Annotated in this window: 45 protein-coding genes; 19 read left to right on the top strand and 26 right to left on the bottom strand. The window is 68.5% G+C overall.

What is annotated here, in order from left to right:
* Window positions 1-213 precede the first annotated feature (213 nt).
* From CKO31_RS13280 to CKO31_RS13270, 3 genes are all read right to left on the bottom strand, one after another.
* Complete coding sequence (locus CKO31_RS13280; RefSeq protein ID WP_242475352.1) at window positions 214-870, bottom strand: MarC family protein; 657 nt, start codon at window positions 868-870, stop codon at window positions 214-216.
* Between the two features lie 158 nt (window positions 871-1,028).
* On the bottom strand, window positions 1,029-1,526 hold the full coding sequence (locus CKO31_RS13275) for a DUF1269 domain-containing protein (protein ID WP_200238201.1): 498 nt from the start codon (window positions 1,524-1,526) through the stop codon (window positions 1,029-1,031).
* A gap of 94 nt (window positions 1,527-1,620) precedes the next feature.
* Window positions 1,621-1,806 (bottom strand): hypothetical protein, encoded by a 186-nt coding sequence (locus CKO31_RS13270; RefSeq protein WP_200238198.1) that lies wholly within the window; start codon window positions 1,804-1,806, stop codon window positions 1,621-1,623.
* 328 nt (window positions 1,807-2,134) lie between these two features.
* Here CKO31_RS13270 and CKO31_RS13265 point away from each other — a divergent pair, with 328 nt between their 5' ends.
* From CKO31_RS13265 to CKO31_RS13255, 3 genes are all read left to right on the top strand, one after another.
* Window positions 2,135-3,703 carry a DegQ family serine endoprotease gene (locus tag CKO31_RS13265; RefSeq protein WP_200238195.1) on the top strand — a complete coding sequence of 523 codons (1,569 nt, stop codon included), beginning with the start codon at window positions 2,135-2,137 and terminating at the stop codon, window positions 3,701-3,703.
* Window positions 3,704-3,809: 106 nt separating this feature from the next.
* Window positions 3,810-4,487, top strand: a complete 678-nt coding sequence (locus CKO31_RS13260; RefSeq protein WP_200238192.1) for a response regulator transcription factor — start codon at window positions 3,810-3,812, stop codon at window positions 4,485-4,487.
* Entirely contained in the window at window positions 4,477-6,036 is a 1,560-nt protein-coding gene (locus CKO31_RS13255; RefSeq protein ID WP_322789138.1) for a sensor histidine kinase, read from the top strand. The genes CKO31_RS13260 and CKO31_RS13255 overlap by 11 nt, the downstream gene beginning before the upstream one ends.
* A gap of 83 nt (window positions 6,037-6,119) precedes the next feature.
* On the opposite strand, the gene CKO31_RS13250 is transcribed toward CKO31_RS13255, so the two are convergent.
* On the bottom strand, window positions 6,120-6,827 hold the full coding sequence (locus tag CKO31_RS13250; RefSeq protein WP_200238189.1) for a response regulator transcription factor: 708 nt from the start codon (window positions 6,825-6,827) through the stop codon (window positions 6,120-6,122).
* Between the two features lie 197 nt (window positions 6,828-7,024).
* On the opposite strand from CKO31_RS13250, the gene CKO31_RS13245 reads away from it, so the two are divergent.
* The 4 genes from CKO31_RS13245 to CKO31_RS13230 all read left to right on the top strand — a co-directional run bounded on the left by CKO31_RS13245 (window position 7,025) and on the right by CKO31_RS13230 (window position 15,371).
* Window positions 7,025-7,462, top strand: a complete 438-nt coding sequence (locus CKO31_RS13245) for a DNA-binding transcriptional response regulator (RefSeq protein ID WP_200238187.1) — start codon at window positions 7,025-7,027, stop codon at window positions 7,460-7,462.
* A 28-nt stretch (window positions 7,463-7,490) separates the two neighbouring features.
* Window positions 7,491-8,651, top strand: a complete 1,161-nt coding sequence (locus tag CKO31_RS13240) for an EAL domain-containing response regulator (protein WP_200238185.1) — start codon at window positions 7,491-7,493, stop codon at window positions 8,649-8,651.
* A gap of 36 nt (window positions 8,652-8,687) precedes the next feature.
* Window positions 8,688-9,110: a response regulator gene (locus CKO31_RS13235; protein ID WP_200238183.1), complete on the top strand. Its 423-nt coding sequence runs from the start codon at window positions 8,688-8,690 to the stop codon at window positions 9,108-9,110.
* 114 nt (window positions 9,111-9,224) lie between these two features.
* Window positions 9,225-15,371: a PAS domain S-box protein gene (locus CKO31_RS13230; protein ID WP_200238181.1), complete on the top strand. Its 6,147-nt coding sequence runs from the start codon at window positions 9,225-9,227 to the stop codon at window positions 15,369-15,371.
* Between the two features lie 70 nt (window positions 15,372-15,441).
* On the opposite strand, the gene CKO31_RS13225 is transcribed toward CKO31_RS13230, so the two are convergent.
* The 5 genes from CKO31_RS13225 to CKO31_RS13205 all read right to left on the bottom strand — a co-directional run bounded on the left by CKO31_RS13225 (window position 15,442) and on the right by CKO31_RS13205 (window position 21,532).
* Window positions 15,442-15,882: a DUF29 domain-containing protein gene (locus tag CKO31_RS13225; RefSeq protein ID WP_200238179.1), complete on the bottom strand. Its 441-nt coding sequence runs from the start codon at window positions 15,880-15,882 to the stop codon at window positions 15,442-15,444.
* Window positions 15,883-16,063: 181 nt separating this feature from the next.
* A complete protein-coding gene (gene proX / locus CKO31_RS13220; protein WP_200238177.1) occupies window positions 16,064-17,080 on the bottom strand; it encodes a glycine betaine/L-proline ABC transporter substrate-binding protein ProX in 1,017 nt (338 codons plus the stop codon).
* A gap of 55 nt (window positions 17,081-17,135) precedes the next feature.
* Window positions 17,136-18,290, bottom strand: coding sequence for a glycine betaine/L-proline ABC transporter permease ProW (gene proW / locus CKO31_RS13215; RefSeq protein ID WP_200238175.1), 1,155 nt, complete (start codon window positions 18,288-18,290; stop codon window positions 17,136-17,138).
* A gap of 238 nt (window positions 18,291-18,528) precedes the next feature.
* Entirely contained in the window at window positions 18,529-19,722 is a 1,194-nt protein-coding gene (gene proV, locus CKO31_RS13210) for a glycine betaine/L-proline ABC transporter ATP-binding protein ProV (protein WP_200238173.1), read from the bottom strand.
* 343 nt (window positions 19,723-20,065) lie between these two features.
* Window positions 20,066-21,532, bottom strand: a complete 1,467-nt coding sequence (locus tag CKO31_RS13205) for a mediator of RNA polymerase II transcription subunit 21 (RefSeq protein ID WP_200238170.1) — start codon at window positions 21,530-21,532, stop codon at window positions 20,066-20,068.
* A 377-nt stretch (window positions 21,533-21,909) separates the two neighbouring features.
* Between CKO31_RS13205 and CKO31_RS13200 the strand changes: the two genes are divergently transcribed.
* Together CKO31_RS13200 and CKO31_RS13195 are read left to right on the top strand one after the other, a co-directional pair.
* On the top strand, window positions 21,910-23,484 hold the full coding sequence (locus tag CKO31_RS13200) for a mechanosensitive ion channel family protein (protein ID WP_242475351.1): 1,575 nt from the start codon (window positions 21,910-21,912) through the stop codon (window positions 23,482-23,484).
* A 220-nt stretch (window positions 23,485-23,704) separates the two neighbouring features.
* On the top strand, window positions 23,705-24,316 hold the full coding sequence (locus tag CKO31_RS13195; RefSeq protein ID WP_200238168.1) for a YceI family protein: 612 nt from the start codon (window positions 23,705-23,707) through the stop codon (window positions 24,314-24,316).
* Between the two features lie 198 nt (window positions 24,317-24,514).
* Here CKO31_RS13195 and CKO31_RS13190 read toward each other — a convergent pair whose 3' ends face one another.
* Both CKO31_RS13190 and CKO31_RS13185 read right to left on the bottom strand, forming a co-directional pair.
* The gene (locus tag CKO31_RS13190; protein ID WP_200238166.1) at window positions 24,515-24,775 is read right to left on the bottom strand and encodes a hypothetical protein; all 261 of its coding nucleotides are present in this window, start codon (window positions 24,773-24,775) and stop codon (window positions 24,515-24,517) included.
* 184 nt (window positions 24,776-24,959) lie between these two features.
* Window positions 24,960-28,259: a DEAD/DEAH box helicase gene (locus CKO31_RS13185; RefSeq protein ID WP_200238164.1), complete on the bottom strand. Its 3,300-nt coding sequence runs from the start codon at window positions 28,257-28,259 to the stop codon at window positions 24,960-24,962.
* 255 nt (window positions 28,260-28,514) lie between these two features.
* On the opposite strand from CKO31_RS13185, the gene CKO31_RS13180 reads away from it, so the two are divergent.
* Window positions 28,515-28,922, top strand: coding sequence for a nucleotidyltransferase substrate binding protein (locus tag CKO31_RS13180; RefSeq protein ID WP_200238161.1), 408 nt, complete (start codon window positions 28,515-28,517; stop codon window positions 28,920-28,922).
* Window positions 28,915-29,241: a nucleotidyltransferase family protein gene (locus CKO31_RS13175; RefSeq protein WP_200238159.1), complete on the top strand. Its 327-nt coding sequence runs from the start codon at window positions 28,915-28,917 to the stop codon at window positions 29,239-29,241. Before CKO31_RS13180 ends, CKO31_RS13175 begins: the two co-directional genes overlap by 8 nt.
* A gap of 137 nt (window positions 29,242-29,378) precedes the next feature.
* Here the strand turns inward: CKO31_RS13175 and CKO31_RS13170 are convergent, their stop codons facing one another.
* Window positions 29,379-29,828: a DoxX family protein gene (locus tag CKO31_RS13170; RefSeq protein WP_200238155.1), complete on the bottom strand. Its 450-nt coding sequence runs from the start codon at window positions 29,826-29,828 to the stop codon at window positions 29,379-29,381.
* Window positions 29,829-29,954: 126 nt separating this feature from the next.
* Window positions 29,955-30,533, bottom strand: a complete 579-nt coding sequence (locus CKO31_RS13165; protein WP_200238152.1) for a peptidylprolyl isomerase — start codon at window positions 30,531-30,533, stop codon at window positions 29,955-29,957.
* Between the two features lie 230 nt (window positions 30,534-30,763).
* On the opposite strand from CKO31_RS13165, the gene CKO31_RS13160 reads away from it, so the two are divergent.
* Both CKO31_RS13160 and CKO31_RS13155 read left to right on the top strand, forming a co-directional pair.
* Window positions 30,764-31,153: a hypothetical protein gene (locus CKO31_RS13160; RefSeq protein WP_200238149.1), complete on the top strand. Its 390-nt coding sequence runs from the start codon at window positions 30,764-30,766 to the stop codon at window positions 31,151-31,153.
* 2 nt (window positions 31,154-31,155) lie between these two features.
* Window positions 31,156-31,524, top strand: a complete 369-nt coding sequence (locus CKO31_RS13155) for a hypothetical protein (RefSeq protein ID WP_200238147.1) — start codon at window positions 31,156-31,158, stop codon at window positions 31,522-31,524.
* A 94-nt stretch (window positions 31,525-31,618) separates the two neighbouring features.
* On the opposite strand, the gene CKO31_RS13150 is transcribed toward CKO31_RS13155, so the two are convergent.
* Window positions 31,619-32,272 (bottom strand): hypothetical protein, encoded by a 654-nt coding sequence (locus tag CKO31_RS13150; RefSeq protein WP_200238145.1) that lies wholly within the window; start codon window positions 32,270-32,272, stop codon window positions 31,619-31,621.
* Window positions 32,273-32,438: 166 nt separating this feature from the next.
* Here CKO31_RS13150 and CKO31_RS13145 point away from each other — a divergent pair, with 166 nt between their 5' ends.
* Window positions 32,439-33,914 carry a helicase HerA-like domain-containing protein gene (locus CKO31_RS13145; RefSeq protein WP_200238142.1) on the top strand — a complete coding sequence of 492 codons (1,476 nt, stop codon included), beginning with the start codon at window positions 32,439-32,441 and terminating at the stop codon, window positions 33,912-33,914.
* Window positions 33,915-34,012: 98 nt separating this feature from the next.
* On the opposite strand, the gene CKO31_RS13140 is transcribed toward CKO31_RS13145, so the two are convergent.
* Window positions 34,013-35,251, bottom strand: a complete 1,239-nt coding sequence (locus CKO31_RS13140) for a YfiM family lipoprotein (protein ID WP_200238140.1) — start codon at window positions 35,249-35,251, stop codon at window positions 34,013-34,015.
* 309 nt (window positions 35,252-35,560) lie between these two features.
* On the opposite strand from CKO31_RS13140, the gene CKO31_RS13135 reads away from it, so the two are divergent.
* On the top strand, window positions 35,561-36,244 hold the full coding sequence (locus tag CKO31_RS13135) for a Pycsar system effector family protein (RefSeq protein ID WP_200238138.1): 684 nt from the start codon (window positions 35,561-35,563) through the stop codon (window positions 36,242-36,244).
* 119 nt (window positions 36,245-36,363) lie between these two features.
* Here CKO31_RS13135 and pufC read toward each other — a convergent pair whose 3' ends face one another.
* From pufC to ileS, 8 genes are all read right to left on the bottom strand, one after another.
* Window positions 36,364-40,446, bottom strand: a complete 4,083-nt coding sequence (pufC, locus tag CKO31_RS27240; RefSeq protein WP_274607751.1) for a photosynthetic reaction center cytochrome PufC — start codon at window positions 40,444-40,446, stop codon at window positions 36,364-36,366.
* A gap of 652 nt (window positions 40,447-41,098) precedes the next feature.
* A complete protein-coding gene (locus CKO31_RS13120; RefSeq protein WP_200238136.1) occupies window positions 41,099-41,425 on the bottom strand; it encodes a high-potential iron-sulfur protein in 327 nt (108 codons plus the stop codon).
* Between the two features lie 179 nt (window positions 41,426-41,604).
* The gene (soxZ, locus tag CKO31_RS13115; RefSeq protein WP_200238135.1) at window positions 41,605-41,916 is read right to left on the bottom strand and encodes a thiosulfate oxidation carrier complex protein SoxZ; all 312 of its coding nucleotides are present in this window, start codon (window positions 41,914-41,916) and stop codon (window positions 41,605-41,607) included.
* A gap of 31 nt (window positions 41,917-41,947) precedes the next feature.
* Window positions 41,948-42,439 carry a thiosulfate oxidation carrier protein SoxY gene (locus CKO31_RS13110; RefSeq protein WP_200238133.1) on the bottom strand — a complete coding sequence of 164 codons (492 nt, stop codon included), beginning with the start codon at window positions 42,437-42,439 and terminating at the stop codon, window positions 41,948-41,950.
* Window positions 42,436-43,011, bottom strand: coding sequence for an Lcl C-terminal domain-containing protein (locus CKO31_RS13105; RefSeq protein WP_200238131.1), 576 nt, complete (start codon window positions 43,009-43,011; stop codon window positions 42,436-42,438). Before CKO31_RS13105 ends, CKO31_RS13110 begins: the two co-directional genes overlap by 4 nt.
* Before the next feature lie 60 nt (window positions 43,012-43,071).
* On the bottom strand, window positions 43,072-43,602 hold the full coding sequence (locus CKO31_RS13100) for a c-type cytochrome (protein WP_200238129.1): 531 nt from the start codon (window positions 43,600-43,602) through the stop codon (window positions 43,072-43,074).
* Window positions 43,603-43,774: 172 nt separating this feature from the next.
* Complete coding sequence (locus CKO31_RS13095; RefSeq protein WP_200238127.1) at window positions 43,775-44,788, bottom strand: metallophosphoesterase family protein; 1,014 nt, start codon at window positions 44,786-44,788, stop codon at window positions 43,775-43,777.
* A 962-nt stretch (window positions 44,789-45,750) separates the two neighbouring features.
* A complete protein-coding gene (ileS, locus tag CKO31_RS13090) occupies window positions 45,751-48,612 on the bottom strand; it encodes an isoleucine--tRNA ligase (RefSeq protein ID WP_200238124.1) in 2,862 nt (953 codons plus the stop codon).
* 393 nt (window positions 48,613-49,005) lie between these two features.
* On the opposite strand from ileS, the gene CKO31_RS13085 reads away from it, so the two are divergent.
* Both CKO31_RS13085 and CKO31_RS13080 read left to right on the top strand, forming a co-directional pair.
* Window positions 49,006-49,257, top strand: a complete 252-nt coding sequence (locus CKO31_RS13085) for a FitA-like ribbon-helix-helix domain-containing protein (RefSeq protein WP_200238123.1) — start codon at window positions 49,006-49,008, stop codon at window positions 49,255-49,257.
* A gap of 9 nt (window positions 49,258-49,266) precedes the next feature.
* Complete coding sequence (locus CKO31_RS13080) at window positions 49,267-49,590, top strand: PIN domain-containing protein (RefSeq protein ID WP_200238121.1); 324 nt, start codon at window positions 49,267-49,269, stop codon at window positions 49,588-49,590.
* A gap of 243 nt (window positions 49,591-49,833) precedes the next feature.
* On the opposite strand, the gene feoB is transcribed toward CKO31_RS13080, so the two are convergent.
* The 3 genes from feoB to CKO31_RS13065 form a co-directional block, all read right to left on the bottom strand.
* Window positions 49,834-52,206, bottom strand: coding sequence for a Fe(2+) transporter permease subunit FeoB (feoB, locus tag CKO31_RS13075; protein WP_200238118.1), 2,373 nt, complete (start codon window positions 52,204-52,206; stop codon window positions 49,834-49,836).
* A gap of 136 nt (window positions 52,207-52,342) precedes the next feature.
* Window positions 52,343-52,651 (bottom strand): FeoA family protein, encoded by a 309-nt coding sequence (locus CKO31_RS13070; protein WP_242475350.1) that lies wholly within the window; start codon window positions 52,649-52,651, stop codon window positions 52,343-52,345.
* A 96-nt stretch (window positions 52,652-52,747) separates the two neighbouring features.
* Entirely contained in the window at window positions 52,748-53,164 is a 417-nt protein-coding gene (locus CKO31_RS13065; RefSeq protein WP_200238116.1) for a globin domain-containing protein, read from the bottom strand.
* A gap of 447 nt (window positions 53,165-53,611) precedes the next feature.
* Here CKO31_RS13065 and CKO31_RS13060 point away from each other — a divergent pair, with 447 nt between their 5' ends.
* Window positions 53,612-55,570, top strand: coding sequence for an SLC13 family permease (locus CKO31_RS13060; protein WP_200238114.1), 1,959 nt, complete (start codon window positions 53,612-53,614; stop codon window positions 55,568-55,570).
* 526 nt (window positions 55,571-56,096) lie between these two features.
* Window positions 56,097-57,431 (top strand): group II intron reverse transcriptase/maturase, encoded by a 1,335-nt coding sequence (gene ltrA / locus CKO31_RS13055; RefSeq protein ID WP_200238111.1) that lies wholly within the window; start codon window positions 56,097-56,099, stop codon window positions 57,429-57,431.
* Window positions 57,432-57,487: the final 56 nt, after the last annotated feature.

Genomic DNA, 57,487 nt, shown 5'->3' with positions numbered 1-57,487 from the left:
GCGGCGCTGTCGGCCCCGCCCATGGCGTTCAACGCCGTGCCCGGGTCGTCCGAGGGTGTCAGAGCCAAGCAGCCGTTACGCCGCTGCCAGTTGCGCGTTGCGTGGGCTGGCGTCGGGCTTCGCTGTCGCTCAGCCCGACCTACGAAGTACCGAGCTTCCCTGCCTTCTCGGCTGTCGGGTCGCTGTGTGAAGCCGAGCAGGGCTCGGTGTGCGTCAGGCCAGCCCCGGCAACGCCCCCTTCAGCCCATCCACCAGCATCTGCACACCGATGACGGCGAGGATCAGGCCCATGATGCGGGTGATGACATTGAGCCCGCTCTTGCCCAGGTAGCGGGTCAGCCCCTCGCCGGAGACGAAGAAGGCGTAGGTGATGGCGCACAGCAGCGCAAAAGCGATGAGCGTCACCACCAAGTCCGCCGTGCTGCCGGCGGAGGCCAAGTTCATGGCCGTGGCGATGGTGCCGGGGCCCGCCAGAATGGGCAGCGCCAGCGGGCTCAGGGCCACCGACAGCGCGGCCTGCCGGCTGTCGGCCTGATCGGCGCTGCTCGGGTGGTGCACTGCGGACGGGCTGCTGTGCAGCATCTGGTAGCCGATCAGCGCCACCAGCACCCCGCCGGTGATGCGAAACGCCGGCAGGGTGATGCCAAAGAGCTTGAAGATGACCGCCCCCAGCAAGCAGAAGGCGGCGACGATCAGGAAAGCCGTGAGCACCGCCTGGAAGGCGACTCGGCGGCGGGTCGCGGTGTCGTCGTCGGCGGTGAGGCCGAGGAACACCGGCGTGTTGGCGATGGGGTTCATGATGGCGAAGAAGCCCATGAACACCGACAGGGCGTGGCCGATGCTGGCCTTGTCCAGTGCGAATGCGTCCAATTGCGTCTACTCCTGCTTGTCGTGCCGACGCTTGCGGTTGATGGCGCTGCTACGGTGCCCGTCGGCCCGAGCCGCGGCGCGGGGCCGGGGGGCTCGCGGCGATCAGGCGCGAGCGCTCCGGGGCTGGGTGCTGGAGCCCGGGCGCTCGACATGGAGGCTTAGAGGCTGTCGCCCTCGATCACCTCTTTCAGCGCGGTCTCTTCGTCCTTGTTGAGGGAGGTCTTCAGCACCTTGCCCTTGCCGTGGAAGGCCTTCAGCTCTTCGATGACCTTGTCCGTGGTGGCCTTGCGCACCAGCACGAACACCGCCGCGCAGCCGGGCTGGAAGTTGGCGGCCAGATCTTTCATGAATTGGTCGTTGATGCCGATGTCCGAGAGCTTGCCGGACAGGGCGCCGGCGCCGGCGCCCACGGCGGCCCCGAGCAGCGGGTTCAGGAACAGAAGCCCAATGAGCATGCCCCAGAAGCCGCCGCCGACGGCGCCCATGCCGGTCAGGCTCACCGCCTGGTGCAGCTTCACTTTGCCCTTCTCGTCTTTGGTGACGACCACCACGTCCTCCATGTCGATCAGATACTCCTTTTGCAGCCGGCTCAGCTCGGCGCGTAACTGAAACGCCGTTTCCTGATCGGGAAACGAGAGTACGACCAAATCGCTCATCTGTCGGATCTCCTGCGGATCGATGTTGTTGAAGCGTGCGGCCCGCGTCTGCCTGCCGAGCCGCGTATTGCACCGGATCGGCGCGCGACGGCCGCTACTCCTTCTCCACCTGGCTCAGTGCCTCGCGCAGCGCCATGAAGATCAGCTTGTCGGCTTCTTTTTCGTCCAGCTCCGGGACTTCCCAGCTCATGATGCGGCAATATTTCTTCACGAGGTGGCGCACGTCGTGCTCCAGCTCGCGGCGGTAGCGGTGGATTTCCACCTGTTCCAGGTCGGCCATGGTTCGGTTGTTCCTCGCGGTGGTGTGCGATCACAAAACAGGCTCCAGCACAAAACGTGCGGACGCACGGCCGCCGACTTTATCTCGCGGCCGGCGGGGACAACCTACGCACCCAGGCAGGGCGTCGCAAGCAGTTGTTGCCCGCGCGCAGCCGGCGGCGTCCACTGACCCGGTGCCGAGGCATGACCAAAGCTTAATGTTGCTGCAACGGCGCAGTAACGGCACTGCCCGGATCATATGCAGTCAAGGTCAGCCGCGCCGCGGGCGGTTCATCGCGCGCATCGCAAGACGACCAAAACATCACTGGTGCAACCCCTGGAGGGTCCGAATGCAACCGATCAAGCAGATTCATCATGCAGCGCGCCGCGCCGATGCGCCGCGCGCCCATGCCTGCGCCGCAGCAGGCGCCCAGCACAGCGACGGCCTCCGCCGCACCGCGCTTGCGCTGGCCGTCGCGCTGACGCTGGGCACCGCCGCCTCCCTGCTCGCCGTGGGCCATGTCCAAGCGGCGGAGACCGCGCCGGCGCCGTTGGCAGAGCCCGCGGGCCCGCCGAGCTTCGCCGATGTAGCCGAGCGGGTGACGCCGGCGGTGGTCAATGTCACCGTCGCGCAGAAGCCCATGCAGCGCATGTCCATGAACGGCCGCTCGCTGCCGGAGGGGCTGCCGGAGGACTCGCCGCTGAAGGAGTTCTTCGAGCAGTTCGGCGGTATGCAGGACTTCCAGATGCCGCGCCAGCGTGAGGGCGAAGGCTCCGGCTTCATTGTCGACCCCTCCGGCTACATCGTCACCAACAACCACGTCATCGAGTCCGCCGAGACCATCGAGGTGACGCTGAACGACGGCCGTCAGTACGAGGCGCGCGTCGTCGGCCGCGACCCGAAGACCGACCTCGCACTGATCAAGGTGGACGGCGCGCCGGGCCTGCCGCATGTCGACCTCGGCCACAGTGGCGAGGCGCGCATCGGCGACTGGGTGCTCGCCGTGGGCAACCCCTTCGGCCTTGGCGGCTCGGTGAACGCCGGCATCATCTCGGCGCGGGGGCGCGACATCAACTCCGGCCCCTACGACGACTACCTGCAGATCGACGCCCCCATCAACCGCGGCAACTCCGGCGGGCCGCTGTTCGATGCCCGCGGTCGGGTGATCGGCGTCAATACCGCCATCTTCTCGCCGAGCGGCGGCAACATCGGCATCGGCTTCGCGATTCCGGCGGAGACCGCAGCGGATATCGTGCGCGAGCTGCGCGAGAAGGGCCGCGTGGAGCGCGGCTGGCTGGGGGTGCAGATCCAGCCCGTGAGCGAGGAGGTCGCCGGCAGCCTGGGGCTGGACACCGCCGAAGGCGTGCTGGTGGCCGACGTATTGCCGGACAGCCCGGCCATGGCCGCGGGCGTGAAGAGCGGTGATGTTATCGTCAAGGCCGCCGGAGAAGAGATGACCGAGTACCGCGACCTCACCAAGCTCATCGCGAGCATCGACGCCGGGACCGACATCGAGCTGGAAGTCATCCGCGGCGGCAAGGTCCGGATGCTCGACGTCACCATCGGGCGCATGCCTCAGGACGATCTGGCCATGACCAAGCCGGGTGAGGCCGCCGAGGATGACGGCTCCCGCATCGGCCTGTTCCTGGCGCCGCTGACACCGGAGATGCGCGAAGAGCGCGGCCTGGACGCGGACACTCCCGGCGTCCTGGTGGCGCAGGTGGAGCCGGGCAGCCCGGCCCAGCGCGCGGGTATCCGCGCCGGCAGCCTGATCTCGATGGTGGGCCAGGAGTCGGTGGCCGACCCCGACGACGTCGCCCGCGCCGTGCGCGAGGCCGCCGAGCAGGACCGCCCGTCGGTGCTGCTGCGGGTGGAGCAAAACGGCGAGCAGCGCTTCGTCGCCGTACCTTTCGCTTGAAGAAGTAACGAGTTACGAGGGACGCGGAAGGCAGCGCCACCGCCCCTCGGTACTCGCTACTCGCTACTCGCTACTCGCCCCTTCCCCCTCGCTACTCTCCTCCCCCATGCGCGTCCTGATCATCGAAGACGACGAGCAGCTCGCCGCCTATCTGACCAAGGCCCTGCGCGAGGTGGGCGCCACCGTGGACCATGCCGCGGACGGGCGCGACGGGCTGTTGCTCGCGGCCGCCAACGACTACGACGTGCTGGTCATCGACCGCATGCTGCCCTCCCTGGACGGCCTGGGCGTGCTGCGCACCCTGCGCGCGTCCGACAACCGCACGCCCGTGCTGATTTTGAGCGCCCTGGGCGAGGTGGATGATCGGGTCGAGGGACTGCGTGCCGGGGGTGACGATTATCTGGTCAAGCCCTTCGCCTTCTCCGAGCTGCATGCGCGCATCGAGGCCCTGCAGCGCCGGGCCGTTCCCGAGGACCAGCCCCAGACCCACTTCCAGGTGGGCGATCTAGAGCTGGACTTGCTCACCCGCGAGGTGACCCGGGCCGGCAAGAAGATCCCCCTGCAGCCGCGGGAGTTCCGCCTGCTTGAGTACCTGATGCGCCATGCCGGCCAGGTGGTGACCCGCACCATGCTGCTGGAGCACGTCTGGGATTATCATTTCGACCCGCAGACCAACGTCATCGACGTCCATGTCAGCCGTCTGCGCGGCAAGATCGATCGCGACTTCGACGAGCCCCTGCTGCAAACCGTGCGCGGTGCCGGCTATGTGATCCGTGAGCCCTGACGTGAGCCCCGGCCCGCAGCGCGCGGGCGGCGCCGAAAACGCGGCGGCTGCGCCCGCGGCGCCGGCCGAGCCGATACCCAAGCGCCGCGTCGGCTGGCCGCTGACCCGCCCGCGGGAGGTGCTCGCGAGCTTCACCTTCCGCTTGGCGCTGCTGTATGCGGTGCTGCTCGCGGGCTCGGTGGTGGCGCTGCTCGGCTTCATCTACTGGTCCACCGCCGGCTACATGGCCCGGCAGACCGACGCCACCATCGAGGCCGAGATCCAGGGCCTCGCCGAGCAGTACCGCCGCCGGGGTCTCTCCGGTCTCACCACGCTGCTGGCCCAGCGCAGCGCCCAGCGGCCCACGGGTGCCGGCGTCTATCTGCTCGCCGATACCGAATACCGCCCGCTGGTCGGCAACATCGACGCCTGGCCGGACGTGGAGCCGGACCGCGACGGCTGGATCGACTTCCGGCTGCGCGATGCCCTGGATGCAGGCGCCGCGCTGGGGGAAGAGCATGCCGCCCGCGGCAAGGTGTTTCGCCTGCGCGGCGGCTTGCATCTGCTGGTGGGCCGGGATGTGCGCGAGCTCACGGCCATCCGGGGGCTGATCCGCGACGCCCTCGGCTGGGGTCTCGCCATGACCGTGGCGCTGGCGCTCGCCGGCGGCTGGCTGATGAGCGCCGGCGTGGTGCGCCGCATCGAGGCCGTCAACCAAGTGGGCCGCGAGATCATGGAGGGCGACCTGTCCCGGCGCATTCCCACCGACGACAGCGGCGACGAGCTCGATCAGCTCGCGGTCAACCTGAACCGCATGCTGGCGCGCATCGAGACCCTGATGACGAGCGTCCGGCAGGTGTCGGACAACATCGCCCACGATCTGCGCACCCCGTTGTCGCGGCTGCACACCAAGCTGAGCCAGCTGCGCGACACCGATCTCGGCCCCGAGGCCGCCGAGGGCATCGACGAGGCCATCACCGATGCCGAAGAGCTGCTGGGTGCCTTCAACGCCCTGCTGCGCATCGCCCGGGTCGAGTCCGGCAGCCGCCGCGCTGCCTTCGCCGATCTGGACCCGGTGGTGCTGCTGCACGATGTGGCCGAGCTCTACGAGCCGCTGGCGGCGGACAAGGAGCAGCAGCTCAGGGTGTCGCCGGCGCAGCCGCAGGCGGGCGCAGGCGAGCCCGGCGTCGGGCGCATTCACGGCGACCGCGACCTGCTCTTTCAGGCGCTGGCGAACCTGCTGGACAATGCCATCAAGTACACCCCGGCCGGTGGGCACATCCAGCTCACGGCGGCCCCTGCCCGCGGCGGCGTGGTGCTCGGCGTCGCCGACTCCGGCCCCGGCATCCCGCCCGAGCTGCGCGGCAAAGTGCTGCAGCGCTTCTACCGCGTCGACGCGAGCCGCTCGGCCCCGGGCCATGGTCTGGGCTTGAGCCTGGTGCAGGCGGTGGCACAGCTGCACGGCGCCCGGCTGCGGTTGGAGGATGCCGGTCCCGGACTGCGGGTGCTGCTGCAGCTACCCGCCGGGGCTGTGGCGGGCAATGGCCGCGACGGCGATGGCAGCGCTTGAGCCGGGCGATGCGCGACGCACGCAACGCTCGGTGCCCAAACCGAGCCGGGCCACGGGCCGACGCGTCTCGATGATCTCTGGTCCTAGTGCGCCGCCTCCCGTGAGTCGAGCAGGTCGAGGCGGTAGCCGCGGCTGCGCACCGGCGAGATCTGCAGCATGGTCATTCCGGCAGCGGTGAGCTTGCGGCGGATGCCGCTCACATGCACGTCCACGGAGCGGTCGCCCGGCTCCCACTGGGCGTGCGGCAGCAGCTCGTCGCGCTCGACGGTGTCGCCGGCGGTGGCCATGAGGCGCCGCAGAATATCGCGTTGGCGCTCGGTCAGGCGCACCGGCTTGGGATGTCCCTGACAGCGCACTTCGCGGCGCGGCAGATCCAGCTCCACCGGACCCAAGCGAACGATGCCCTCGGCGCTCGGCAGCCGCAGGCGCCGCCGCAGCACCGCCCGCACGCGCGCGCCCAGCTCTTCCAGCGCAAAGGGCTTGACGAGGTAATCGTCGGCGCCGGCGTCGAGGCCGCGCACCCGGTCGTCCAGCTGATCGCGGCCGGTCATGATGATCAGTCCGACCTGGGCCTCCCCGCCAAGCTCCTGCGCCAACGTCAGCCCGTCGTCCGCCCCCAGGTTGAGATCCAGCAGCACCAAGTCGGCGCCGCCACCGCGATAGTGCTCGCGAAACTCGCGGAGCCCGGCGGCGATCGCCGTGTCAAAGCGCCGGGCGCGCAGCCAGCGCGCGACCGCCCTGGCCAAGGGAAGATGGTCTTCGACGATGATGATGCGTGCGTCCGCCGACATGGCGCCCTCTCTCCATAATCGCCCGGGCTGGTCTGTCGATCCTGCCGGCCCGCTTGGTGACGTGACCAACAGCTCAAGATAACCGAACCGGTGCTTGCCTCGTCCACAGTCTTACAATAATTAACAGACGGCGCCGCTCTGCCTGACTAAGCTCTGAGTCACAACGCTGTGATCTCCTAGACCGCTGGACCAGGATGATGAGTGGACTTGAGAACTGGGCGGCGGGTCGGCTGGCGGTATCCGTCGCAGCGCCGGATGCGCGCGAGCGCGCATGGCTTTGCCGGCTCCTGGAGGCGGCGGGCATCCATTGCCGTGCCTACGCCGATGCCCGGGGCGCCGTCACCGCCATGCAAGGCGGTGCGCGCGGCGCTGGTGCCCCGGACCTGTTGGTGACCGCACTTCGCGCTGAGCGCGATTGGCTGCGCCTGGCCCGAGCGCGCAGCCCGGGGCTGGTCATCATCGGCTTCTCGCCCCTGATCCGCGCCAATGACCCCGGGCGCTTCGCGCCGTTGAGAGGTCTGCTCGGTGCCGACTACGTGCTGCCGTCACCGGTGGACGGTGCCGAGCTGCTCGCGGTGCTGGTGCTTGCCGCGAGCGACATCTCAGATTCGCATGCCCTGTATCGCGCATCCTAAGAGGGAGGAAGTCCCGACCGGAGCCAGTATGCAGCTCACCTGTCTCGATGACGATCCCCGCATGGAGCGGACGCTGCGGCGCTTCGCCGGTCGCCTCGGCCATGACCTGCGCTATCACGCCACGGCCGCATCCTTCAAGGAAGACGTGCTGCACCATCCGCCGGAGCTGGTGGTGCTCGACCTGGAGCTGGGGCAGGAGACCGGGCTGGACGTGGTCCGGTGGCTGAGTCAGCAGGGCCTGAGCACGCCGCTGGTGCTGCTGTCCGGGCATGGCGATGAGCTGCTGGACACCGCCCGGCGTATCGCAAGTGCCAGCGGGCTCGAGGTCCGCGGGGCCGTGAGCAAGGGTGCCATGGTGCGTGACCTGCCGCCGCTGTTGGCGCGACTCGCGCCGGCAATGCGGCCGACGGCTGCGGCCGGCGCCGGGGCAGCGCCGGGGCTGGATGTCGAAGCCCTCGCCGCCGCCATTCGCGACGGCTGTATCGAGCCCTTCTTTCAGCCCATCGTCGGCGGTGACGGGAGCCTCAAAGATGCCGAGGTGCTGACCCGGCTGCGCCTGCCGAGCGGCGCGGTGCTCAGTGCCCAGCAGGTCATTCCCCTGGCGGAGTCGGCGGGCCTGATCCTGCCGCTGACCGAGGCCCTGTTCGAGCGCCTGCTGGCCGCAAAGGACAGACTCTCCGGTCTGGCGCTGGATCATCTGTCCGTGAACCTCAGCGTTGTCCAGCTGGACGTCGCCCTCACGGCGGCCCTGGTGCGCCGGCTCGTGGACGGCCTTCAAGACTGCTGCGGCGTGCGCGTCGAGCTCACCGAGAGCGCGAGCCTCGCCGACTCCCAGTCTGTGCGCGAGCTGGGCGCGCAGCTGCGTCTGCTGGGGGCGTCTCTGGCCATGGACGACTTCGGTACCGGCTATTCCAGTATCCGCGCACTGGCCGAGCTGCCGTATGACACCGTCAAGGTCGATCTGTGCTTCGTTGCCGAGCTGTTCGACTCGAATAAGGCCGAGCGCCTGCTCGCCGCCATCCTCGCGATGTGCGAGAGCCTGGGGCTGCACGTGGTCGCCGAGGGTGTGGAGACCATTGCCCAAGCGCAGTGGCTCTGCGAGGCCGGTGTGGACCGCCTCCAGGGCTATCTGTTCGGCGCGCCGATGCCGCTGGCGGAATTGGTGAGTCGCTTCGGGCCCAAAACCTGACCAACTTCGGCCCGGATCCGAGGGGAGTTGCCGCTCATGACCGATGCCACAGCCACCGCACCCAGGGTGCAGGTGCTCGACGATGATCCGCGCCTACTTCAGGCGAGCCTGCGGCTGCTGCCGCGTTGGGGATTCCGCTGCGAGACCTTCAGCGATGCCCGTGAATCGCTCGCCAGCATCGGGCGCGATCCACCCGATCTGCTGATTGTCGACATCTACATGCCGCATCTGGACGGCTTCGAGGTCATCGCCCGCGCGCGCCAGCTGGCGCCGCAGATGCGCATCATCGCGGTGTCCGGCGACATCATCCAGGGCGAGGCCACCAACGTGCTGGCCATGGGGGCGGCGCTCGGCGCCGATGCGACGCTGCACAAGCCCTTCCGCCCGGAGGCCCTGCGCGCGCGCCTGGAGGCCCTGCTCGGTGCCCCGGCGCCGCCGGACCCGGCCGCCGCCTGCTAAGACAGCACCCAATCCCCGTCCATGCCAAGTCCACTCGCGCGCGGGGCCACCAGCCCGCACCAGCCCGCCGGCACGGCGCTAGACCCCCCGCCCAGCCAGCGGCCATGGCGGTCAATGCTGCTTGAGACACTGCTGTTGGCCGGCCTCGGGGTGCTGGGCAACGTCTTCAGCGTATCCCTGTTCTTCGGTGTCGAGGTGCTGTTCGGCTCCATCGCAGCTTTGGTGGCCGTGGCCCGCCTGGGTCTCCTGCCGGGGCTCGCGGTGGCCATCGCCGCCGGCGCCTATACGCTGGTGCTCTGGGATCATCCCTACGCGCTGCTCATCTTTGCCCTGGAGGCCCTCGCGGTCGCGCTGCATCGTCGCTGGGCGCAACGGCGCGGTCGGCCGCTGCCGCCGCTGGCGATCTCTGCGGCGCTGTACTGGGTGCTCATCGGCATCCCGCTGGTGCTGGTGTTCTATCACGGCCCGCTCGGCATGGGCTGGCTGCCGACGCTGTTGATCGCCGCCAAGCAATCCCTCAACGGCATCCTCAATGCCGCGCTGGCAGGCAGCCTGCTGCTGGGCCTTGCCCTGCTGCAAGGGCGCCGCGGGCTGCCGCGGCTGAGCGAGCTGTTGTTCAGCCTATTGCTGGCGGCGTTGCTGCTGCCGTCATTGCTGGTGACGGCTTGGGAGAACAGCGATCTCAAGTCCCTGCTGGAGGCCGATCGGGCGCACGAGCTGCGGCTGCTCGGTGCGCTGGCCGTGCCTCAGCTGGCGCAGGCCGCGGCGGCGAGCCCGGCGCAGCTGGCCGCTGAGCTTCGGCGCCTGAACGCGGCGGCCGAGCGGCATACACGATTGGGTGCCGCGCCACGCCTCTTTCTGGCGGAGCGCGCGAGCGGCGCGGTTACGCTCGGCGAAGCGCTGCCCGCCGGCCCCATTGTGCCGAGCGCGGAGCCGGGCCTGGCGCTGGTGCTCCCGGCGCAGCCGCAGTCCTCGGCGATGGTGCGCTGGCGGGCCTCGCGCTACCGTGCAGCCTTGCCCGTGCCGGGCATGGAGCCGCCGCAGGATCTCATCATCGAGGTCAGCGCGGTGCCCGTCATCGATGCGGTGCAGCAGCGGATCACGCGCTTGCTCGCCGCCCTGTTGGCGCTCGCCCTCGGCGCCGTGCTGTTGGCGGCCCTGCTGAGCCGGCGCATCGTCGGGCCGATCCAATCGGTGGCGGACGCCGCCCGGGCCCTGCCGGCGGCCATTCGCGACGGACAGCCCTGGTCGGTCCCCAGCCCGGGCCTGTTCGCGGAATCCGCGCAGCTTGGCCATGCTGTCACTGCCATGGGGGAGTCCCTGGGCGAGAGCTTCGAGGCACTGCAGCGTGAGCGCGACGAGCAGGTACGCCAGCGCGCCCTGCTGGACCTGGAGGCCCACTGCCTGGCCTGGCTGGTGCGCCATGGCGACAATGCAGCGGCCTTCGCCGACGCGCTTTGCCGCCAGCTGCAACGGGTCCTGCCGGGGCAGCATTGCTTCATGCTGCCCAGTGCCAACAGCCGGCTGGAGCTGGTGGCAAGCCCCGGGCTGCCCGCCGATGCACGCGAGGACCTGGTGCGACGGCTGGCGGCGCCCGCGGCACAGGTTTTTCTGCAGCGGGTGCTGGTCGCCTGTACACCCGTGGCGGTGCCGCCCGAGGTGATGGAAGCCGAGGGCACACCGGCGACGGACCTGTGCAGTGGCCGGGCCATCCCGATCTGCGACCGCACGGGCAGTGCATTGGGGATACTGCTCACCGACATACCTGCGGCGGGGCTCGGCACCTTCTCCACCGACGTATTCGAGCGGGTGCGTCCTCTGGCCGGGCTCGGACTCGCTTCCATCCAGCTGCACCGTGAGCACCATGTGCTGCTGGAGGCCCTGTCTCAGAGCGGCACCGGCATCGTCGTGACCAGGCGCAGCGGTCGCGACCACTTGGTGACCTATGCGAATCGCGGCTTCACGGAGGTGTCCGGCTACAGCGCCGAGGCCTTGCTTGGGCAGGATCTGCGCATGCTCCGCGACGGCGACGAAGACCAGCTGGACCTCGAGCGCCTGCGCGCGGCGCTGGCCGCGGACCAGGAGTGCAGCGCCGTGATTCGCAACCGGCGGCCGGACGGCAGCACCTACTGGAGCGCCTTGGCCTTGTCGCCTGTGCACGGTGATGGCGCGACTGTGACGCATTACATCGGCGTGCAGCAGGACGTGACCGAGACCGTGGAGTCCACGGCGCGGCTGCGTGCCAGCGAGGCCCGGCTGAACGAGGCCCAAGCCATTGCCCATCTCGGCAGCTGGGCGTATGCAATGGACGGCACCGGCTACTGGTCCGACGAGGCCTACCGACTGCTCGGCTATGCGCCGGGCGCAGTCGCATCCACGCTCGATCACTTCCTGGCGGTGGTGCATCCAGACGACCGGGAACGGGTACGCGCGCGAGCGTTGGCGGCACAGCAGCCACCCTACGACGATTACGACATCGAGTTTCGCGTCTGCGCACGCGACGGTGTCGAGCGCATGCTGCTCGCGCGGGGTCGGATGCAGCGCGGCGCCGACGGTACGCCCCAGCGCTTCGCCGGCACGGCGCTGGACGTGACCGAGCAGCGCCGCATTGAAGCCGCGCTGCGTGAGCAGCAGGAGCGCTATCGGCTGGTGGTGAACAATCTGGAGGACCTCTTGGTGCGCGTGGACACCGAAGGTCGGTTCGAGTTCGTGAGCCCGTCCTATTGCCGCATGTTCGGGCGCAGCGAGGCGGAGCTCCTCGGCCAGACCTTCATGCCCCTGGTTCATCCCGACGACCGCGAGGCCACCGCCGAGGCCATGGCCAGGCTTTTCGCACCGCCCCATGCCGCCACCATGGAGCAGCGCGCCGAGACCGTGCACGGCTGGCGCTGGCTGCAATGGTCCGACAAGGCCGTGTTGGACGCGCAGGGCCAAGTGGTGGCCATCGTCGGTGTCGGCCGCGACATCACCGAGCGCAAGGCCGCCGAGCAAGCGCTGCGCGAGAGCGAGCAGCGCTTCCGCGCCCTGTTCGAGACCATCGGCGAAGGCGTGATCTACTACGACGGCGACGGCGTCATGACCGAGGCCAACCCGGTCGCCTGCGCGATGCTGGCCCTGCCACGCGATCAGGTGCAGGGCCGCCGCCCGGAGAGCGAGCCCTGGCAACTGCTCGGTGAGGACGGCACCCCGCTGGCGCACGCGGCCTATCCGTCGCGCGTCGCCCTGCGCAGCGGCCAGGACACAGAGCCCATGGTGGTGGGGCTGCGCGCCGGCGACAGCGTGCGCTGGCTGTTGGCCAAGGCCCATCCCGAGACGGCGCCGGGCGCCGCGCGGCCGCATCGCGTCTTCGTCACCTTCGCCGATATCACCAGCCTGCTGGAGACCCAGCTGCGTCTGCAAGCCATTATCGACAGCTCGCCCCACGGCATTGTCGAGCTGGGCCTCCATGATCGGCGGGTGCTTTGTTGCAACACGGCGATGGAGCGGTTGTTCGGCTATCCGCCCGGGGGGCTCATCGGACTGGGCGCCGAAGACCTGCACCCGCCGGGACTGGAGCCGCAGCTGGTGGCGGACCTCGGCATGGCCGCCGACGACGCCGACGCGGGCAGCCTCAATGTGCCGCTGTACGTGCCTTGCCGGCGCCGCGACGGCGGCGTCTTCCATTGCAAGATCGCCCCGGGGCTGATGCAGCTCGGCGCTGTGCGTACGCTGACGGCCTTCTTCACAGACGTGACCCTGGAGTACCAGAGCCGCAACGCGCTGGAGGACAGCCGCCAGGCCCTGCTGGGGGCGCAGGCGCTGGCCCACATCGGCTCCTGGGAATACGACATCGCCGCCGACGACCTGCAATGGTCGCCCGAGGTCTATCGCATCTTCGAGCAGGATCCCGCGAGCTTCGGTGCATCCTTCGACGCCTTCCAGACCGTGGTCCACCCCGATGATCGCGAATCCCTGCGGCGCGCCTATGCCGCCGCCACGGAGCATGGCGCGGCCCATGATCTGGTGCATCGACTGCTGCTGCCGGACGGCCGGATCAAGTGGGTGCACGAGCGCGCCGCGTTCGAGCACGCCGCGGATGGGCAGGCCATACGCGCCCGCGGCACCGTGCAGGACATCACCGAGCGCCACTTGGCGCAGCAGCGGCTGCGCGAGAGCCGCGAGCGCCTGAGCGCCATCTTCGACAACGCCCCCATGGGCATCGCACTGCTCGACGAGCAGCGGCGTCTGCTCATGGTGAATCGGGCGCTGGCGGGACTGCTGGGCCGCAGTCCGGATGCCTTGCGGGACACGGTCCTCGACAGCCTCATCCACCCGGACGACCTGCCCGCCAACCAGGCGCAATTCAGTGATCTGCTCACCGGCCGCCGTACGGACTACCGGCTGACCGAGCGCTACCTGCGACCGGACGGCCGCGTGGTCTGGGGCGATCTGCGCATGGCCCTGCTGCCGGCGGGCGGCGATGCACCGCCCACCCCGCTGGCCATGGTGGAAGACGTCACCGAGCTGCACGAAGCCCGCGAGCGGCGCCGGGCGCTGGAAGGCAAGCTCTCTGCGTATACGGCGCGTCTGGAAGACTTGCTGGATCTGGTGAATCAGGCATTACCGCCGGAGCACCAGCTGCAGGCGCTGTTACGGCTCGCCTGCCGCGCCCTGGATTTGACCGGCGCCGGCGTCGGCACCCTGCGCGACGATGCGCATCAGCCGGAGCTTATCGCCAGCATCGACACGGCCCGGGGCTCGGCGTCCCCGGCTTCCCTAGCGGTGCCGCCAGCCTTGCTGGACGCAGCCCGGGCACAGCCGGGCAAGCCGGTGGTGGACTGTGACCTGCCCGCGGACGGCGCCGCCGCGGCGGGGCAGGATTGTCACATTGCGCTGGCTTTTGCCGGCGACGACGCGCCGGAGGCGCAGCGCGAGCAGTTGTTGCTCGTACTCTGGGGTGAGCAGGCCGAGCTCGCGCTGGACGAGCCGCTGTGGCAATTGCTGCGGCTCGTCGCCCAGCGCATCGCGGCCGTGCGCGCGCAGGAGCGCCTCCAGCATTACCTGGTGCAGGCCAAGGAGCGTGAGACCATCGGCCATCTGGCGAGCGGCGTCGCGCATGACTTCAATAACCTCCTCGGGGTGCTGGACATCAATCTCTTGTACATCGAGGATGCCTTGGCCGCCGTACAGGACGAGGACCCGGAGCTGCCGCAGGTGCTGGAGGAGACCCGCAGCGCACTGGGGCAGGCCAAGGTGGTGGCGTCCGGCATGCTCTCGATGAGCCGCGCGGGCGGTGTGCCGCTGGCGCTGGTGCCACTGGACACGACCATCGGCGAGCTGGCGGGCATCCTGCACCACATGCTGCCCGCCGGCATCCGGTTGGAGACCGCGATCCCGGCCGGTCTCGCGGCCTGGAGCAATGGCGCCTTCCTGCAGGCGGCCTTACTGAACCTGGCTCTGAATGCCCGCGATGCCATGCCCGACGGGGGTACGCTTCGCATCACGGCAAGATCGCGCCGCTGGGACGGCTGCGGTGCGCTGGCGGTCGGTGACTTGGCGGCGGGGGACTATGTCGAGCTGAGCGTGCAGGACGACGGCAGCGGCATGACGCCGGAAACCCAGGCGTCCATCTTCGAGCCGCTGTTCTCCACCAAGGCCAAACGGCGCGGCCACGGGCTGGGGCTCTTCATGGTCAAGGAATTCGTGCTGCGCTCCGGCGCCGGACTGGCTGTGGAGTCGGCGCGCGGACAGGGGACTCGCTTCCGACTGCTGCTGCCGACGCAGCCATCGCCTGACCTGACCCAGGAGCCTATGGACAACGCCCCGCAGACCGACTCCGTAGCTGGGCTGCGGGTCTTGGTGGTGGACGATGATCCGCGGGTGCGTGATGGTGTCGCGCGAGTGCTGACTCGGGCAGGCATGACCACCCGGCTCGCCGAGCACGGGGAGCTGGCGCTGGAGCGGTTGCGTGCGGACCCCGGCGTAGACCTGGTGCTCACCGATGTGGCCATGCCGGTGCTCGATGGACTGGCGCTCAAGGAGCGCTTGGCCGTCGAGCGGCCTGGCTTGCCCGTGCTGCTCATGACCGGTCAGTACGCGACGCCCGACCGCGCCGGCGCCGATGCCGATGCCGATGCGGCACTGCCGATACTGCGCAAGCCCCTGGAGCAGGCGCAGCTGTTTGCGGCCATCCGCACCGCCACGCCAGGTGGCCAGCCCAAGGTCGGCCCGCCCAGCGAAGATCCGCGGGGAAGCGCGGCGCCAACGGATGCCCCCGCCTGAGGCCGGGCGTTCAGCGCCGCGGACGCACCACTGCGAGAGCGGGGGGCGCGTCTTCGGGAATGCGGAGCGCTCAGCCCGCGGCGTCCGGCCAGAACTGCTCGTCGGCCATGTCGGCGAAGGTGAAAGGACACTGCTCGGGGAAGGTTGTGGCGGGCAGGCCCGTTTGCTTCTCGGCCTCGATGACGGCGAGCCGATAGGCGCGCACGGCGGCCTCGTCGAGATAGGCCTTGAGGCTCGGATTGTCGTCGAGATGGGAGCTTAAGCGGATGCGCTGCTCTTTGATGGAGAGCCGCCAGGAATTGCCGCGCAACGCAGGCTGGTAGCGCCATTTGAGCAGATGCAGCATCAGAATGACCAAACGATTGACCAGCTCCTTGCGCTCGCTGCGGCCCATGCTCTCGATCTCGTCGATCAAATGCTGCACGTCGAGCTCCGCCCAGCGACCCGCGCGCAGCAAGTCTGCCTGCTGCTCGGTCCAGGCATTGAAGTCTTGGTCGTAGAGGCCGGACAACGCGTTGACTCTTTAAGGTAGGCTCGCCCTGCATGCCGGCATGAGGCCCGTGGGAGCGGCCTCCGGCCGCGAAGGCGTCCAGATCCTCACACGAGGTCGCACGCGCTGCAACCCTGTCGAAGGGATGCTGACGCTCCCAGACGCCGCCTGCCGGCGGCAGGCGGCGGGGCGGGCGACTAGGTCATTCGGCTGCGGCGCGGGCGCGCTCCAGCCAGGCGTCGAACTTCTCGCGGTTGGCGGCGATCCACGCATCCGCGTGCTTTTCGATGTCGGACTCGCTGTCCTCGCCGTCGCGCATGCGCAGGTTCTGGGCGCTGATGTCGTTGTTGCTGACCTTCATGATCGCGAACAGCTCGGCCGCCGCCGGGTTCTCCTCGGCGAATTCCTTGTTGGCGACGATGCGCTGGTCGTTGGCCTGGAAGCCGTAGTTGGAGCCGTCCGGCAGGGAGGTGTCCACGTCCTCGCGCTCGCCCGGCAGGGAGCTGAAGGGCACCTGCATCCAGGTGACGTCCTCGCCCGGCACCAGCACGCCGCTCACCCAGTAGGGCGTCCAGGTGTAGTACAGGATGGGCTCGCCCTTTTCGTAGCGGGTGATGGCGTCGGCGATGATGGCCGAGTAGCTGCCCTGGTTGTGGGTGACGGTGTCACGCAGGTCGTAGGCGTCCATATGGTGCTCGATGACCTTCTCGCAGCCCCAGCCGGGGGGGCAGCCGGCGAGATCGGCCTTGCCGTCGCCATCGGCGTCGAACAGCTTGGCGATCTCCGGATCTTTCAGCTGCTCGATGTTGGTGATGTCGTACTCCTCGGCGGTCTTCTTGTCGATGAGGTAGCCCTGGATGGAGCCCGAGGAGTAAACGCCTTCGCGGTAGAGCTTCTCGTCGCCGCCGGCTTCCTCGTAGAAGTCGATATGCAGCGGATCCCAGTGCGCGGCGATGAAGGTGGCGTCGTTGTTGGCAATAGCCACGTGACCCGCCGCGTACTCGATCTCCTTGATGTCGTTGACCTCGTAGCCGAGCTCTTCCAGTGCCTTCATGACCAACATGGTCTGGAAGGTCTCCTCCGCGATGGAGGACTTGATGGGCTGGACTTCCACGCCCTCGCCCGGCTTCTCTGCGGCCAGGGCGCCGCCGGCGGCGGCCGTCACGGCCGTGAAGAGGGCGGCGCGAGCACAAGTCTTTAGATCCAAAGTCGCTTGCATGGGCTTCTCCTGTTCAGTGGGTTTGGCTCAGGGGGGTTGGTCAGTGGGTATGGGATCAGGCCGTGCGCCTGACGAACAAGGCCCGCACCAGGCCGGCCGGACCGGCCTCGTACCAATGCCGGGTGGGCTTGTCGCGGTCGGATTGGCCGACGGCTTGGGTCATACGATCCAGGATGATGGCGAGCAGCACAATGCCAACGCCGCCGATGGTGGCGAGCCCCATGTCCAGGCGCCCGATGCCGCGCAGCACCATCTGCCCGAGACCGCCGACGGCGATCATGGAGGCGATGACCACCATGGACAGCGCCAGCATCAGGGTCTGGTTCACGCCGGCCATGATGGTGGGCATGGCCAGCGGCAGCTGCACCTTGAACAACAATTGGCGCTTGGAGGCGCCGAAGGAGCGCGCCGCCTCCACCAGGTCCCCCGGAACCTGGCGGATGCCGAGGTTGGTGAGGCGGATCAGCGGCGGCAGCGCAAAGATGATGGTGACCACCACGCCCGGCACGTTGCCGATCCCGAACAGCATGACCACCGGAACCAGGTAGACGAAGGCGGGCGTGGTCTGCATGGCGTCCAGCACGGGGCGCACCGTCGCCGCGGCACGGTCGCTGCGGGCGAGCCAGATGCCCATGGGCAGGCCGATGATGAGGCAGAAGAACACCGACGTGATGACCAGCGCCAGGGTCACCATGGCCTCGGCCCAGGCGCCGATGAGGCCGATCACCACCAACGAGATGACTGCGCCGATGCCGAGCCGGCGCCCGCCCGCCTGCCAGGCGAGTAGGCCCATGATCACGACCATGAGCGCGTCCGGGATACTGAGCAGGGTCGTTTCGATGCCGGTGAGGGTGGCGTCGATGGGCAGGCGAATCGCTTGGAACACGGACCGGAAATTGTCCACCAGCCAATCGAGCCCGGTGTCTACCCAGGCGCCGAGCGGCACCACGGCTTCTTGGAAGGGATGCCACAGATCCAGCGTGCTTTCGTCGACGCCGGCACCGCTGCCGGCAAGCCAGTCGCCGGGTGTGGCCTCGGTGGCCTCGCCCGGCGTACCCCAGGGGTCGGACGCCCCGGCCGGCTCAGGCGGCGTCTCCGACGGTGGCTCGCCGGTGGTGCCGGCGCCCGCATTCCACGGATTGTCGCTGCCCGCGGCGGTCTTGTCGCTACCGCCGCCGCTGGCCCAGGGATTGGTGGATTCGTCTGCCATGAGGGGACCTAAAATTTAGAGCGCTGGTCGCTTGTTACGGGGATGGTCTTGCTCGGGCAAAACAGCATGCGGGAGTTCAAAGTACGAAGTACGAAGTACGAGGTACGAGGTACGCAAAGCGTCACCGGTCAGCGTAGCGCCGATGCGCCATCCAACAGACTGACGCCACTTGCGTTGGCGACCAACGCACCATGGAGCCCGGCGCTCTCACGTACTCCGTACTCCGTACTCCGTACTCTCATCCCACATCCCGATCCAAGGTCTCCAACAAGCAGGCCTTGGTGATGACGCCCTTGTACCGATTCTGCTCGTCCACCACCGGTACCCCGCAGGTGGTGGCGGCGACGGTGCCGAGCAGGTCGCTGACCGGCGTGTCCGCCGGCAGGGCCGGTACGTCGTCGAGAAAGGCGTGGTGGAGCTTGGGCTCGGCTTGGCGCAGCTCCCGTTGGAGCGACTCCAGGGACACGACGCCGTGGAAGTGCTGGCCCCTGTCCACGACGTAGCCGAACTCCCGGTCGTGCTCGCGCAGGCGGTTCAGTGCCGCGCGGATGCCGTCGTCCTGGCGCTCGATCACCGTCACCTGGGTGCGCCGGGCGATGTCGCCGGCCTTGAACACCGTGGCTACGTCGACGCCGCGGAAGAAGGAGCGCACATAGTCGTCGGCGGGGTTGTTCAGGATGTCGTCCGGGGTGCCCACCTGCACGACGCGCCCGCCTTCCATGATGGCGATGCGGTCGCCGATGCGCATGGCCTCGTCAAGGTCGTGGGAGATGAACACGACGGTGCGCTCGCTGTTCTCCTGGAGCTTGAGCAGCTCGTCCTGCATCTCGCTGCGGATCAGCGGGTCCAGTGCCGAGAAGGCCTCGTCCATGAGCATGACCGATGGGTCGTTGGCCAGCGCCCGCGCCAGGCCCACCCGCTGCTGCATGCCGCCGGAGAGCTCGTCGGGGTAGCTGTCGGCGTGGGCTTTGAGGCCGACTTGCTCCAGCGCGGTGATGGCACGCTCTTCGCGCTCCGCGGCGGCGATGCCGGCAAGCTCCAGGCCGAAGGCGGCATTCTCGCCGACGGTGAGATGCGGCATGAGGGCGAAGGATTGGAAGACCATGCTCATGTCGCGGCGCCGCAGCTCCATGAGCTCGTCGTCGCTCATGGCGGCGATGTCGCGGCCGTCGACGATGACCTTGCCGGCGCTTGGCTCGATGAGCCGGTTCAGCAGGCGCACCAGCGTGGATTTGCCGGAGCCCGAGAGGCCCATGATGACGAAGATCTCGCCCTGTTGGATCGAGAAGCTCGCGTCCGAGACGCCGACGGTTTGGCCCGTGCGCTCGAAGATCTTGTCTTTGTCGACGCCCTGCTCCAGTAGGCGCAATGCTTCCTGCGGGTGCTCGCCGAAGACCTTGTACAGGTGCTCGACGACGACTTTGTCAGTCATAGCGTTTGCTCGCATCCGGTACGGCGGGGATGCGCTCCGGTTGATGGCGGCGCCAGCGTGCGGCAGGGCGAGTGCGTCGGGAGCCTTGCAGGTTGCCGCCGACGCGGCGTGTCCGATGCTGCCCGTAGGGCCGGGGACTCGGCCACGGGCCAGGTGGGAAATGGTTAGGGTTCTAAATAGAGCCCAAGGCTAAGGTGCCTCGGTGGCGCTGTCAAACCCGCCGGGGTGGCACCGGGGTGGCAGGAGACGGGCTGGGGCTTGACTCGATCCGCGAAGCAGGCCGAGGGCCGGGGCCTGCCACAGGCATGTCCCCGGCCCGCAGCCCTCAGCCCTCAGCCCTCTCCTAGAAGTAGTAGCCGAAGTTGATGTTGAGCCGGTAGTTCCAGTGGTCGTTGGCGTTCACGCCGAAGTCACCCGCGCCGTCGATGGGCGAGAAGATGTTGGTGAAGGTCTCGGCCGTGCCGTCCTTGGTCTCGGTGCCCACGAAGAAGTTGCCGTCCGAGATGGCCAGGTCCGTGTAGATGTACCAGCCCCCGCGAGCCCAGGCAGCGCCGAGTGTCACCAACTGGCTGTCGTTGAAGTCGCTGTCCTGCTTGACGACGTTGCTGTACTCCACGTACGGGCGCACCGAGTCCAGCCAGGGGATCTGGTTGGTCTCATAGAGATAGCTCAGAGACACCGCCGGAATCCAGGCATCGGTCGCAACCGGCCACGCGAAGTCGAAGGCCCCCATGGGTACCAGCTCGTCGGTGTTGAGGAAGTCGTTGTCGTCGACGTCGATCTTGTAACGCGTTACTTGGGTCGCGAGCAGCCAGTTCTTCCAGCTGTTCTTCATATGAACGGACGCAGCCCAGTGCTCACCGTCATCCACGCGCCGCCCTTCGAGCTGGCCCCACTGCAGCGAGGTGCCGATCTCGGTGGGTACGGCGATGTCGTCGAGGCTGTAGATGGCGCGGAAGTTGAGCTGGTTGCGCTCCTCCCAGCCGTTGGGCGTGCCGCCGTAGTTGACGGTGCCGTCCGGGTCGACGGACGTGGTCCAGGGGACGATGTCGTAGTCGTAGCGCGCGCTGTCCAGGCTGGTGCCGCGGCCGTTCCACTGGGCCCGGTTGTAGTAGGCGAAGTCCAGACTCCAGTCGCCGATGCTGGTGATGTACTTGATACCGAGGTCCATGTCGTCGGCGAGGCCCAGGTAGTAGTGCTGATCGAAGAACCAGCTCTGGGAGACGCCATAGGGTCCTGGACCGAAGGGGACTCGGTTCTGGCCGACCTGAATCTGGCTGCCGTCGTCGAAGTCCCAGCCGAGCCAGCCGGTATGCAGAAAGTTGTAGCCGTTGTACCAGCGGTATTCCAGCTTGCCGACCAGGCTCTCGTACTTGAGATCCATGTTGATGCGGAAGGTCTCCAGCTCGAAGTCGCCGCCGTTACCGCCGCGCGAGGGCCCGTTGCCGCGACCTGGGTAGGTCCCGAGCACATAGTTCGCGCGCAGCGCGCCGCCGATCGTCAGCGGTCCGAAGGTGATCTTGTCGGCGGGCGCCGGGCCTTCGTCGGCGAGCTGCTCTTCTGCCGCCGCGGCCTGCTGGTAGGCCTCTTCGGTTTCCTCTTTGGCGTCGATGAGCTCCTGGCGGGCGTCGTCCAGCTCGGCCTCGAGCTCGGCGATGCGCCGCTCCAGCGCGGCGGTGCTCGCCGCGCTGATGCCGGGGGCCGCCAGCAGCGGCAGCACGGCGGCGATGGAAAGGGCGAGGGTGCTGCGCTGGGCGCGCGTTGGGCGGCGATCACTGGCCGCGGGGATGCTATGGAGGTTGGAAGACATAAGGCACCTGCTGTCGGTGATTTTCCTGTCGCAAGTTGGCGACGAATGTAAGCTTTTCGCCACTGCGAGCTTAAACATACACCTAATGTAGCGAGGCCGCAACGTTCGTTGTTTCGTGGATACATTTCCCTGTGGCAGACATCTCGGTGGGCCGCGGCGGCTCTTGCGCTGGGCCGTCGCGCCGGGCTCGTGATGACGGGGCAGCCGCAGCCCTTCGCGGCCGTGCCGATGACCCGATCTAGGCCGGTGTCTGTGGTCGAGGTGTCTGGTGGCGAACGGGGGGGTTACCTGCGACCGGATGCAGGGTCTGCGCCGTCGGCGTGTCGCTGCCGGCGGGTATACCATGGCGTCCTCGTCGCGCTTTCACGATTGCCCCGATGGACGATCACCAGATTACCGCCACCGTCGCCGTGCTCCGTGCCATGGACGAGCTCACGGCGAGCTATTGGCAGCTGTTACTGGCTGCTTTGGGGCTGTTCGTGCTCTGGCGGATCGGCTGCCGCGTGGTGGGCGAGCGTCCCTTGTTCGATCACTTTCCGCGCATCACCGCGGCGCTGGACGTGGTGGTGCTGCCGTTCAGCTGGGTTGTTGCGGGAGCCCTACTCCGGGTCGCTAACCGGGTGGTGGGGCTGCCGGCGTTGGATCAGTCCATCAAGTGGCTGACCGCGCTCACGGCTTACCTGGCGGGCGGGTGGGCGGTGGCGCGCTTCATCGAGGTGCAGCTGCTGCTGCGTGCCGAGGCGCGACAGCGCGACCGCGTGCCCCAGCTCATCATCGGCCTCATCTATATCCTGTTGATGTTGGTGGGGCTGGGCGTGTTCATGCGCCAGCAGGGCTATTCGCTCTCGGGTGTCTGGCTCTCCACCGGTGTTGCAGCGGCATTGCTCGGTCTCGCCCTGCAGCGGACCTTGGGGGATCTCTTCTCGGGTATCGCCATGGGTGTCGAGCGGCCCTTCCGCATCGGCGATTGGCTGGAGCTGGGCGATGGCCGTGTCGGCGAGGTGGTAGACATGAACTGGCGCTCCACCCGGCTGCGCGGCTGGGACAATGCAACACTGGTAGTACCCAACTCCAATCTCGCCAGTCAGAGCTTCAAGAATCTGCACGGCGAGAGCCATGTCTACGCGCCCTGGTATTTCGTCAAGCTGCCGGCGGAGGTGGATCCGCGCTACGCCACCGAGCTGCTGCTGCAGGCGGCCATGCGCTGCGACAGCGTGCTCAAGCTGCCGCCGCCGGTGGTGCGGCTCGCCGAGGGGGGCAGCCTCCCCTACAGCTATATGGTCTGGGTGCACCTGCGCCAGTACCCCGCCATGTTCCGTGCCCGCGAAGAGCTGTTTCGAGAGATCCACAAAGCCTTGCATGAGTCCGGCATCGAGGTAGCGCCAGAGGTACAGGAGATGCGCACCCGCCGCGCGCAGATCACCAGCGCGGAGCCGCCGACGCTGGCGCTGGCGCTCAAGTCTATGGAGCTCGCCGCCGAGCTCACCGAGGAGGAGCTAGCGCAGCTCGCGGCTCGCAGCGAATACCGGCACTTCAACGCCGGCCAAGTGCTGCTGGCCGAGGGGGCCGTCAGTGACGCGGTTTACGTCATCGCCGGCGGGCTGGCGGACAGCAGTGTGCTGCTGCCGGATGGCACCCGCAAAGAGCTGGAGACCCTGGGGCCCGGCAGCTACTTCGGGCTCACGGCCATGCTCACCACGGAGCCGAGCTTCGAGGAGTTCATTGCCCGCAGCGATGTCACCCTCATCCGCGTCGATCTGGACTGTCTGCGCGCCATTGTGGATGCCAGGCCGGAGCTCAAAGACAAGCTCGTGGAGCTGGTGAAGCAGCGCTGGGATCTCGCCGAGGCCGCGCGCGCGCAGAGCCGCCGACGCACGCGGCGCCTGAGCATGCGCGACATCCGTTTGGGCCTGGAGCGCCGGCTCTACAACGCGCGCCTGCCGCGGTCTTGATGTGACGCCGCCACAACAGCGCCCGTGGGAGCGGCCTCTGGCCGCGATCGCTGCCCTGTGGGAGCGGCATCCCTGCCGCGATCCGCGCCGTGAAGGCGAGCATCGCGGCAGGGATGCCGCTCCCACGGAAGACGCGCGCCGTTGTCGTTGCCGCCCGCTTGCAATCCAGCGCCGGTGCAGGTGTCATCACGGCGCAAATCAACCAACGGAGATAGACGACATGCTTCAGCTGTATCGCCGCGCTTCGACCCGGGCCGTGCTCATGGCTCCAGCACTGGCCCTCGCGCTAGCCGCCGGCCCGGCCATTGCCGGCTGGACCATGGATCCGGCGCGCTCGCACTTGAGCTTCGTGTCCATCAAGGCCAAGGACGTGGGTGAGGTGAACACGTTCAAGGAAATGACCGGCGCCATCACCGACGACGGTCAGGTCACGGTGTCCATGTTCCTGGACAGCGTCGAGACCTTGATCCCGATTCGCAACGAGCGGATGCGCGAGTTCTTGTTCGAGACCACCAACTACAAGGACGCCACCCTCACGGCGAAGGTGGAGCCTGCCATCATCGCCGAGATGCAGCCGGGTCAGATCCAGCAGATCACCGCCGAAGGCAACCTGTCCCTGCATGGCGAGACCCAGCCCATGATCATCAGCATGCAGGCCGCGAAGCTCGATGACGGCACCGTGATGGTGGCCAGCACCAAGCCGCTGATCGTCGATGCCGCCAAATTCGGGCTCAGCGACGGTGTGGAGAAGCTGCGTGAGATCGCGGGGCTTGCGAGCATCAGCCACGCGGTGCCGGTGACCTTCCTGATGACCTTTGTCGCTGGGGAGTAGCACGCGAGGGACGGCGAACGGCTCTGCGCAGTACAGGGCCGTCCCCTTATTGCCCTGGTGCTTGCCAGCGACTATTGGTGCTGTCCATTAGGACAGCGCCGACGCGACTGGCCGGCGGCGCGGTAGCGCCAGCCGGTCTGCCGCGCGGGCATGGCGCTGTCGCGGTTGGCGCGCTCTCATCCCTCTCTACCTCTGCCCTCAACGGGCTGCGGCCGCCAGGCGCGCGCGCTGCTGGCCGAGGGCTCGACGCAGCGCGCAGTTGCGCCGCATGCACCAGCGTACATAAAGCATCAGGCCGCCGGCACTGATCGCAAACACCAGCGCCGTGCCGGCGATCTGCATGGTGGCGCTCAGCGCCATCAAGTTGAAGGTGGCCCACGCCGGGAAGGACACCAGCATGGCGAGGGCGAGCGCGAAGCCAAACGGCCACAGCGCCCGGCAGTCTTTGCAGTGGTTCATGGGGTGCAGTCACTCGGGGTTGTTCAATGCTTCCGTGCGGCAGAGGCAAGCAGCATCGCAGCCGGACAAAAGCTCGTCAACCCCGGTGTATTACGGTTTTTGATTGAAAGCATTGCCTGCGTGGCGCGACGGCGGCCTGGACGCCGTCAGTCGCGGCTAGAGGTCGCTCCCACGGCGCTAGTCGTCACTCGGCGATGGGCGCGAACAGCTCGTCGATGTCCGCGGCGGTGAAGCCGGGCGCGCCCTCGCCGTCGCCCTCGCGGTAGATGCCCTCCGCCAGCGCCTGCTTCTTCTGCTGCATGGCCAAAATCTTCTCCTCCACCGTCTGCTCCGTCAGCAGCTTGTAGACGAACACGGGCTTGTCCTGGCCGATGCGGTGGGCGCGGTCGGCGGCCTGGGCCTCCACCGCGGGGTTCCACCAGGGGTCGTAGAGGATGACGGTGTCGGCCTCGGTGAGGTTCAGCCCGAGCCCGCCGGCCTTCAGGCTGATCAGGAACAGGTCCACGTCGCCGCCGCGGAAGCGCTCGATGACCTCGTCGCGCTTCTTGGTGCGCCCGGTGAGCTTGGCGTAGCGGATGTCCCGGCGTTCCAGCTCCGGCTCGATGAGCTTGAGCATGCTGGTGAACTGGCTGAACAACAGGATGCGCCGGCCCTCGTCCAGCTGCTCCGGCAGTAGGTCCATCAACAGCTCCAGCTTGGCGGAGTGCTTGACGCGCCGCGCCGCCGGCAGGTCCAAGAGCCGCGGGTCGCAGCAGGTCTGGCGCAGCTTCAGCAGGGCATCGAGTATGGTGATGCGGCTGCGCGCCATGCCCTGGGTGGCGATGGCCTCGCGCACCCGCTGCTCCATGGACAGGCGAATGCCCTCGTACAGGGACGCCTGCGCCTCGCCCAGCGCCACGCTGCGCACGATCTCCGTCTTCGGCGGCAGCTCCGTCAGCACGTCCTGCTTGCGCCGGCGCAGCAGGAAGGGCGCCACGCGCCGGGCCAGGCGCTCGCGGCGCTCGGCGTCGCCGTGCTGCTCGATGGGTGTGCGCCAGTGGCGCTTGAAGCGCTGCTGATCGCCGAGGAAGCCCGGCAGCAGGAAGTCGAACAGGGCCCAGAGCTCGCCCAGGTGGTTCTCCATGGGCGTGCCGGTCAGGCACAGCCGGTGACGGGTGTCGAGCTGGCGCACCACCTGCGCGGCCTGGGCGCGCGGGTTCTTGATGGTCTGGGCCTCGTCCAGGATCACCAGGTGGAAGGGCACCTGGCAGAGGCGCTCGCGGTCCCGCGGCAGCAGCGGATAGGTGGTGAGCACGAGGTCGTGCTCGCCAACGGCGTCGAAGTGCTGGTGGCGGTCGTTGCCGTGCAGCACCAGCACGCGCAGGTCCGGCGTGAAGCGCTGCGCCTCGCGGCGCCAGTTGCCGATGAGGCTGGTGGGGGCCACCACCAGCGCCGGGCGGTCCAGGCGGCCGGCTTGTTTCTCCAGCAGCACATGGGCCAGGGTCTGGATGGTCTTGCCGAGGCCCATGTCGTCGGCGAGGATGCCGCCGAGGTCGAAGCCGCGCAGGAACTGGAGCCAGCTCAGGCCGTGCTGCTGGTAGGCGCGCAGCTCGATGGTGAGCCCCGCCGGCGGCGCCACCGGCGGGATGCTGGAGAGGTCCTTCAGCTGCTTGGCCAGGTCCCGCAGCCGCCGCCCGCCGGACAGCGCGATGCCGCGGGCGGCGAGGTCGTCCAGCGCCGGGGCGTCGAAGCGCGACAGGCGCAGCTCGCCGTCGCCCGCCGGCGGCTCGTCGCCGAAGAGCTCCCGCAGCGTCTCCAGCACCGGGCGGATGCGCTCGCCGGGCAGGTCCACATAGCGCTGCTCGGCGTCGGCGCCGTCGCCTTCCCGCGGCGGGATGGGCACGCTCACCACCGCCGGCAGCTCCGCGTCCGGCCCCAGCGCCAGAAGCGGCGCGACAATGGGCACCAGCGGCAGGCGGCGCTCGTCCACCTGCAGGTCGAAGCGCAGTCCGAACCAGTCGTTGCCGGGGGCGTCCTCGGTGTCCTCGATGGCGGCCTCCCAGTCGCCGGTCTCGAAGCGCAGCCGAAAGCTCTCGTCGAAGGCGATCTGCCAGCCCTGGTCTTCCAGCGCGCCGAGGCCGTCGCGCAGCAGCGCCGACCACTGGGCGGCGCGGGTCAGCGTATCCTGGCCGGCGGCCGCCAGATGCAGCGGGCCGCGGGCCGGCTGGCCTTGATCCATCGGCGCGAAGCCCTGCGCCGCCAGCGTGTCCACGGCGGCGGCCTCGGCGGCCGGGTCTCGGGTCACGTCCACCAGGCCGCTGTCGGTGTCGATGACGCTGTGCGACTCCGCCGGGCGGGCCAGCACCTGGTGGCCGGCGTAGTCGAAGCTCAGATACAGTCGATGCGCATCGGCGCCGCCGCGGCCGCCGTGCAGCCTCAGGCAGGGCACGGCGGGGGCGTCGGGAATCTGCGTTAGCGTCACCGGTGTGGGCGTCGGCAGCGGGAGGTCCGGGAACTCCTTCAGCAGCAGCCGCGAGACGCCCTCGGCGCGCTCCTGCGGCAGCCGCGGCGCGCGTCTGAGCTCCTTGAGCTGCGCCGTGCGCAGGCCGTGGGTTTGGAGGTCCCCCGCGGTGTGGCGCAGCGGGTCCAGGTAGCTCGGCGGGTCCGTCAGCAGGACCTCCGCCACCGGCCCGCCGGCGGGGGCTTCGGCACCGTCGCCGACGCCGAAGCTGAGGTTCAGGAAGCCGTCGGCGTCCTCCTGCCAGCTGATGATCAGGGGCCGCGGCTCGGCCTGGGTCAACGCCGGGTCGTCCTGCTGCTGCCAGTGGCAGCGGCCGGTGGCCACCATGCGCGCCAGCGCCAGGTGCCCGAGGGCGCCGGTGAGCACCGGCACCATGGGCCAGCTGCCGCTGCTGATGCCCCGCAGCAGCTTCAGGATCTCGGTGTCGCCCGGCTGCATGTAGTTGGGCTCGCTGTGACTCTCTGCCAGATTGCCGAGCACCAGCGGGCGGCCCTTGGACAGGCGCCCGCTGGTCTTGAGCGGGCGCACGATCCGCAGCTCCACCTCCACGCCGCGGGTGGCCGGCTTCAGCAGGTAGACCAGGCGCTCCTGGCCCGCGGGCTCGGTCTCCCGACCGGCGGCGGCGACGCGGGTGAGCCAGCCCTTGGCCAGATCGCTGTCGGCGCCGTGCAGCACCCGCTCCGGCGCCGCGACGAGCTCCAGCAGCGCCGCCGCCACGTGCTTGCAGTTGTAGCCCACCGGGCAGTCGCAGTCGCCGTCCAGGGATGCGCCGTAGGGCTCCCAGCGGATGGCGATGGTCTGGCGGTAGACCTGGCCCTCGCTGCCCAGCACCTGGGCGCGCAGGCGCACGCCGTGCTCGTCTGCGCGCACGGGCTCGACGGTCAGCACCCGGCCCTGCTCGAAATAGCCGAGGCCGCGGGTGTAGTAGGTTGAGCCGACATAGGCACGGATGTCGGCACGAGAAAGGCGGGTTTGGTCGGACATGCTCCGGGGGCGTCCGGCGAGTACAACCCACCAAGCTTACGCAAACGACGCCGGTATCGAAACCCGGCTGGATAGATTCGCCCTCCGCCGGGCTCATCCTTGGCTTTGCGACCCGATGGGTCAGTCCCGATCTGCGCGTGCTCGGGGCCCGCCGATGGCTCGTGGCTCTTGGTGGCAAGAACGGGCGGTTGGGGTATGCGCTCGGGTCGGGGTGCGCTAGCCTCCGGGCAGGCTCGATCTGTCCTCCGTTAAGCTATGCTCGATCTCACACCCCTTGCCAAAGCGCTGGCCGCTCTCGACCGCGGCCTCGCGCGCTGGACTGCCACGCCAAGCGACGAGGAGTTGCGGGACGCCTGCATCCAGCGGTTCGAATTTACCTACGAGCTGTCCTGGAAGATGCTCAAGCGCCGTCTCCAGATGGACCTGCCGGATGCGCAGGCCGTTGATGCCATGACGTGGCGGACGCTGCTGCGCACGGGTGCGGAGCAAGGGCTGGTGGACAACCTGGACGCCTGGATGCTGTATCGCGAGAAGCGCAACATCACGTCGCATACCTACGACGCTGCCAAAGCGGCGGAAGTCGCGGCCGTCATCCCGCAGTTCGCGGCCGACGCCCATGCGCTCCATGACCGGCTGGCGGCCCGCGGCGGCGGCGATGCTTGACCTCACCGCCGACCAGCTTGCCATGGTGCGCACGCTGCTGGCGCGGCGTCTGCCCCAACGGGAGGTGCGGGCCTTCGGCTCGCGGGTGACGGGCCGCGCCTGGCGCTATTCGGATTTGGATCTAGTGGTGATGGGCGATCCGCCGGTGGCGGACCTGACGCTTGCCCATTTGCGGGCGGATTTCGAGGAGAGCGATCTGCCCTTTCGGGTGGATGTGATAGAGCAGCGGGATCTGCCGGCGGGATGGCCGAGTGCGAGGGGCGCGGATACCGTTGTGATTCGCTCGCCCAGTGAGCATGGTCGCGAGGCGCTTGGCTGAAGGTCCTTAGTCGGCAGGGATCTTGACAGTATTCCGGGTAGGCTGACCAAGGCCCAGCCCCAGGCCCCAGACCCGGGTCCGCGCCCGACGTCCCTGTGCGCGCCGGCGAGTCCGTCGCCCGGCCCCGGGCGCCGTGATCAGGCCGTTCGGTTGCCCACGGCCACAAACCAGAGGGCCAGCAGGAGCAGCACGGCCTGGAATTCCATGCCTCCCATCGGGTGGCTGTCGCTGGGCACGAAGCTCCATTGACCCCAGTGCACCATCACGATGGCGCCGAGCAGGACGGGCATCGCGGCCACGCCGGCGAGGCGGGTGATCCAGTCGCGGCGCAGCAGCGGGCCGGCGAGCACGCCGACTCCGGCGGCGATCTCGGCAAAGGTGACGAGCCAGGCCGCTGCGAGCGGCAAGCCCATCATCTGCGCAAAGCCGGCGACGTTAACGAGCTTGTCGACGCCGTGGAACAGAAACACCGATGCAAAGGCGATGCGCGGGAGCCAATGGGCGTGGCCTGCGGCCAGCGCCTTGAGGCTCTCCTGCCCGCTGCGGCTGGATGCGTGGTGACGGGTGTCGGCGGTGATGGCGGTCATGATAGGTCTCCTGTACGGATCGAGGTTGGTATCGCTGACACCCGCTAAGACCCGTTTCTAGCCCGGCTTCTTTCGCGGCCGCGAGCCGTATCGCCGTCCTTCAGACGCCGGGCGCACTGGAGACGCTCAGAGCTCCTTGCAGGATTTCAGCACCACCGGCTGCTGGGTGCGGCCGCTGCGGCTGCCCTGGGCCTCCATGGTCTTGACGACGTCCATGCCGTCGACGACCTTGCCGAAGACGACGTGCTTGCCGTCCAGCCAGGGGGTGGCGGCGACGGTAATGAAGAACTGGGAGCCGTTGGTATCCGCTCCCGCATTGGCCATGGACAGCAGGCCGGGCTCGGTGTGCTTAAGCTGGAAGTTCTCGTCCGGGAAGGTGTCGCCGTAGATGGACTTGCCGCCGGTGCCGTTGCCGTTGGTGAAGTCGCCGCCCTGGATCATGAAACCGGGAATGATGCGGTGGAAGGGCGTCCCGGCATAGGCCATGTCCTGGCCCTGCTCGCCGGTGCAGAGCACACGGAAGTTCTCCGCGGTCTTGGGTGTGACGTCTTCGAACAGCTCCAGCTCCAGGGTCCCGGCGGGCTCGTCGCCGATGCTGACACTCAGCTCGACGCGGGGATTCTCGGCGGCGGCGCTGCCGACAACGCCCAGAACGGCGCCCAATGCGGCGGCGATGGCGAGGCGGCGGGTGGTAATGGCGTGCATGCTTGGGCAGCTCCTGGCATCTGCGTGAATGGTATTGCCGGCAGGGGCCTGCGCGGCGCCGCGCATTGTAGCGGGCCGGCAGCGCTGCGCTACCCGCCTTCGACGCCTGTGCGCCAGCGGGTTAGAATCCGCCCCGAGTCCTGGGGCCGACCGCAGCCGATGCTGCTGCTAGCCCCGATGCGCAGCACAGCCTTCTCCCAACGGGCTCTTCGCCCCGGAGCCTTAGTAGCATGGCCACCGAGACCGACACACAGCCGAGCTCGTTCGCCCTGAAGCAATGGCAGTTTTATCTGCTCACGTTCATCAGCGCCGCGGCGCTGGGGCTGGTGTTCGTCACCACAACGCTGTCGGCGAGCATCGGCAGCATGCGCAACCAGCTCGACGAGCGCCAGCAGTTCATCAACGACAGCATCGTGCTGAGCAAGCTGAACGTCCAGCTGGCGCAGGTGCTCGCCAATCTCGCCGTTGCCACCGGTGACGAAGAGCTCAAGCGCGTGCTCTGGGACAATGGCATCACTTTCAGCACCCGGGCCCCCGCAGGCAACAACAAGGCGAGGCTGACCCCGGGTAGCACCGCCGGCGGCGGCCTCGGCGAGGCCGGTGACGGCGCAGGGGATTGAGCATGGCCACCACCGCAACCGAAGCCGGCCACACGGCTGCCTCAAAGCGCAGCGCCAAGCGCTCGCGCCTGCGCGAGCGCCTCGCCGGCGACAAGCCCACCAGCGCGTTTCTGCCCATTCTGCTGGTGACCTGCGCCATCACCGGGCTGCTGCTGATCCAGGCCGCCCAGCTTTACGCCGACCGCAGCCAGCTCGCGGAGCTGCGCGCCAGCCAGCGCCCGGCGTACAAAGAGGCCCAGCGGCTCCAGTCGCAGTTGGAGGGGGTGGCCGCGGATACCGCGGTGCTCGCCGAGCAGGGCAATGCCAATGCCAAGCTCATCATCGAGGCCCTGCGCTCGCGCGGCATCAACATCGACCCGACCAAGCGCTGAGCCGGATGCGGGCCGCACGGGCCGCAGCACTGCGCGCACCGATGGCAGGCGCGCGGGCCTCGCCCCCTGCGCGCGCGTCGCAGCGGGCCGAGACTCAACCGCGAGCCTGATCCCCCGCCATGGCTGCGTCCCGCTCGGCGGGACTCGCATAGCCCGGCAGATCCGGGGGCGGCGGTAGCCGCTCGGCGACGCCGTCGGGCACCTCGCCGCGGCCCGCTTGGTAGAGCGCACCCGACTCCAGCATGATCAGCGTCATCACGGTCAGCAGCAGCGGTACGACGCCGATGCGTGCCCAGATGGCGGCGCCCATATCCTGGGAGGCCGCCTTGCTGCGCTCCATGGCCTGCATAGCCGGCGGCAGCTCGGCGATGCGCGCCTCGAAGGCCGCGGTGTCGCCGTCGCAACCGACAAAGGCCAGGCTCACCACGCCGGCACTCAGAACATAGGCCGCCAGCAGCAGCCGCCAGCGCCGGGCGCTGAGCTGCCAGTGCGCAGCGGCGAACCAGGTCCCCTGCGCCTTCGCCCGTGCGGCGCGCACCCAGCTGAGCACCATGACCGCCAGCGACGCCACCAGGGGCACCGCCACCGCCAGCCACTTGAGCCTGTGGATGAGGGAATCCGGCTCTGCCATGGAGCCCGCCAGCAGTGCCACGCCGATAAGCAGGTTGAACAGCAGCAGGTTGATCATGGCCAGCTCGTGCGGTGCCTTGCCGCGGCGGCGCTCGACCTCGTCGACGGCGTAAAACATGGGCGCTGGACTCCGGCTGTATCCTGGTCGGGCATTGTCGGTGACCGCCCGGCGTCTGGGCAACCTGGCGGTCCATCGGTCTTGCCGCGCCAAGCGGGGCGGCAACATACTGCGCTCGGGGAGGGCATCCGCATTAATCAGTGCGTGCACAGAGTCGGGGGCAGTGATGACAGACGCCATCCTGGTGGGCAAGGGCGAGCGGCCAGTGCTGATCCGCCCGGATATGGCCAATCGCCACGGGCTGGTGGCGGGCGCCACGGGCACGGGCAAGACGGTGACCCTGCAGCGTTTGGCCGAGCGCTTCAGCCGCCGCGGCGTGCCCGTATTCGTGGCGGACGTGAAAGGCGACCTCGCCGGCATCAGCCAGGCCGGCGGCGACAGCGACAAGGTGGCCGAGCGCGTGGCGGCGCTGGACCTGGCGCGCAGCGAGGGCTTCGCCTACGCCCCGTGCCCGGTCACTTGCTGGGACCTCTTCGGCGAGCAAGGCCACCCGGTGCGCACCACCATCAGCGAAATGGGCCCGCTGCTGCTCGCGCGCCTGCTGGAGCTGAACGACGTTCAGGAGGGCGTGCTCAATATCTGCTTCCGCGTCGCCGACGACAACGGCCTGCTGCTGCTGGACCTGAAGGACCTGCGCGCCATGTTGAATCACGTGGCGGAGAACGCGGCGGCGCTGCGCACCACCTTCGGCAATGTATCGTCGGCCTCCGTCGGCGCCATCCAGCGCCGGCTGCTGACCCTGGAGACCCAGGGCGGCGACCGGCTGTTCGGCGAGCCGGCCCTGGACTTGCAGGACCTGATGCGGCGCGATGCCGCCGGCCACGGCATGGTCAACGTGCTGGCGGCGGACAAGCTGATCCGCAGCCCGCAGCTCTACGCCACCTTCCTGCTCTGGCTGCTGTCGGAGCTCTTCGAGCAGCTGCCGGAGCTGGGTGACCCGGACCAGCCGGTGCTGGTGTTCTTCTTCGACGAGGCGCACCTGCTCTTCGACGGTGCCCCGGACGTGCTCGTCGACACGGTGGAGCAGGTGGTGCGGCTGATCCGCTCCAAGGGCGTCGGCGTCTATTTCGTGACCCAGAATCCGATGGATGTGCCGGATCGCGTGCTGGGACAGCTCGGCAACCGGGTGCAGCATGCGCTGCGCGCCTACACACCGCGGGATCAAAAGGCCGTGCGTGTGGCGGCGCAGACCTTCCGCCAGAATCCGGACCTTGACACCGAGGCCGCGATCACGGCGCTGGGCGTGGGTGAGGCCCTGGCCTCTACGCTGGACGCCGAGGGCATTCCCGGCGTCGTGGAGCGCATCAAGGTGGCGCCGCCCGGCAGCCGCCTCGGGCCCATCACCGTCGCGGAGCGCCAAGCATTGTTGGCCGCATCGCCGGTGGCCGGCGTCTACGAGCAGACGCTGGATCGCGACTCCGCATACGAGACCTTGAAGCTGATGGCCGAGCAAGCGGCGCGCGCGGCCGAGGCCGCCGCCGAGCCGCCGCCACCAGTGCGCCGCAGCCGGCCCGGCGCCACCCCGCAAACACCGCTGGAGGCCTTTGCGGTGAGCGCCATGCGCTCCCTCGGCACCCAGCTCGGTCGGCAACTGGCGCGGGGCAAGCTCGGCTCCCTGTTCGGCGGGCCGCGGCGGCGCTGAGACGCAAAGTGAAGAGCGCGCGCAGCGGTCGATTTCACCAGGGCACTGCCCTTCCTCTCTGCGCCTTTGCGTCTCCGCGCGAGCTATTTTTCTCCCGGTCAGGATGGGGGCGGCTTCGAAAACGGCAGGGTGCGATGGAGTCGGGTGGCGTCGATGCGCCGGTCGATGTGATCCACCAGCTGCGCGTAGGCCGCGCTGGAGGGGGTGCCGATGGTGCGCAACAGCACCGCCTCCTGCATGCCCTCGGGCAGGCCCGCGGGGCTCGGCATGATGTCCGCCTCGGTGAGCCCGGCGCGGGCCATGCGGCGCAGGTGACGGGCGCTGTCTGCGGAGTCCGTGGCCAGCTCCGCCAGGCGGATGCCGGCGCGGTTGGCGAGCATGTCGGCAAAGCTGAAGCCGCTGCCGCCGTCGGCGTCCGAGAGCTCCTTGGCCAGCCCGACCAGGTGTGAGAGCGCGCTGCCGCCCTTGGCCGCGGTGGCTGCGGAGATGCTGAAGTGCTGGGCCAGGTCGTGGCGCCCGCGCAGCACCACGGTGCGCGGCTCCGGCGCCGGACCGGTGGTGGGCACCGGCAGCCGGCGGCGGTTGACATAGGCGGCGAGCACCAGCAGCGCGGCGCCGTTATCCGCCACCGGGTCGGGCTGGCCGTCGCGCCCGAGGACGCCGCTGGGCTCCGCCAGCAGCCCCGAGAGTAGCGGCGCCAGCTGGAGCGCGCCGGCCCGGTGCTGGCGGGCGACGATGGCGGCGAGCTGGGCCTGGCGCACCTTGAGCCGGCGTTGCTCGTCATCGTCCAGCAGGGCGGCAACCTTGGCATCGGCCCGCAGACGGTAGATCACCTCCACCTGGTCGGCGTCGAAGTCCACCCGCAGGAGCTCGCCGGCGGCCGCGACCTCGTCCAGGCCTCGTCGCAGTACCCGGTCCACCAGGCCGGCCGGGAGGGGGAGGCCGCCGACGCGGGCGGCGGCGACCGCAGGGATGCCGGCGGTCTCGCGCAGCTCGACGTGGAAGTTGGCATAGCCCAGGTCTCGGCCCAAGGGGAAGCTCGCCCGCAGCGCCGCGCCGCCGCGGGCGGGCTTGAGTCGGGCGTGACCGCCGACGCGGCGCGCGGCGAAGTCCACCATGGCGTTCAGCTTGGGCGGCGTCAGACGGGCGGATTTGACGCCTGGGTTATCCAGGTCCGTGCCGCGCACCAGGTGGGCGAAGTCCCGCAGCTCCGTGGCCGCCAGGTCGGCGGTTCCAGTGACCGAGGGCGTCGGCTCCAAGATCAGCAGCACCGCGGCTAGGCCGCCGACGGCGGCTAGCGTGAGCAGCGCGAGGAGTGTGGAGAGGAGCCGGATCATGGCTGGCGCTATCCTGTTCGGCCACTGCCGAGCGACTCGGCGCTGCAACCGTAGGCTGTGGAGCGCAGCGCGGCTGTACATGTGGCCCGGCCAAAGGCCCGGGCCGTAGGTCTGGCGTCGCATCCGCGCGTCAGCCGGCTGTGCAGGTGCCGCGGCAGCCCGGGCCTTGGCATCGAGGCCGAGCACCGGGCCTGTCCTGCGCTGGCCTGGAGCTTCGGTCTGCGGCACACTGGCGGGCGCTGCATCCGCCCGGGTGCCGCCCAGGAAGGCATCCTAGCTGGCAACACACTGCCTGAAGCCTGATTGCACATGCGCACAGTTTCGCCCGAAAGCCACCAGGAACGGGAGACTGCGGACCATCGCCCTCGCGACGACCAGCCCGGTGGCGCGCAGCCGACTCCCTTCGACGGCGTGCGCGCCCGCGGCGCGGTGGATTACCTGCTGCGCACCCAGCAGCAGAACCAGGTCCAGCTCATTCTGCTGGCAGACCAGAAGGCCAACATCGTGCTGACGCTGGCGTTGTTGATGATCACGGTCTCCGGCGGCTCTCTGCTCGACGGCAGTCCGCATCCGGTGGTCATGGTGCTGTTGTCCGGGGCGCTGCTTGCGGCCTTGCTCGCCATCCTGGTGCTGATTCCGAACCTGCGCAATCTCCGCCAGTCGCGGCAGTGGCCGAGACGTCGCAGGAACCTGCTGTTCTTCGGTCATGCCGCAGCGCTGGACGCGGACGACTTCCGTGCGGAAATAGCAAGGGTGCTCGCGGCCGATAGCTACGTGTACGACGCCATTGCCGCCGACCTACACGCCAGTGCACGGGTGCTGCACCGCAAGTACCTGTGGCTGCGCCGCAGCTACCTGGTGCTGCTCGTCACCCTGGTAGCCACCGGGGTGCTGGCACTGACCCTGTTGCTCGCACAGGGCGGACTGCTCGCTGCGCTGACCGTGGACGGGCAGTCACCTGCGACGAGCGCTGCGGATGCGAGTGGCGGTTAGGCGGACCTTGCTGCGCAGTCTTGAGGTGTGTGCCGGTGGCCGGCCGAAGCCTGCGTCGTAGATTGGCCCCGGCGCTGCGCGACGCAGCGCCTGGGTCGGGGGCCGGCGCGGTTGCGGTCCTACTGATCGCCGCTGCCGGTGGCCACCTGCTCGCGGGTGGTGACGACGATCTCGACGCGCCGGTTCTGGCTGCGGCCGGCGGCCGTGGCATTGCTGGCGATGGGGCGGTCCGGCCCCACGCCCTCGGCGGCGAGACGCGCGGGATCCACCCCGCGCTCGACCAGCGCATCCATCACGGCCTCGGCCCGCTGCTGAGACAGTGACTGGTTGATGGCGCGGCTGCCGACGCTGTCGGTGTGCCCCTCGACGCGGGCCGTGAGCTCCGGGCGCTCGGCCAGCAGCTCGGCGGTGCGATCCAGGTCGGGCAGCTCGCCGGCGGGCAGGGCGGCACTGCCGCTGGCGAAGCGCAGTCGATCGCCGCCGAGGTTGACGACGATGCCCGCGTCGGTGACCTCGCCGCCGAGCGCCGCCGCCGTGTCGGTCAGGGCCTCGGCTCGCGCCGCCGTATCCCGGGCGTCGGCCAGGGCCTCTTCGGTGGCCAGGACCTCGCCGCGGGTCTCGCCGAGCTGCTCCCGGGTCTCCGCCAGGCGCTCGTTCAGGCGTGCGATCTCTTCGTCCGCTGCGGCCTTGGCGGCGTCGCGCTGCGCGCGCACCACCTCCAGCTGCTGGCGCAGGGCTTCGCTTTCCTGGGCCTGGCGGGCATCGCCCGCGGCAATGCGCGCTTGCAGGGCCTCCAGCGCCTCGGCGTGCTCTTCTTCCAGGGCGGCGACGCGCGCCTGCGCCGCTGCGACCATGCCGTCGCGCTGCGAGCGCACCACGTCGAGCTGCTGCTCCAGCGCGTGCCGGTTCTGGTCCAGGCGCGCCTTGATGGCGGCAACGCGGTCTTCCAACGACTCGACGGCGTCATAGTGCTCGTCGGCGGGGATGCGCGCCGCCGCCTGCGTTTGGGCGCTGTTGCGCTGCTCGCGCACCACCTCCAGCTGCTGATGCAGGGCCTGGGTCTGCTGCGCGAGGCGGGCGCCCATGGCGTTTAGGTCGCGCTCGGCGGTATCCAGGGCATCGTAGTACGCGTCCGCCGGGACGCGCGAGGTCAGCTGGTCCCTGGCGCCGTCACGCTGGGCGCGCACCACCTCTAACTGCTGATGCAGGGCCTTGGTCTGCTGGCGCAGGCGGGCGCCCATGGCGATCAGCTGTTCCTCGGCGGTGTCGAGGGCGTCGTAGTACTCGTCCTTCGGGATGCCCGCCACCGCTGTCGGCTCGGCGGCGCCCGTCGCGTCCGCTTCGGTCGGCGTATCGGCTGCGGCATCGCGCTGCGCACGCACCACCTCCAGCTGCTGGCGCAGGGCCTCGGTTTGCTGGTCGAGACGTGCGCCCATGGCGGCGAGCTGGCCTTCGACCGCGTCCAGCGCGCCGTAGTGCTCGTCGTCAGGCACACTGTCGTCGACCCGCACTGCCAGCTTGTCCCGCTGCGCGCGCACCACTTCCAGTTGTTGATTCAGTGCCCGAGTTTGCTGATTGATCCGGGCGCCCATGGCCGCGAGCTGACCCTCGGCGGCGTCCAGCGCGTCATAGTGCTCATCGGCGGGCACCAAATCGACCATGCTTCCCTCGGCCTCGTCGCGCTGCCCGCGCACGACCTGCAGCTGCTCGGAGAGGGCGTGCGTCTGCTGGTCAAGTCGCGCCTCGATAGCGTTGATCTGACGCTCGGCAGCGGCCAAGGCCGCGGCATGCTGCTCTTCGGCGACGCGCTCCTCGACTTCGGCTCGGGCGACGTCGCGCTGGCCGCGGACCACGTCAAGCTGCTGGTCGAGCGCCGTGCGCTGCTGGTCGATGCGGGCCTGCATGGCCGTGAGCCGCGTCTCCTTGGCGTCCATGGCGTCGGCGTGCTCGTCGCGCAGTGCCTCGGCGACGGCGTCGCGCTGCTCGCGCACCACCTCGAGCTGCTGCGCCAGTGCCGTGGTTTCTTGATCGAGCCGTGCCTGCATGGCGACGATGCGGCCTTCAGCGGCATCCAGGGCCTCGGCGGTGGTCGCAGCGTCCGTGAGAGCCTCGGTCTTGGCCGCGAGCTCGTCGCGGAGCGTCTCCACCTCGGTGGCGAGCGCCTCGGCGTGGGCTTCCAGCTCGTCGCTGTCCGTCGCCACCGCGGCGGTCTCGGCATCCATGGCAGCGCTGTCGGCGCTGGCGGTCGCCTCGCCGCTGGTCTCGCCGCTGGTCTCGCCGCTGTTATCGGCGGGGGTCTGTGCGGCAGTGGTTGCCGTCTCTTCCGTGGTCGCGGGCTGCGGCTCGTCGCCGGGCTCGGCTGGCGTCTCTGCCGGCGTCGCCTCTGCGGGGGCAGCCTGCGCGAGCGGTGCGGCCCCTGTGGCTGCCTTCACCTGCAGAATCCGGGGCTGGGTGCGCTCGGCCTGGAGCTCGGCGCGTAGGCTCTGGAGCTTGCCGCTCACGTCGGCCAGTAGCACCTCGATCTCGGCCACCGACATGTCGTCTACGGACAGGGCGCCCGCCGCGGCGGCTTGCCGCGGCAGCCAGGGCTGCCAGCGTCGCCATCCCTGCCATTTTGGTGTGGTATCCGCGTCCGCAGCGCCGGCCGGCGTTGCGGCCCCGGAGAACACCGAGGCCAAGGCCCGCTCCACACCCAGGGCGGCGTCCACGTCGGTTGCGGACGCCAGACCCTTGGCTTCTTCGGCGGACAGGCCCGCCGGCGGCTGCCACCAGCGCCAGAGGCCCTGCCACTTCGGCAGCGGTGCTGCGTCCGAGGCGAGCTCGGGGCTCGGCTTGGTCGGATTGGCGAAGGCGGCTGCGAAGGTGTCCGTGCCGCCCAGAACGGCGAGCATGGACGCGGTTCGGGCGCTGGGCGTCGGCAGGGCTTCGGCGTGCGGCGCTGCGGGCGTGTCGCCGGGGCCGTCGGCTGCCGCGACGGCTGGTGCTGCGGCCGTTGGCTCGGCATCTGCGTCGGGCGCCGGGGCTGCCTCTGCGTCGGTCGCCGCGGTCTCGGCCTGTTCCTGCTCCGCTTCGGCGGCCGCGAGCATCTCGACAAAGGCCTGGCGCTCTTCCACCGAGGCCGGTCCCACGCCTTCGGGGGCGAGCGCGATCCGGATGGTGCCGCCCTCCGTGGGGTCCGGCGACAGACGGCCCGGCAGCACCCCCTTCAGGGACGGATAGTCGCTGAGCATGGACTCGCCGTAGAGGGGCTTGTAGGTGCCTTTGTGGCAGGTGGCGCAGGCGGCCTTCGGCGCGTCGCCTTTGGGCCCGAGGCGATGCGCCGGATACAGCGGCTGCAGCGGCTCCAGGTGCGCGTTGTTCATGTCACGGACCATGCGGATGCCGTGCCAGGCCGTCACCCGTTGCGGCGTGCTCTCTTCCCACAGGCCCATGGCGCGCGTCTGGTGGCAGTAGGTGCAGTTCACGCCCAGGGACTGGGACATGTACATCATCAAGGAGTAGGTGTACTCCGCCTGCTTGGTGGACTGGCGGTTGCCGTAGGGCAGCAGCTCCGTGCCCTGCACGCGGACGTCGGTGTCGCCCAACAGGAAGGGTGTCATTGGATCGAAGGGCAGCGAGGAGAAGCCGCTGTTGGCCACGCCGGCCAGATTTTGATCGCCCTTCCAGCCGCTGATGCGGGCGGAGGGGCGAGGCGGCTCCGGCTTTTCGAACCAGATGTCGGACGGCACCGGCTCGCCACGGTGGCAGGTCCAGCAGGTGACGCCGGTCTTGGCGACGTGGCTCTCCCAATTGGCGTTGATATCGCGCGTCATCTTGAGCATCTGCCGCGACACCTGCTTGGTGTACTTGCTGTCGTCCGCCAGATCCTCGGCGTTGTGGCAGTAAGCGCAACCCTCGTCGGGGGCGATCCAGGTGGTCATGGCGTTCATCAGTCGCGCGAACTCCAGCGCGTTCAGGTCGGTCAAGACCTGCACGTTCTGGTGCACTTCCGTGGCCATCGGGAAGCTCGGGTCGTAGGGATCGCTCGGCTCTGGCTCCGGGATGGCGTTGATGCCTTCGAGCTCCGACACGTTGGCCGGATTGTAGACTTGGATCATGGAGTTGCCGCGGTAGCCCCATTGCACGCTGTCGGTGGGCTGCTTACAGCTGGTCAGCAGCACCATGCCGCAGGCGAGACCGGCGGTGAGCAATCCTCGCGCCATGAGCCGATGCCTTGGTCTGTTGTGTCGAGCCGTCGCCGGAGCGGCGGCTCTGTGAGCGGATTCGATGAGCAATGCTGGACGGGCAGCCGGGCCTGCAGGACGCCGCATTTGGAAGCCTCCGATGGTCGGTCGCGCCCGAGGGCGCGCGTTCGGCGGGTGTGTTGGGTATGGCAGCCGGGCGCCCGCCTACGCCCTTTCTGAGCAACACCGACGGATCGGTGTCGCCAATGCAGGGCAGTACGCCCCGCAATTGCAGCGGCCCTGTCTTCTAGCGCAGGCCCGCTGACTGCTCAGGCACTCGAAACAACGCCCTTTCCGGGCCAATGCCGAATGCCTTGTCGGATTTTGCATGAATGGCCAATCTTCAGGCCCTGAGCTGAGCCTAGCCTGACGTTGATTATTGTCAATGCATATGAATGCCGAGCTGATGTAGGGCAGCCTTGTCTCTGCTCGCGGCTGTCTTGGCTAGAGTGCCGACTGCGCCGGCGCAGACGCCCCTGGTCTTGCGCGTCGTCACCGTCCTTGTCGGTGCGGCGCATCCGGCGCCGCCCGCAGTGGCCGCTTGTGCCGAGCGCTCGCTGCGCTGCCGCCAGGGCAAGCTCGATCGAGTGGCGCTTCTCTTGGTAAGACAAGGCCAATAGTCGGCGGCTTCCTAGGCCGCGTTCTTGGGCTTGAAGTTTCGGCACCAGCCGGTCGCCGGCACCTGGCGGCCGCCGAAGAAGGAGCAGGGACCCTTCTCGGCGCCGTCCGGGCCCTGGAACAGCTGGCAGTTGGCGCAGGACTGGTCAGCACTGTGCTTGGGGAACTTCTCGGCATCGGCATTGGCGGTGTCGGTCACGAAGCCCATGGCCATGGCGTAGGCATCGTTGGGGTCGAGGTCCGGCTTGGCCTCCTCGGCGCCGACGAAGCGGGCGAGGGTCAGCGCCGAGGCACCGGCGGCGACCTGCATCAGGAATTTGCGGCGATCAATGGGGTTCATGGCTTTAGCTCCTCGCTTTGGCTGGTGTTATCGATGGTTGTGTGAGTGCGGTACCCGCAGCCGCCAGGATCCTGGGCCGGGAGGTACCGCTGACGTGTGAGCGGGTGTGCCGCGGTCCTCTCGGCGCGCTCGATTTGTGGTCTTTGTTCTGGCGTCGGGATCGGCTAGCGGCCCTATTCTCAGGCCAGGTCCGCTTCCGCGACTTGTTGTTCCCCCCGATTGTCGCGCCACTGGACGCGTAGTCTCGCGCCCGTCGGGAGCGCTTCCAGTCGGAACTGCAGCAACGGGTCCCGGGCGACTGTGATGCCAAGCTCGGCCTCCAAAACCATCCGGTCGTCGACCAGGACGGTCGCTGCCGTGATGTAGTGGGCGCCGACTGGCCGCCCTTGCGCGTCTTTCCGCAGCCCGGATTCCATCGGGTGCAGCATGAGCACCATGACGTCGACGCCGCCGTCCCGGCGTCTGCTGCGGATGCGTATCTCGTCGGACATGATGGCAAGCCGGCGCGGGCGGTTGCTGCCGTCAGCGACAGCCGCCGACGGTGACCGTGGCGTCTGCGCCCGTCCAGTAGAGGCCGTCGGCAGTTCGCACGGCCCCATAGACGCGCCCGCTGCCGGCGAGCTTGACGCGCACGGACAGGCGTGGGGCCAGACCGGCGCCCAGACGAAACGCAGCGGCAACGGGCGTCGGGTTCATGTCCGCCAGCACATAGACGTTGCGCACATCGGGGAGCCTGGCCTCCACGGTCACGGGAACGACGGCGCCGTTCTCGATGCGCTGTGGCAGGGTCAGCTGGACGCGCTCGGGCGCCTCGATGGCGCCGGCCTCGGTGCCCGCGCCCAGCGCCGCCAGGGCCGCATTCACGGCACCGACCGGCGGCAGAATGTCGGCACGCGCCAGTCGCTGCACACCGCAGCCCATCAGGACGAGTCCGGCCGTGCGCTGCGCCAAGCGCCGTCGACCTTGGTCCGGGCGCCGCCCGGCGCCGCGGGGTGTTTCCGGGACCTGCGTCATTGCGCGGTGCGCACCAAGCGCAGGTGGTGCGACAGCGTCTTGGCGTGCGGCTCCACGCCCTCGGGGCCGAAGCTCAATGCGTAGGCCTGGCTCTGCGGGTCCTCCTCGCGCACGCTCTTGGTCCAAAAGAACGCCGGCGCGGTGTTGGGGAATATCGTTAGATTGATGCGCGGGTTCTCGCACTCGCGCTCGACGATCATGGCGAGGTCGCGCAGGCCGGGCACGCGCCAATCGCTGAAGAAGTGCTCGCCGCTCGCATTGACGGCGGCGGCGGCGGTCCGGGTCGAGGACCAGGCATAGTCCTCGGCGTTGCCGACACAGGTCTCGCCGTTCCAGTCCTGGCCCAATGCGCAGCGCATCCACATGAGCCCGGACGCCTTGTCGGTGACGGTGCCGTCACCGTTGACGGTGAAGCGCTCGGTGGGGGCCGAGCGCGGGTGCTGGCTCGTGTCGCAGCGCTGGTCGGCGAGCGCCGTCGTCAGGCCCGGCAGCAGCAGCAAAACTAGGGGAATACGCATAGCATTCTGTTCGGTGGGCATCCGCCGGTTGCGCGTCAACAAGATTTGACGCATGCGGGGCGCTCCGTCGCCCCGTGATCGGCCCGGGTGGCCGCGCTGGACCAGCTAGGGGTCTCAGCGGCGCTCGGGCTCGTACTCGCGGGTGTCGACGCCCAGACCCGTCGGCTCACGCTTGAAGCCAGTGCCGAATGCAACCGGCACGCCCGCGGTCTGCTCGGATGCGAGGCCGGGCTCGATCGGCAGCCCGCGATGCAGATACATCGCGTAGGCCTTGATCGCGGTCATCTCCGCCGATGTGGGATCCAGCCGCTCGCCCAGCTGCGGGTTCTCGATGCACCAATTCACCATTTCCTGCCAGGGCACCACCTCGCCGTACATGGTCATGTACTTGGGGAAGGTCTGGGGGTTGGAGGCGGCGGTATCCGGATGACAGTTGGCGCAGGCGAGGCCGTTGCTGGTCATGCTCGGCTCGCTGCCGTGCCAGAGGTCGTAGCCGGTCTGGATGGCCTGGTAGAGGCTGTCCATCTGCGCCTCGAGCTCTTCCTCGGTGAAGGGCGGGCGGGCGAAGACCGTGCTGGCGACGACAGTCGCTGCGACGATGCCGCCGATGCCGAGAGCGCGACGAATGGCAGTGCGTGTTGTCATTGAGAGAGACTCCTCCAGGGTTCATGAGGGGCGGGCGCTTGCGACCGCCTCGGGGCCGAGCAGTGGCCCTGTTCTATGGCGCGCGTGCCATGGCTCTTTTGCCCAGCGCGTCGCCGGGGGACGATGCCGGCGGACCTGATGTGAGGACCGCCGGCCCGGGATGACGCGAGGGTCAGACCGTGAAGCCGTCCTGCATGAACGGCGTCAGGGAGTCCTCGAAGGGCTTGTACTGCACCAGGCCCTCGAAGCTCTCGCTCAGGTCGATGACCTGAACGCCCTGGCCGTCGGTGGCGATCGAGGGGTCGGCGCGGTTCATGCGGGTTTCCGGGTAGGCCAGCTCCACGGGCGGGTAGGGCCAGGGCCAGGAGGTGCTCATGGCCGCGACCGACGACATGTTGCCGATGCGGTTGAACAGCGTCTGATGCACATGACCGTGATAGGACATGACGTTGTCGAACTTCGCCAGAATTTCGCGGATCTCGGGCGCGTCGGACGTCTGGAAATTCCAGCGCGGGTAGTAGTCCCACAGCGGTGAGTGGGTGAAGATGACGATCGGCGTGCTCGGGGCGAGGTCCTTCACGTCTTTGGCCAGCCACTCGAGCTGCTGCTCGTGCACGCCCCAGGGGCCGGGGATCGGGCTCTCCAGCATCTCCATCACGGTCATGCGCTCCTTCGGCGACAGACCGGCGGGCGTCCAGAAGTCCTCGACCAGGATGGAGTTCAAGCCGACGAAGTGCACGCCCTTGTGGTCGAACGACCAGGTCTCGTCACCGAACAGGCCGCGCCAGGCCTCGCCCATGTCGAGATACCAATCGTGCTCGCCCGGGATGATCTTCATGGGCATTTTGAGCCTGGAGAGAATCTCTTTGCCCTTGACCAACTGGTCTTCGGTGCCGTTTTGCGCGACGTCACCGCCGAACATCACGAAGTCCGGCATGGGCTCCATGTTGTTGACTTTGTTGACCGCGTCGATCAGCTGCTGGTCGAATTTGTGATCGTCCATGCTGTAGAGGTGCGCGTCGCTGATGATCGCGAAGCGGAAGGGGTCGACCTTGCCGCCGGCCTCTGCTTTGACGACATCGACGATGCCGAGATTGATGCCCGCGGCTTGGGCGACCAGCGTGGCCACGCCGGCCTTGCCACTGAACGCGAGGAACTCGCGCCTGCTCTGATTCACTTCGGACATTGGCTTCACTCCACCTTTGGTTTGGCTTATGGGCAGACGCATCGCGCTGCCGTTTTGCTGGATCGCCGCGGAGACTGCCTCGTTGCGGCGCTTCGATCCGACCTTCTCAGGCCGGCAGACTCGCTGGCCGTCATGACCCGGGCCGGGCTTATTGTCATCGGCGTCTTGTCGCACTCACCGAGACTGATTCGGATGTGCACGGTTCAAAATGCTTCTCGGATTCATCGGTTTGGGTTATCGCTGTGAATGAGCGCCGGCCGATGCCCGGGCTTTTTTATCACGATGGCCTCGGCGCGCTCCTGGTGCTTGAACAAGTTTTGTCGAGTCTGGACCGTTCGTCGGCTTGGTCACTATTAGTCTGCGCTTATAGGCTTTAGCCGGGGTGTGCGGTTCATTGGCTCGCGACATTGTCGGTATTTGTCCAAGCAGCCGCCCAGTGAGGATATAGACAGCACAAAGGCAGTCAAGCGAGGCCCGTGCATTTTTTTCTATCGGAATGATCTATTTGGCCTATCCGGTCGGTCCATTAATTGGGCATTTGCTAATGCGCCTGTGATTGCATCATGGAAGTGACTTCGGCGATGGCGCGTATTTCTAAGGTGCATGGGATGCGTTTGTCATGGAATTGTATGGTAGGTATTAGTGAAAACCAGAATATAATATGGTAATAATGTGATCGCTAATATAGGCGGATACTGAATTAAAAACGTTTATCCGTCCGACGAACGGCGTAATGACCTTCGAGCGGCAACGACTCGCGGCGCGCCGGCTGCGGTGTAACGGCGGTAACGCGCAGAAGACACAGGCGGCAGGGGGCATCAGCCCGTGCAGCGGGGGCTGCGAGCTGAAACGGCGGCGGGGCAGTCGCTGCGCAGCAGCGGTGGAGGGCGGCGCGCGGCGGCGAGACGCCTGCGCTAACACCGGGGCCTGCGTCGGCCCCGGGCAGGTTTAGACGCTCTGGCTCAGGCGAACCGGCGCTGCTCGCCGTCGCCCGCCACGTTGTCGACACAGCGCCCGCAGAGCTCGGGGTGGGCGGCATCGATGCCGACGTCCTCACGATGGTGCCAGCAGCGCACGCACTTGGGATGCGGGCTCGGGCTCACCCGCACCGCGAGTCCGTCGACATCCGTGTCGGCGGCGTCGGCCGGGCGCGCCGCGAGCGGATGCACCCTGGCCTCGGAGGTGATCAGCACAAAGCGCAGCTCGTCGCCGAGGCGCGCCAGGGTCTCGGCCAAGTCTGGTGCGCAGTAGAGGTCCACTTCGGCGTCCAGCGAGGCGCCGATGACGCCGTCCTTGCGGGCGGCCTCCAGATGCCTGCCGACGGCGGTGCGCACGGCGAGCGCCTGCGTCCAGAGCGCGCGGTCATAGGGGTCGTCCGCATCCAGGGGAAACAGGCCGTCGTACCAGGTGGCGGTGAAGACGTGGGCGTCGCGCTCGCCGGGGATATGCTGCCAGAGCTCGTCCGCGGTGAAGCTCAGGATGGGCGCGAGCCAGCGGCTCATGGCCTCGACGATGTGATACATGGCCGTCTGGCAGGAGCGCCGCGGCAGGCTGTCCGCCTGCGTGGTGTATTGGCGGTCTTTGATGACGTCCAGGTAGAAGCCGCCCATGTCCACGACACAGAAGTTGTGCAGGCGGTGGTAGATCTGGTGGAACTGGTAGTCCTGGTAGGCGGCCGTGATCTGCTGCTGGAGCTGATGCGCGCGGTCCACCGCCCAGCGGTCCAGCTCGATCATGTCCGCGGCGGCCACGAGGTCCGTCGCCGGGTCGAAGCCGTGCAGGTTGGCGAGCAGGAAGCGGGCCGTGTTGCGGATGCGCCGGTAGGCGTCGGCGGTGCGCTTCAGGATCTCATCGGAGACGGCCATCTCGGCGCGGTAGTCCGTGGCGGCTACCCACAGGCGAATGATGTCGGCGCCCAGGGTCTTCATGACGTCCTGCGGGCGTACCACGTTGCCCAGGGACTTGGACATCTTGCGCCCCTGTTGGTCCACGGTGAAGCCGTGGGTCAGCACTTGGCGGTAGGGCGCGTGCCCGGTCATGGCCACGGAGGTGAGCAGGCTCGACTGGAACCAGCCGCGGTGCTGGTCCGAGCCCTCCAGGTAGAGGTCCGCGGGGGCGGACAGGCCGGGCCAGCCGTGCTCGGGGTCGTCGCGCTCCAGCACACAGGCATGGGTGACGCCGGAGTCGAACCAGACATCCAGCGTGTCCTGGACCTTCTCGTAGTCGGCGCCTTCGGCCTCGCCGAGCAGGTCCGCCGGGTGTAGCTGGAACCAGGCGTCGATGCCCTGCTGCTCGATGCGCTCGGCGACGGCCGCCATCAGCTCTTCGCTTCGCGGGTGCAGCTCACCCGTGTGCTTGTGCACCAGCAGCGCAATGGGCACGCCCCAGGTGCGCTGGCGCGAGATGCACCAGTCCGGGCGGTTGCGCACCATGGCGTCGATGCGTGACTGACCCCAATCCGGCATCCAGCGTACCTGGGCGATCTCCTCCAGGGCCTCCGCGCGCAGCCCCTGCTGGTCCATGCCGATGAACCACTGCGCCGTGGCGCGGAAGATGATGGGCGTCTTGTGCCGCCAGCAATGCGGATAGCTGTGCTGAAAGCGCGAGCCCAAGAGCAGGGCGCCGCGGGCCTTCAGCGTCTCCACCACCTGCTCGTTGGCGTCCCAGACCGACTCCCCGGCAAACAGCGGCGTGTCCGGCAGGAAGCGCCCGTCGCCGCCCACCGGGTTGTCCACGGCGAGCTTGTAGCGGCTGCCGACGATGTAGTCGTCCAGGCCGTGGCCGGGGGCGGTGTGCACGGCGCCGGTGCCGGCCTCCAGGGTCACGTGCTCGCCGAGGATGACGGGCACCTCGCGGTCGTAGAAGGGATGTTGGAGCTTCAAGCCCTCGAAGGCGTCGCCGCGGCCGTAGGCGATGACCCGGTAGTGCTCGATGCCCCAGCGGTCCATGGTGTCGCGCAGCAGGCCCTCCGCAACCAGCAGGCGCTCGCGCCCGTGCTCCGTTGCCCCCTGACCGTCCGTTTGCACCAGCGCGTATTCCAGCTCCGGGCTCAGCGCCACGGCCTGGTTGGCCGGCAGGGTCCAGGGGGTGGTGGTCCAGATGACCACCGACATGGGCCCGTCGCCATGGCCGTCCGGCACCGCGTGGCAGCGGGCGAAGAGCGCCTCCTCGTCCAGCACCCGAAAGCGCACGTCGATGGCCATGGAGGTCTTATCGGCGTATTCCACCTCGGCCTCGGCCAGCGCCGAGCCGCAGTCGATGCACCAGTGCACGGGCTTGCTGCCCTGGTGGATGTGCCCGCGCGCGTAGATGCGCGCCAGCGACCGCACGATGTCCGCCTCGAAGCGGTAGTCCATGGTCAGATACGGGTGGTCCCAGTCGCCGAGCACGCCCAGGCGCTTGAAGTCCGTGCGCTGGCCGTCCACCTGCCGGGCGGCATAGTCGCGGCAGGCGCGGCGGAACTGGGTCTCGCTGATCTTCTGCCCGGGCTTGCCCTTTTTGCGCTCCACTTGCAGCTCGATAGGGAGCCCGTGGCAGTCCCAGCCCGGCACATAGGGTGCATCCAGGCCGTCCAGCGTGCGCGCCTTGACGATGATGTCCTTCAGCACCTTGTTGACGGCGTGGCCGATGTGGATCTCGCCGTTGGCATAGGGCGGCCCGTCGTGCAGCACGAATCGCTCGGCGCCGGCGCGGGCGGCGCGCACCCGGCCGTAGACGTCGTCCGCCTCCCAGCGTTTGAGCATCTCCGGCTCCCGCTGGGCCAGGTTGGCCTTCATCGGGAAGCCGGTCTTCGGTAGGTTCAGGGTGTGCTTGTAGTCGGTCACGGCGATACTTCCTCAGGCCAACGGCCGCTGCCGCCGGCTCCGGCCGGGGGCGGAAAACGCTCAAGAATATCAGAGATGTCGGCGGGGCTTGGGCAGGCGATGCCGTGCTCTGTCGCGGGGCGAGCGCGATGTTTGCGTCACGCGACGGACGCCATGGCGCAACGACGGCAACGAGACGGGCCGATGTTTCTGGATTGGTCGCTCGGCACACAGTGATCGCGGACAGCGAACTACGGAGAGCGATGCCGGATGGCAGTAGCGGTCGGATGACGCGGGAGCAAAGGCTCCGCCCTCAGCGCCGAGCCCCTGCCAGCAAAAAGCAGTCGTTGATAGCGATGCCAGCGTACGCTAGCCTGCCGAGGCAAAGGCAAACTGATCAAGATCATCCCACCCATGGCCAGTCTTAGTATTCGCAAGCTCGACGATAACACCATCAGCCGACTGCGCGTCCGCGCCGCCGAGCACGGCGTGTCGATGGAAGAGGAGGTCCGCCGCATCATTCAGCAGGCCGTGGAAACGCCAGCGCGTGTCGGCGACTTGGCAGTCGACCTGTTCAGCCCCGCCTACGGAGGGGAGCCGTTGCACCTCCCCGAGCGTGAAACCACCGAGCCGCTCGGCTTCGCTGATCCGCACGAGCGCAACTGACACCGAGTTGTGGTCGCATCCATCCGGGCTATTGGTAAGGAGCGCGGCCATGATCATCCTCGATACAAACATTGTCTCGGAGTTTATGACATCGCCGCCGGCGCCCGCAGTCAGGACGTGGCTCAACGCGCAGGATGCGGCAACGCTCCACTTCACGACGGGCAGATCGCCGCCGTCGCCGTGGTCAACAGCTGCGCGCTGGCAACGCGCAACGTCAAGGACTTCGAAGCCTGCGGGCTTGAGCTGATCAACCCCTTCGGCGACGCTGGCATGGACCAGCGCAACACTGCGGAAAGCCTGAGGCCAGGCGACCCTTCGCCAGCGGCGGACTGAAGTCCGCCGAACCCAGGACGCCGACTGAAATGGGCGTACCCGCGGCCAGCTCGCGACTTCCAAAGTGGTGCACCGGGCGCAGGCGTTCAGCTCCAGTGTCTTGACTCAAGGGGCGCGGCTGTCGGGCTTCGCTGCCGCTCAGCGCCGACCTACGGCGGGCAACGCGCGTGACTTGGGTGCCGTCGCGCCACTGCCCGTTGCGCCGTGGCGTGAAGCCCAAGCGTGCGGCCGTGAGCGCTGCGCTCAGCCCGTTGCCTCCGCCGGTGTGGGCGGGCGCTCGCCATCCCCACCACGCCGCGCCCAGATGCGCAGCCCGATGAACACGGCCACCAGCACCGCGAGCATGCCGCCGAGCCAGAGTGATGCTGTTGTCGGGTGCCGGGAGAAGGTCGCGGCCTGGTAGAACGCCGTGGCGGTGATGAAGGCGATGCCGGTGGTCCAGGCGGCGACGAAGGTGGCCCAGGCGGCGCCGGTCTCGCGCACCACGGCCGCCAGCGTGGCCACGCAGGGGAAGTACAGCAGCACGAACAGCAGATAGGCGAAGGCGCCGGCGCGACCGTCGAAACGGGCCTCCATGGCGCCGAAGGTGCCGGCCTGCACGCCCTGCTCGGCGCCGACGCCGGCGCGGTCGCTGAGGTCGCCGACGCCGAGACCGAGGGGATCGGTGAGACTGCGCACCACGCCGGCGAAGTTGGCCGGCACGGTGGCGGCGGCGGCGGTCAGCGCGGCGCCCAGGTCGTAGCCGGTGTCGGCGGCGGGCGCTTCGCCGGCGCCCGTTGCCTGGCTCGCCGCCCGCTCGTCCGCGGCGATGCGCCCGTACATGGCATCCAGCGTCCCGACGATGACCTCCTTGGCGAGCACGCCGGAGAAGATGCCGAGCACCGCGGGCCAGTTGTCCGCCTGGATGCCCATGGGCGCGAACAACGGCGTCGCCGTGCGGCTGGCCGCCGCCAGGACCGACGCGTCGCTGTCGGTTTCGCCGAGGCTGCCGTCGGTGCCGATGGAGCCGAGCAGATTCAGCGCCAGCACCATCACGACGATGACCTTGCCCGCATCGCGCAGGAAGAGCTTGACCCGATCCCAGGTGCGCAGCAGCACGCCGCGCAGCGTGGGTCTGTGATAGGGCGGCAGCTCCATCATGAAGCCGGTGCTGGTGCCCGACAGCAGGGTGCGCTTCATCACCAGCCCGGTCAGCAGGGCCACCGCGATGCCGGTGAGATAGAGCGCGAACACCACGTTCTGGCCCTGGTGCGGGAAGAAGGCGGCCGCGAATAGCACGTACACCGGCAGCCGGGCGCCGCAGGACATGAAGGGGTTCATCAGGATGGTGAGCTTGCGCTCGCGCTCGCGCTCCAGGGTGCGGGTGGCCATCACCGCCGGCACATTGCATCCGAAGCCGACGATGAGCGGTACGAAGGCCTTGCCCGGCAGGCCGATGGCGCGCATGGCCCGGTCCATGACGAAGGCGGCGCGGGCCATGTAGCCCGAGTCCTCCAACGCCGACAGGAAGATGTACAGGCTCGCGATGATGGGGATGAAGGTGGCCACCACCGTGAGGCCGCCGCCGATGCCCTCGGCCAGCACCAGGCGCAGCACCGGCGGCGCGCCGAGGTTCGTCAGTACGGCGCCCAGCCCGTCGACGAAGAGCGCCTGGGCGGCGCCGTCGAAGAAGTCGATGAAGGCGCCGCCGATGCTGATGGTGAATACGAACATCAGATACATCACCGCCAGGAACAGCGGGATGCCCCACAGGCGGCTCAGCACCACCCGGTCGATGGCGTCCGAGAGGTTGCCGCCGGCGCCGCCGCGCCGGCGCATGGCGCCTCGGGCCAGGGCATGGGCGTGGCCGAAGCGGGTGTCGGCGATATAGGCATCCGCGTCCTCGCCGGCGCGCTCGGCGATGGCGGTGCGCCAGTGTGCCGCCTGCTCCAGTAATGGCCCGCCGGCCAGCGCCCGGGCGGCGTCGTCCTCTTCCAGCAGCTTCAGGCCCAGCCAGCGGGCGTTGCCGTTCGCGCCCGCGGCGGTGTAGCCCGCCGCGAGCTCGCTCACGGCCTGGTCGACGATCTCCTCGTGCCCCAGCGGGAAGCCGCCGCGCTCGCGGCCGTCCACCACCCCGAGCGCCCGGGCGCTCAGCTCGGTGATGCCCTGCTTGGCGACCGCCACCACCGGCACCACCGGGCAGCCCAGGCGCTCGCCGAGCAATGCGGTATCGATGTCGATGCCGCGCTTGGCTGCCACGTCCATCATGTTGAGCGCCACCACCACGGGCACGCCCATCTCCAGCAGCTGCACCGTCAGGTACAGGTGGCGCTCCAGGTTGGTGGCGTCCAGCACGTTCACCACCAGGTCCGCTTCGCGGGAGAGCAGGTAGTCGCGGGTGACGCGCTCGTCCAGGGAGCTGGCATCGAGCGAGTAGATGCCCGGCAGGTCCACGACCCGCACCGGGCGGCCGTCCAGCTCGGCGCGGCCTTCGCGGCGCTCCACGGTGACCCCCGGCCAGTTGCCGGTGGTCTGGCGGATGCCCGTCAGCGCATTGAACAGCGCGGATTTGCCGCAGTTGGGGTTGCCGGCGATGGCGAAGGTGAGCGGGCCGGCGGGCGTTGGGGCGTCGGGCATGGGGCGAGTACTTCCGAGAGCGTCGACGCCGGTGGCACCCCGGCGCAGGAGAGGGTCGGTGGGCGGCAGACGGGCGCTTTTTGGCAGTGGCGCCGTCCGGCGCCTCTCTACCGCCGAGCGCTGGACTGCGCGCCGGTCAGCTGGCCGCGGCAGCGGTGTTGCCGCCCGAATCCTCAGGCAACGGGACCACCAGCAGCTTGTCGACGATGCCGCCGCCAAGGGCAACCCGGCTCGCACCGGCGGCGACGACGAGCCCGCGGCCACGCCGGTGCTCCACCCGCAGCTCGCTGCCCACGCGCAGTCCCAGCGCACCGAGCTTGCGCTGGAGCTGTCGCCCGCCCTGGATCGCCTGAAGTCTTGCGCTGACGCCGGGCGGCAGGCGACCGAGGCCCATGGCATCGGGATCGGTGGTGGTGCTCGGGGTGAAGGAGACGGATTGCTGCATCAGAGGTCGGTCCGAAGGAAAATGCGAACGCTTCTTAATGATGCTAGTACGCCGAGCGGTGAGCGTGAATGACAATTGCCGGATTGCTGCGCTGCGTCAATCGACGGCTTCTTCGGCTCCCTGGCGCATGGTGGCCGAGAGCTCCGCATAGACCTCGGCCCAGGCGCGGCGCACCTGCGGGGTGAAGCGCGCGCCCAGGGCATCGGCGAAGCTATCCAGCAGTACGGCGGCGAACTTGTCGTAGTCCGCATCCTCGACGCCATAGTCCGCGTGACGGGCGCCCACCGCCTTGATCAGGGGCACCACCGGTTTCGGATTGTCCAGTGCGCTCACCACGGTGTTGAGCATGGTCACGAACAGTGCCGTCTGCCGCTCGATGTTCCCCTTGAACAGCGGGCGCAGCTCCGGATAGCGGGTGAACAGCCGCTGATAGAAGTCAGCGCAGACCTGCTTGCGCATCGGCACGATCTCGGCCCAGGTATCGCGCACCAGGGCGGCGGTTTGCGGATTCATCGCTTGCGTACCAGTGGAGGGTTGCGACTGGGGCCGGGCCTGGAGGCAATGCGGCTTGCCGCTGTTGCGGGCCGCCCGGCTCCGCCCCTGACTGGATACTAGGCGAGGGTTTGCGGGGGTTCAACGTCGCGCGCTCGCGGCCTCGCCGTTGCATGGGCCTCGGCCTGTGGCCAAACCTGTGCTTTGGGTGGGCGAAGTCGATTCCAGCAGGCGGATCATCAGCGGTCGCTTAAGTTAAGATGGCTGGCTTTGAGCTACGGGACCGGCGGCAGCCCCGCAAGGCTCTGGCCCGAGTGCCGCCAGACCAGGTAGCACCAGCGGGCGTCGGCTCGCGCACCATCCGTTGCACGCCGGCATCCGCTCGGCCGAGCGCGGGCGACTGGCATCCCGGCCGGCACAGGCGCCCGGACAACGACAAGCCCGCAGCACGACGAACGAGGTCAGCCCATGTCCGCATTCTTCCGGCACCTGACGTTGCAGGACTTCGCCGCCGCCGCCTTCGCGCTGTTCGCCATCTGGATGGCGGGGCAGGTGCCCTCGGTGGAGATGGCCTGGGTCATGGCCATCCTGACACTGACTATTTTCTTGTTCGCCTTCGAGGTGGTGGGCGTGGACGTCGCCGCCGTCACGGTCATGGTGCTGCTGGGGCTGACGACGCTGTTCGCGCCGGTGATGGGCCTGGATGCGGGCTTGGTGCCCGTCAGCAACCTCTTCGACGGCTTCGCGTCCAACGCCGTGATTTCCATCATCGCGGTGATGATCATCGGCGCGGGGCTCGACAAGACCGGCATCATGTCGCAGGTGGCGAGCTTCATCATGCGCGTGGGCGGTAGCACCGAGGCGCGCATCATCCCGCTGATCTCCGGCACCGTCGGCGTGATCTCCTCCTTCATGCAGAACGTCGGCGCGGCGGCGCTGTTCCTGCCGGTGGTGAGCCGCATCTCCGCGCGCACGCGCCTGCCCATGAGCCGGCTGCTGATGCCCATGGGCTTCTGCGCCATCCTCGGCGGCACCATGACCATGGTGGGCTCGAGCCCGCTCATCCTGCTGAATGACCTGATTCGCACCTCCAACCAGTCCCTGCCGGAGGGCGTGGCGCCGATGGGGACCTTCGAGCTCTTCGACGTCACGCCCATCGGTCTGGCGTTGCTGGCGGCGGGCATCGTCTATTTCGTGGTGTTCGGGCGCCTGGTGCTGCCGTCCCGCGGCACGGACCTCATCGAGGCCACGGACCCCAGCCAGTACTACGGCGAGACCTACGGCTTCAGCGACTTCACGGTGCGGGAGGTCCGGGTGCCGCCGGACAGTCCCCTGGTGGGTACCAGCGTCGACGCCATGGAGCGGCGCTGGCACGTGCGCGTGGCCGCCGTGGAGAAGGGCGACGGCGTACGCCTCGGCTCCGCCGGCGTGGACCGTAGCGTTGGCATCGAGGCCGGCACCTTCCTGGGCCTGCTCGGCGGCCAAGAGCCCTTCGACGCCTTCGTCGCCGACACCGGCGTCGAGGTGAAGCCCGAGACCGAGGTCTTCGCCGATGCCCTCTCGCCCGGCAAGGCGGGTATCGCGGAGATCGTCATCCCACCGGGCTCCAGCGTCATCGGCAAGTCCGCCCGGGACCTGTGGCTGCGCAAGGTCTATGGCCTCTCCGTGCTCGCCATCCGCCGCGGCGACGACACCCTGACCTTCGAGAAGGGCGGCGTGCGCGATATGCCCTTCAAGCCGGGCGACACCCTGGTGGTGCACACCACCTGGATGGACTTGGCACGACTGGAGAAAGATCGCGACTTCGTGGTCGTCACCACCGAATATCCGCACGAGGAGCTGCGCCCGCACAAGGTGCCCCTGGCGCTCTTGTTCTTCGCCATCACCCTGAGCCTGGTGCTGTTCACGGACCTGATGCTGTCCGTGGCCCTGTTGACGGGCGCCGTCGGCATGATCCTCACCGGCGTGCTCTCTATCGACGAGGCCTACGAGGCTGTGAGCTGGAAGACCGTGTTCCTGCTGGCCTCGTTGATTCCACTCGGCATCGCCGTGGAGCAGACGGGCACCGCGGCCTGGATCGCCGATCAGACCCTGACGGCGCTCGGCGACGTGCCCATCTGGGTCATCCAGGCGGCGCTGGCGGTGCTGGCGACCTTCTTCACCCTGGTGATGTCCAACGTCGGCGCCACCGTCCTGCTGGTGCCGCTAGCGGTGAACATGGCGCTGGGCGCCGGCGCCAATCCGGCCGTGTTTGCGCTCACCGTGGCCATCGCCACGTCCAACTCCTTCCTTATCCCCACCCACCAGGTCAACGCGCTGATCATGGGCCCCGGCGGCTACCGGGTGCCGGACTATATGCGCGCCGGCGGCATCATGACCGTACTCTTCCTGATCGTCTCGCTGCTGATGCTGAACCTCGTCTTCTAAAAAGGGGTCAGTGCGGCCTGGCAAGGCCGCGTGTTCTAGCGGGTGAGAGTCCCGCCTGGGTAATCGTGAGCCGCGAGCCCAGTATCGAGCCTTGCGGCGCGGGTGGTAACAGCCGTGTCGATGCGTAGGCCAGATAAGCAGGCGAGGTGCAAAGGTAACGGGTGATGCCGACCTTGAAGGTGTAGAGCCCCGAAAAGTTTTGCGTTGGAGAGTGCCGACGGGCTTGTCCCTCCGGCAGGCAACAATCCGCGCTGCGTTCTGGCGAGTGGCGTGGGTACTCCCCGGGGTCCGAGGCCGTGTCGAGCCTGACATCGAGAGCGCGTGGTAACCAGGGAGATCCGCGCATCGGTCCGCTGGAGGCGGGCACCTGCGAACAAGTGTAAAAGCGAGGACGCAGGCGGTGGTGCGTGGAAGTCGGAGCCACCCATACGAGCTGTGACGCCTGGTAATGCGGGTCGAGCAAAGGGGTGGCGGTCTGAGACAACGTGAGAGTGATACACGGCCCTACGCTGAGAGGACTCTGACCGTGACAACCAAACTAGAGCGTTTCACACTCAAGGCGCGCGAGGAGCCGCAGACGCGGTTCACCGCCCTGATGGGGCTCCTGGGGGACCCCGACGGGTTGCGCGAGAGCTTCGGGCGCCAGGACGGACGCAAGGCGCCTGGAATCGATGGGGTAACCAAAGCGGACTATGCCGAGGGCGTGCAGGCGCGCCTGGAGGACTTGTCGGCGCGGATACGCCGACTGGGCTATCGGCCGCAGCCGGCGCGGCGCACCTACATTCCGAAAGGGGACGGTCGCATGCGGCCGCTGGGTGTGCCCGCCTTCGAAGACCGGCTGGTGCAGGACCGGCTCAGCCTGATCCTGCAGGCCATCTGGGAGCCGGAGTTCCGGAACTGCTCCTTTGGCTTTCGCCCCGGACGCAGTGCGCACGACGCGCTGCGCCGCGTGGCCGAGGTCATCACCAACGAACGGACGCAATGGGTGGTGGAAGCCGACATCAAAGGCTTCTTCGACCATGTCTCCCATGCCCACCTGCTGCGCTTTCTGGAGCACCGCATCGGCGATCCGAACCTGTTGCGGATCATCCGGCGGTTTCTGAAGGCCGGCATCATGGAAGACGGCGCATTCACGGCCGGCGTGGAAGGGACGCCGCAAGGCGGACTGGTCTCGCCCGTGCTCAGCAACATCTATCTGCACTACGTCCTGGATCTGTGGTTCGAGGAGCGTTTCGTGCGCAGCTGCACGGGCAAAGCCTACTTGATTCGCTACGCCGACGACTATGTGGCCTGTTTCGAGCACGAGGCGGACGCGCGCGCGTTCATGGCGGCGATGACCGAGCGCCTGGCGCAATTCGACCTGGAAGTCGAGCCGAGCAAGACCGCGCTGCTGGCATTCGGCAGCGCCATGCTGGGCCGCAGGCGCGTCGAGTACGAGGGACCACGGACCTTCAGCTTCCTCGGCTTCACCCACTACGTGGGCCGCAGTCGGCGCGGGCGATTCGTCGTCGGTCGCAAGAGCGACGGCAAGCGCGTACGCAAGCAGCTCACGGCCCTCAATGCACGCCTGCGGGCAATGCGCGCCCAAGGAGGCAACGCGATGGTGGCATTTCTCGCTCGGCATCTGCGCGGACACATCCAGTACTACGGCGTCAGCGGCAACAGCCGCTGGGTCTCGAGCTATGTCTACTTCGCGACCGGCCTGCTGTTCAAATGGCTGAACCGACGTAGCCAGAAGCGCTCGCTCACCTGGAAGCAGTTCGACGCGTATCTTCGCCGGTGGCTGCCGAGGGCTCGAATCGTCCACGACCTCTACCCCGTCCCTTGGTGGAAGACTCAGACTGGGAGCCGGATGGTGTAACACTCCAAGTCCGGTTCTGCGAGGAGTCGGGCGCCGAACCGTCGCATGGCAGAGAT

This window comes from Thiohalocapsa halophila, from assembly GCF_016583825.1.
In the GTDB taxonomy this organism is placed as follows: Bacteria; Pseudomonadota; Gammaproteobacteria; order Chromatiales; family Chromatiaceae; genus Thiohalocapsa; species Thiohalocapsa halophila.
This window is presented reverse-complemented; position numbering and strand designations above follow the sequence as displayed.

Bases quoted from the DNA above. Each gene is read 5' to 3' on its own strand.
- CKO31_RS13155 (WP_200238147.1), top strand. From the start codon at position 31,156: ATGGCCACCACCGCAACCGAAGCCGGCCACACGGCTGCCTCAAAGCGC.
- CKO31_RS13185 (WP_200238164.1), bottom strand. From the start codon at position 28,259: ATGTCCGACCAAACCCGCCTTTCTCGTGCCGACATCCGTGCCTATGTC.
- proX (WP_200238177.1), bottom strand. From the start codon at position 17,080: ATGCAAGCGACTTTGGATCTAAAGACTTGTGCTCGCGCCGCCCTCTTC.
- CKO31_RS13275 (WP_200238201.1), bottom strand. From the start codon at position 1,526: ATGAGCGATTTGGTCGTACTCTCGTTTCCCGATCAGGAAACGGCGTTT.
- feoB (WP_200238118.1), bottom strand. From the start codon at position 52,206: ATGCCCGACGCCCCAACGCCCGCCGGCCCGCTCACCTTCGCCATCGCC.
- CKO31_RS13085 (WP_200238123.1), top strand. From the start codon at position 49,006: ATGGCCAGTCTTAGTATTCGCAAGCTCGACGATAACACCATCAGCCGA.
- CKO31_RS13170 (WP_200238155.1), bottom strand. From the start codon at position 29,828: ATGACCGCCATCACCGCCGACACCCGTCACCACGCATCCAGCCGCAGC.
- CKO31_RS13190 (WP_200238166.1), bottom strand. From the start codon at position 24,775: ATGAACCACTGCAAAGACTGCCGGGCGCTGTGGCCGTTTGGCTTCGCG.
- CKO31_RS13240 (WP_200238185.1), top strand. From the start codon at position 7,491: ATGCAGCTCACCTGTCTCGATGACGATCCCCGCATGGAGCGGACGCTG.
- soxZ (WP_200238135.1), bottom strand. From the start codon at position 41,916: ATGTCCGACGAGATACGCATCCGCAGCAGACGCCGGGACGGCGGCGTC.
- CKO31_RS13100 (WP_200238129.1), bottom strand. From the start codon at position 43,602: ATGACAACACGCACTGCCATTCGTCGCGCTCTCGGCATCGGCGGCATC.
- CKO31_RS13195 (WP_200238168.1), top strand. From the start codon at position 23,705: ATGCTTCAGCTGTATCGCCGCGCTTCGACCCGGGCCGTGCTCATGGCT.
- CKO31_RS13160 (WP_200238149.1), top strand. From the start codon at position 30,764: ATGGCCACCGAGACCGACACACAGCCGAGCTCGTTCGCCCTGAAGCAA.
- CKO31_RS13065 (WP_200238116.1), bottom strand. From the start codon at position 53,164: ATGAATCCGCAAACCGCCGCCCTGGTGCGCGATACCTGGGCCGAGATC.
- pufC (WP_274607751.1), bottom strand. From the start codon at position 40,446: ATGGCGCGAGGATTGCTCACCGCCGGTCTCGCCTGCGGCATGGTGCTG.
- CKO31_RS13265 (WP_200238195.1), top strand. From the start codon at position 2,135: ATGCAACCGATCAAGCAGATTCATCATGCAGCGCGCCGCGCCGATGCG.
- CKO31_RS13110 (WP_200238133.1), bottom strand. From the start codon at position 42,439: ATGACGCAGGTCCCGGAAACACCCCGCGGCGCCGGGCGGCGCCCGGAC.
- proW (WP_200238175.1), bottom strand. From the start codon at position 18,290: ATGGCAGACGAATCCACCAATCCCTGGGCCAGCGGCGGCGGTAGCGAC.
- CKO31_RS13095 (WP_200238127.1), bottom strand. From the start codon at position 44,788: ATGTCCGAAGTGAATCAGAGCAGGCGCGAGTTCCTCGCGTTCAGTGGC.
- CKO31_RS13060 (WP_200238114.1), top strand. From the start codon at position 53,612: ATGTCCGCATTCTTCCGGCACCTGACGTTGCAGGACTTCGCCGCCGCC.
- CKO31_RS13235 (WP_200238183.1), top strand. From the start codon at position 8,688: ATGACCGATGCCACAGCCACCGCACCCAGGGTGCAGGTGCTCGACGAT.
- CKO31_RS13070 (WP_242475350.1), bottom strand. From the start codon at position 52,651: ATGCAGCAATCCGTCTCCTTCACCCCGAGCACCACCACCGATCCCGAT.
- CKO31_RS13150 (WP_200238145.1), bottom strand. From the start codon at position 32,272: ATGTTTTACGCCGTCGACGAGGTCGAGCGCCGCCGCGGCAAGGCACCG.
- CKO31_RS13140 (WP_200238140.1), bottom strand. From the start codon at position 35,251: ATGATCCGGCTCCTCTCCACACTCCTCGCGCTGCTCACGCTAGCCGCC.
- CKO31_RS13145 (WP_200238142.1), top strand. From the start codon at position 32,439: ATGACAGACGCCATCCTGGTGGGCAAGGGCGAGCGGCCAGTGCTGATC.
- CKO31_RS13245 (WP_200238187.1), top strand. From the start codon at position 7,025: ATGAGTGGACTTGAGAACTGGGCGGCGGGTCGGCTGGCGGTATCCGTC.
- CKO31_RS13260 (WP_200238192.1), top strand. From the start codon at position 3,810: ATGCGCGTCCTGATCATCGAAGACGACGAGCAGCTCGCCGCCTATCTG.
- CKO31_RS13270 (WP_200238198.1), bottom strand. From the start codon at position 1,806: ATGGCCGACCTGGAACAGGTGGAAATCCACCGCTACCGCCGCGAGCTG.
- CKO31_RS13120 (WP_200238136.1), bottom strand. From the start codon at position 41,425: ATGAACCCCATTGATCGCCGCAAATTCCTGATGCAGGTCGCCGCCGGT.
- CKO31_RS13230 (WP_200238181.1), top strand. From the start codon at position 9,225: ATGCTGCTTGAGACACTGCTGTTGGCCGGCCTCGGGGTGCTGGGCAAC.
- proV (WP_200238173.1), bottom strand. From the start codon at position 19,722: ATGACTGACAAAGTCGTCGTCGAGCACCTGTACAAGGTCTTCGGCGAG.
- CKO31_RS13250 (WP_200238189.1), bottom strand. From the start codon at position 6,827: ATGTCGGCGGACGCACGCATCATCATCGTCGAAGACCATCTTCCCTTG.
- CKO31_RS13205 (WP_200238170.1), bottom strand. From the start codon at position 21,532: ATGTCTTCCAACCTCCATAGCATCCCCGCGGCCAGTGATCGCCGCCCA.
- CKO31_RS13165 (WP_200238152.1), bottom strand. From the start codon at position 30,533: ATGCACGCCATTACCACCCGCCGCCTCGCCATCGCCGCCGCATTGGGC.
- CKO31_RS13135 (WP_200238138.1), top strand. From the start codon at position 35,561: ATGCGCACAGTTTCGCCCGAAAGCCACCAGGAACGGGAGACTGCGGAC.
- CKO31_RS13175 (WP_200238159.1), top strand. From the start codon at position 28,915: ATGCTTGACCTCACCGCCGACCAGCTTGCCATGGTGCGCACGCTGCTG.
- CKO31_RS13105 (WP_200238131.1), bottom strand. From the start codon at position 43,011: ATGCGTCAAATCTTGTTGACGCGCAACCGGCGGATGCCCACCGAACAG.
- CKO31_RS13180 (WP_200238161.1), top strand. From the start codon at position 28,515: ATGCTCGATCTCACACCCCTTGCCAAAGCGCTGGCCGCTCTCGACCGC.
- CKO31_RS13200 (WP_242475351.1), top strand. From the start codon at position 21,910: ATGGACGATCACCAGATTACCGCCACCGTCGCCGTGCTCCGTGCCATG.